This is a genomic window from Advenella incenata (assembly GCF_004217095.1).
GTDB lineage: Bacteria > Pseudomonadota > Gammaproteobacteria > Burkholderiales > Burkholderiaceae_B > Advenella > Advenella incenata.
Map to the genome: position 1 here is coordinate 461,374 of NZ_SHKO01000003.1, position 57,546 is coordinate 518,919.

50 protein-coding genes and 2 tRNA genes (1 of these 52 only partly in view) are annotated in these 57,546 nt (G+C 54.5%); 24 read left to right on the plus strand and 28 right to left on the minus strand.

Annotated features, from left to right (window positions below; all coding sequences use genetic code 11):
• Positions 1–684 carry the 5' portion of a Bug family tripartite tricarboxylate transporter substrate binding protein gene (locus EV681_RS18305; protein ID WP_130304807.1) on the minus strand. Its footprint begins 306 nt before the window's first position, so 684 of the gene's 990 nt are visible here — the first part of the coding sequence; the start codon lies at positions 682–684; its stop codon lies beyond the left edge, outside the window.
• 164 nt (positions 685–848) lie between these two features.
• Between EV681_RS18305 and EV681_RS18310 the strand changes: the two genes are divergently transcribed.
• Positions 849–1,772, plus strand: coding sequence for a LysR substrate-binding domain-containing protein (locus tag EV681_RS18310; protein WP_242612319.1), 924 nt, complete (start codon positions 849–851; stop codon positions 1,770–1,772).
• Positions 1,773–2,278: 506 nt separating this feature from the next.
• On the opposite strand, the gene EV681_RS18315 is transcribed toward EV681_RS18310, so the two are convergent.
• Positions 2,279–2,355: transfer RNA gene (locus tag EV681_RS18315), tRNA-Met, on the minus strand.
• Positions 2,356–2,425: 70 nt separating this feature from the next.
• Here EV681_RS18315 and scpB point away from each other — a divergent pair.
• The 8 genes from scpB to typA all read left to right on the plus strand — a co-directional run bounded on the left by scpB (position 2,426) and on the right by typA (position 13,901).
• On the plus strand, positions 2,426–3,595 hold the full coding sequence (scpB, locus tag EV681_RS18320; protein ID WP_130304808.1) for an SMC-Scp complex subunit ScpB: 1,170 nt from the start codon (positions 2,426–2,428) through the stop codon (positions 3,593–3,595).
• A 21-nt stretch (positions 3,596–3,616) separates the two neighbouring features.
• A complete protein-coding gene (gene rluB / locus EV681_RS18325; protein ID WP_341273448.1) occupies positions 3,617–5,287 on the plus strand; it encodes a 23S rRNA pseudouridine(2605) synthase RluB in 1,671 nt (556 codons plus the stop codon).
• 536 nt (positions 5,288–5,823) lie between these two features.
• Positions 5,824–6,312, plus strand: coding sequence for a ribosome maturation factor RimP (rimP, locus tag EV681_RS18330; protein ID WP_128394699.1), 489 nt, complete (start codon positions 5,824–5,826; stop codon positions 6,310–6,312).
• Positions 6,309–7,793: a transcription termination factor NusA gene (gene nusA, locus EV681_RS18335; RefSeq protein ID WP_130304809.1), complete on the plus strand. Its 1,485-nt coding sequence runs from the start codon at positions 6,309–6,311 to the stop codon at positions 7,791–7,793. Before rimP ends, nusA begins: the two co-directional genes overlap by 4 nt.
• A 167-nt stretch (positions 7,794–7,960) precedes the next feature.
• Positions 7,961–10,894, plus strand: a complete 2,934-nt coding sequence (gene infB / locus EV681_RS18340; RefSeq protein ID WP_128394697.1) for a translation initiation factor IF-2 — start codon at positions 7,961–7,963, stop codon at positions 10,892–10,894.
• A gap of 6 nt (positions 10,895–10,900) precedes the next feature.
• Positions 10,901–11,311 carry a 30S ribosome-binding factor RbfA gene (gene rbfA, locus EV681_RS18345; protein ID WP_128394696.1) on the plus strand — a complete coding sequence of 137 codons (411 nt, stop codon included), beginning with the start codon at positions 10,901–10,903 and terminating at the stop codon, positions 11,309–11,311.
• Positions 11,312–11,325: 14 nt separating this feature from the next.
• Positions 11,326–12,084, plus strand: coding sequence for a tRNA pseudouridine(55) synthase TruB (gene truB, locus EV681_RS18350; protein ID WP_128394695.1), 759 nt, complete (start codon positions 11,326–11,328; stop codon positions 12,082–12,084).
• The gene (gene typA, locus EV681_RS18355; RefSeq protein WP_128394694.1) at positions 12,081–13,901 is read left to right on the plus strand and encodes a translational GTPase TypA; all 1,821 of its coding nucleotides are present in this window, start codon (positions 12,081–12,083) and stop codon (positions 13,899–13,901) included. Before truB ends, typA begins: the two co-directional genes overlap by 4 nt.
• A 429-nt stretch (positions 13,902–14,330) precedes the next feature.
• Here the strand turns inward: typA and EV681_RS18360 are convergent, their stop codons facing one another.
• Positions 14,331–14,534 (minus strand): hypothetical protein, encoded by a 204-nt coding sequence (locus EV681_RS18360; RefSeq protein ID WP_130304810.1) that lies wholly within the window; start codon positions 14,532–14,534, stop codon positions 14,331–14,333.
• A gap of 334 nt (positions 14,535–14,868) precedes the next feature.
• Here EV681_RS18360 and EV681_RS18365 point away from each other — a divergent pair, with 334 nt between their 5' ends.
• A complete protein-coding gene (locus EV681_RS18365) occupies positions 14,869–15,765 on the plus strand; it encodes a polyphosphate kinase 2 family protein (protein WP_130304811.1) in 897 nt (298 codons plus the stop codon).
• A gap of 238 nt (positions 15,766–16,003) precedes the next feature.
• Positions 16,004–17,641 (plus strand): lactate permease LctP family transporter, encoded by a 1,638-nt coding sequence (locus EV681_RS18370; protein ID WP_130304812.1) that lies wholly within the window; start codon positions 16,004–16,006, stop codon positions 17,639–17,641.
• Positions 17,642–18,252: 611 nt separating this feature from the next.
• Here EV681_RS18370 and EV681_RS18375 read toward each other — a convergent pair.
• From EV681_RS18375 to EV681_RS18395, 5 genes are read right to left on the minus strand one after another with little or no spacing between them, the layout of a single operon-like run.
• Positions 18,253–19,326: an ABC transporter ATP-binding protein gene (locus EV681_RS18375; protein WP_130304813.1), complete on the minus strand. Its 1,074-nt coding sequence runs from the start codon at positions 19,324–19,326 to the stop codon at positions 18,253–18,255.
• A gap of 15 nt (positions 19,327–19,341) precedes the next feature.
• Complete coding sequence (locus EV681_RS18380) at positions 19,342–20,256, minus strand: carbohydrate ABC transporter permease (RefSeq protein WP_128394690.1); 915 nt, start codon at positions 20,254–20,256, stop codon at positions 19,342–19,344.
• On the minus strand, positions 20,234–21,157 hold the full coding sequence (locus tag EV681_RS18385) for a carbohydrate ABC transporter permease (RefSeq protein ID WP_242612320.1): 924 nt from the start codon (positions 21,155–21,157) through the stop codon (positions 20,234–20,236). Before EV681_RS18385 ends, EV681_RS18380 begins: the two co-directional genes overlap by 23 nt.
• Before the next feature lie 8 nt (positions 21,158–21,165).
• Complete coding sequence (locus EV681_RS18390; protein ID WP_128394688.1) at positions 21,166–22,521, minus strand: ABC transporter substrate-binding protein; 1,356 nt, start codon at positions 22,519–22,521, stop codon at positions 21,166–21,168.
• 15 nt (positions 22,522–22,536) lie between these two features.
• On the minus strand, positions 22,537–23,520 hold the full coding sequence (locus EV681_RS18395; protein ID WP_130304815.1) for a TauD/TfdA dioxygenase family protein: 984 nt from the start codon (positions 23,518–23,520) through the stop codon (positions 22,537–22,539).
• Between the two features lie 246 nt (positions 23,521–23,766).
• Here EV681_RS18395 and EV681_RS18400 point away from each other — a divergent pair, with 246 nt between their 5' ends.
• Positions 23,767–24,192 (plus strand): GNAT family acetyltransferase, encoded by a 426-nt coding sequence (locus tag EV681_RS18400; protein WP_128394686.1) that lies wholly within the window; start codon positions 23,767–23,769, stop codon positions 24,190–24,192.
• A gap of 257 nt (positions 24,193–24,449) precedes the next feature.
• Here EV681_RS18400 and EV681_RS18405 read toward each other — a convergent pair whose 3' ends face one another.
• The 7 genes from EV681_RS18405 to pqqA all read right to left on the minus strand — a co-directional run bounded on the left by EV681_RS18405 (position 24,450) and on the right by pqqA (position 31,194).
• On the minus strand, positions 24,450–25,418 hold the full coding sequence (locus EV681_RS18405; RefSeq protein ID WP_128395091.1) for a bile acid:sodium symporter family protein: 969 nt from the start codon (positions 25,416–25,418) through the stop codon (positions 24,450–24,452).
• Between the two features lie 242 nt (positions 25,419–25,660).
• Positions 25,661–27,694, minus strand: a complete 2,034-nt coding sequence (locus EV681_RS18410) for a sigma-54-dependent Fis family transcriptional regulator (protein ID WP_128394685.1) — start codon at positions 27,692–27,694, stop codon at positions 25,661–25,663.
• A gap of 222 nt (positions 27,695–27,916) precedes the next feature.
• Entirely contained in the window at positions 27,917–29,107 is a 1,191-nt protein-coding gene (pqqE, locus tag EV681_RS18415; RefSeq protein ID WP_128394684.1) for a pyrroloquinoline quinone biosynthesis protein PqqE, read from the minus strand.
• Between the two features lie 8 nt (positions 29,108–29,115).
• The gene (gene pqqD / locus EV681_RS18420; RefSeq protein ID WP_128394683.1) at positions 29,116–29,379 is read right to left on the minus strand and encodes a pyrroloquinoline quinone biosynthesis peptide chaperone PqqD; all 264 of its coding nucleotides are present in this window, start codon (positions 29,377–29,379) and stop codon (positions 29,116–29,118) included.
• On the minus strand, positions 29,372–30,130 hold the full coding sequence (pqqC, locus tag EV681_RS18425; RefSeq protein ID WP_128394682.1) for a pyrroloquinoline-quinone synthase PqqC: 759 nt from the start codon (positions 30,128–30,130) through the stop codon (positions 29,372–29,374). Before pqqC ends, pqqD begins: the two co-directional genes overlap by 8 nt.
• A complete protein-coding gene (pqqB, locus tag EV681_RS18430; protein ID WP_128394681.1) occupies positions 30,127–31,056 on the minus strand; it encodes a pyrroloquinoline quinone biosynthesis protein PqqB in 930 nt (309 codons plus the stop codon). The genes pqqC and pqqB overlap by 4 nt, the downstream gene beginning before the upstream one ends.
• 63 nt (positions 31,057–31,119) lie before the next feature.
• Complete coding sequence (gene pqqA, locus EV681_RS18435) at positions 31,120–31,194, minus strand: pyrroloquinoline quinone precursor peptide PqqA (protein WP_014751277.1); 75 nt, start codon at positions 31,192–31,194, stop codon at positions 31,120–31,122.
• Positions 31,195–31,452: 258 nt separating this feature from the next.
• On the opposite strand from pqqA, the gene EV681_RS18440 reads away from it, so the two are divergent.
• The 3 genes from EV681_RS18440 to EV681_RS18450 all read left to right on the plus strand — a co-directional run bounded on the left by EV681_RS18440 (position 31,453) and on the right by EV681_RS18450 (position 34,603).
• Positions 31,453–32,490: an alpha/beta fold hydrolase gene (locus EV681_RS18440; protein WP_130304816.1), complete on the plus strand. Its 1,038-nt coding sequence runs from the start codon at positions 31,453–31,455 to the stop codon at positions 32,488–32,490.
• Between the two features lie 415 nt (positions 32,491–32,905).
• Positions 32,906–33,475, plus strand: a complete 570-nt coding sequence (gene gfa / locus EV681_RS18445; protein ID WP_128394679.1) for an S-(hydroxymethyl)glutathione synthase — start codon at positions 32,906–32,908, stop codon at positions 33,473–33,475.
• Between the two features lie 15 nt (positions 33,476–33,490).
• Positions 33,491–34,603, plus strand: a complete 1,113-nt coding sequence (locus tag EV681_RS18450; protein WP_128394678.1) for an S-(hydroxymethyl)glutathione dehydrogenase/class III alcohol dehydrogenase — start codon at positions 33,491–33,493, stop codon at positions 34,601–34,603.
• A gap of 368 nt (positions 34,604–34,971) precedes the next feature.
• Here the strand turns inward: EV681_RS18450 and fba are convergent, their stop codons facing one another.
• The 8 genes from fba to EV681_RS18490 form a co-directional block, all read right to left on the minus strand.
• On the minus strand, positions 34,972–36,027 hold the full coding sequence (gene fba / locus EV681_RS18455; protein WP_128394677.1) for a class II fructose-bisphosphate aldolase: 1,056 nt from the start codon (positions 36,025–36,027) through the stop codon (positions 34,972–34,974).
• A 62-nt stretch (positions 36,028–36,089) separates the two neighbouring features.
• Positions 36,090–38,114: a transketolase gene (tkt, locus tag EV681_RS18460; RefSeq protein WP_130304866.1), complete on the minus strand. Its 2,025-nt coding sequence runs from the start codon at positions 38,112–38,114 to the stop codon at positions 36,090–36,092.
• Positions 38,115–38,124: 10 nt separating this feature from the next.
• Positions 38,125–39,006, minus strand: coding sequence for a phosphoribulokinase (locus EV681_RS18465; protein WP_128394676.1), 882 nt, complete (start codon positions 39,004–39,006; stop codon positions 38,125–38,127).
• A 103-nt stretch (positions 39,007–39,109) separates the two neighbouring features.
• Entirely contained in the window at positions 39,110–40,192 is a 1,083-nt protein-coding gene (locus EV681_RS18470) for a class 1 fructose-bisphosphatase (RefSeq protein WP_128394675.1), read from the minus strand.
• Positions 40,193–40,246: 54 nt separating this feature from the next.
• Positions 40,247–41,011: an HAD-IA family hydrolase gene (locus tag EV681_RS18475; protein ID WP_130304817.1), complete on the minus strand. Its 765-nt coding sequence runs from the start codon at positions 41,009–41,011 to the stop codon at positions 40,247–40,249.
• Between the two features lies 1 nt (position 41,012).
• A complete protein-coding gene (gene cbbX / locus EV681_RS18480) occupies positions 41,013–41,981 on the minus strand; it encodes a CbbX protein (protein WP_128394673.1) in 969 nt (322 codons plus the stop codon).
• Between the two features lie 66 nt (positions 41,982–42,047).
• A complete protein-coding gene (locus tag EV681_RS18485; RefSeq protein WP_128394672.1) occupies positions 42,048–42,467 on the minus strand; it encodes a ribulose bisphosphate carboxylase small subunit in 420 nt (139 codons plus the stop codon).
• Positions 42,468–42,533: 66 nt separating this feature from the next.
• Positions 42,534–43,997: a form I ribulose bisphosphate carboxylase large subunit gene (locus EV681_RS18490; protein ID WP_128394671.1), complete on the minus strand. Its 1,464-nt coding sequence runs from the start codon at positions 43,995–43,997 to the stop codon at positions 42,534–42,536.
• A 140-nt stretch (positions 43,998–44,137) separates the two neighbouring features.
• Here EV681_RS18490 and EV681_RS18495 point away from each other — a divergent pair, with 140 nt between their 5' ends.
• From EV681_RS18495 to EV681_RS18510, 4 genes are all read left to right on the plus strand, one after another.
• Positions 44,138–45,049: a LysR family transcriptional regulator gene (locus EV681_RS18495; RefSeq protein WP_128394670.1), complete on the plus strand. Its 912-nt coding sequence runs from the start codon at positions 44,138–44,140 to the stop codon at positions 45,047–45,049.
• 260 nt (positions 45,050–45,309) lie between these two features.
• Positions 45,310–45,936: an amino acid kinase family protein gene (locus EV681_RS18500; protein WP_130304818.1), complete on the plus strand. Its 627-nt coding sequence runs from the start codon at positions 45,310–45,312 to the stop codon at positions 45,934–45,936.
• Positions 45,937–46,106: 170 nt separating this feature from the next.
• Positions 46,107–46,655, plus strand: coding sequence for a cytochrome b (locus tag EV681_RS18505; protein ID WP_130304819.1), 549 nt, complete (start codon positions 46,107–46,109; stop codon positions 46,653–46,655).
• Between the two features lie 30 nt (positions 46,656–46,685).
• On the plus strand, positions 46,686–47,633 hold the full coding sequence (locus tag EV681_RS18510) for a YVTN family beta-propeller repeat protein (protein ID WP_130304820.1): 948 nt from the start codon (positions 46,686–46,688) through the stop codon (positions 47,631–47,633).
• Positions 47,634–47,743: 110 nt separating this feature from the next.
• On the opposite strand, the gene EV681_RS18515 is transcribed toward EV681_RS18510, so the two are convergent.
• The 4 genes from EV681_RS18515 to thdT form a co-directional block, all read right to left on the minus strand.
• Positions 47,744–48,499, minus strand: a complete 756-nt coding sequence (locus EV681_RS18515; RefSeq protein ID WP_130304821.1) for a hypothetical protein — start codon at positions 48,497–48,499, stop codon at positions 47,744–47,746.
• A gap of 44 nt (positions 48,500–48,543) precedes the next feature.
• Positions 48,544–49,455 (minus strand): quinoprotein dehydrogenase-associated putative ABC transporter substrate-binding protein, encoded by a 912-nt coding sequence (locus tag EV681_RS18520; RefSeq protein WP_130304822.1) that lies wholly within the window; start codon positions 49,453–49,455, stop codon positions 48,544–48,546.
• Between the two features lie 94 nt (positions 49,456–49,549).
• Positions 49,550–50,203, minus strand: a complete 654-nt coding sequence (locus tag EV681_RS18525; protein WP_207227103.1) for a c-type cytochrome — start codon at positions 50,201–50,203, stop codon at positions 49,550–49,552.
• Between the two features lie 121 nt (positions 50,204–50,324).
• On the minus strand, positions 50,325–52,172 hold the full coding sequence (gene thdT, locus EV681_RS18530) for a thiol dehydrotransferase (protein ID WP_130304823.1): 1,848 nt from the start codon (positions 52,170–52,172) through the stop codon (positions 50,325–50,327).
• A 564-nt stretch (positions 52,173–52,736) separates the two neighbouring features.
• Here thdT and EV681_RS18535 point away from each other — a divergent pair.
• The 5 genes from EV681_RS18535 (at position 52,737) to EV681_RS18555 (ending at position 56,710) form a co-directional block, all read left to right on the plus strand.
• Complete coding sequence (locus EV681_RS18535) at positions 52,737–53,036, plus strand: carboxymuconolactone decarboxylase family protein (protein WP_130304824.1); 300 nt, start codon at positions 52,737–52,739, stop codon at positions 53,034–53,036.
• A 390-nt stretch (positions 53,037–53,426) separates the two neighbouring features.
• A complete protein-coding gene (locus EV681_RS18540) occupies positions 53,427–53,807 on the plus strand; it encodes a hypothetical protein (RefSeq protein ID WP_130304825.1) in 381 nt (126 codons plus the stop codon).
• A 642-nt stretch (positions 53,808–54,449) separates the two neighbouring features.
• Complete coding sequence (locus EV681_RS18545; RefSeq protein ID WP_128394659.1) at positions 54,450–54,770, plus strand: DUF485 domain-containing protein; 321 nt, start codon at positions 54,450–54,452, stop codon at positions 54,768–54,770.
• Positions 54,763–56,481, plus strand: coding sequence for a cation acetate symporter (locus tag EV681_RS18550; protein WP_128394658.1), 1,719 nt, complete (start codon positions 54,763–54,765; stop codon positions 56,479–56,481). Before EV681_RS18545 ends, EV681_RS18550 begins: the two co-directional genes overlap by 8 nt.
• A 153-nt stretch (positions 56,482–56,634) precedes the next feature.
• Positions 56,635–56,710: transfer RNA gene (locus EV681_RS18555), tRNA-Asn, on the plus strand.
• A 422-nt stretch (positions 56,711–57,132) separates the two neighbouring features.
• Here the strand turns inward: EV681_RS18555 and EV681_RS22570 are convergent.
• Positions 57,133–57,396: a hypothetical protein gene (locus tag EV681_RS22570; RefSeq protein WP_165393095.1), complete on the minus strand. Its 264-nt coding sequence runs from the start codon at positions 57,394–57,396 to the stop codon at positions 57,133–57,135.
• Positions 57,397–57,546: the final 150 nt, after the last annotated feature.

Sequence of the window (57,546 nt, forward strand, 5' to 3'; positions counted from 1 at the left end):
TGCGAGGGCGCGGAGTCGGCCAGTCTTGATGTGAGTAAGCGCGGAGGGAAGATTATCGGTGATGGCGTCAACCTGTCCGCCCAACGCGTCGTTCATTGCCTGCCCAGATCCTTTATAGGGAACATGGAGCAGTTTGATACCGGCGAGAGAAGCAAAATGCTCGATGTTGGCATTTCCCAGTGACCCTACACCGGGCGATGCGTAAGTGATTGTGCCTGGCTTGGCTTTGGCCAACGCGATAAATTCCTGAATGGTTTTCACTTTCAGGTTCCGGTTTACTGCCAGCACACTAGGTACGGTTGCAACATTGGTAATCGGGGAAAAATCCTTGATGGGATCGTATTTGAGGCGATCTCCGTATGCGACCGTGTTCGAACCGTGGGTACTCATTGTGGCCATGCCCAGGGTATAGCCGTCGGCTTTTGCTCTTGCTACCGTTTCCATGCCCAGTGAACCACCTGCGCCTGCCCGGTTCTCCACAACGATGGTTTGACCGAGTTCGTGGCTTGCATACTCGGCGATGAGTCTGGCGGAAAGATCTGTTGAGCCGCTAGGTGAGAAAGGGACGATCAGCCTGATCGGGTGGTCTGGAAACCTGGCCTGTGCAGCCGTACTCACGGCAGTCGCCGAAACAGATAGGATCACTGCGGCGTATGCGACGATTTTTTGTTTCTTGATTGTCATGTCTTTATCCATGGATATCAAAGTTGATTGAATGCCAGCTTAGTGTCCGGTTTCTCCCTCAGTGGTGTCAAACGACAATCTGGTATCGTAGTATGACTGTTTGTCATACAATCGAAACAGCGGACCATTCTGAGGGCTTTAAAATGCGCATGCACTCACCATCCATGTCTGAGCTACACGCATTCGCGGCAGTGGTGCGTCTGGGAAGTTTTTCGCGGGCCGCGCAGGAGCTTTGCGTAACCCAGGGGGCGATCAGTCGAGCCGTGTCCCGCCTTGAAACGCATTTTGGCCGGCCATTATTGCAACGTGACGCGCACCGCTTGTGGCTAACGGCCGCCGGCAATCAGCTTCTCGAAGCGGTGAAAGAACCACTGCAAATAATAGAAGCGGTGAGTGCCACCTTGCGTGAAAGTGCACTGAATGAACCGATAAGTCTGGCGGTTGTTCCCACTTTTGCCGCTGTGTGGCTTGTGCCAAAACTCAAAATGTTTCAAGATATTTACCCCCAGGTGCAGCTTCGGTTCATACCATACCGAAAAGATGAGGATTTCCGTGGCGACACCCCCCATGCTGCGATCCTTACCGGCCTAGGGCCTCAGCAGTGGCCAGGACTGGATTGCAGTTATGTTATCGGGCGAGAAGTTGTTCCCGTTTGCCATCCTGGCAGGCTGAGTCAGCGTCGCAAAGCAGGGCAGTGGTGTCGGCCCGAAGATTTAGCCAGCGAGCCTTTGCTTTTTCATACTACCGCCCCGGGGAATTGGGCCCAATGGTTACAGCAGGTGGGAGGCAAGCAAATCACGCCGAATCTCGCTCAGGGTTTCGACCAAGTGTCTATTCTTGTTCGTGCAGTAATTGCCGATATGGGTGTAGCATTAGTGCAGAAATGCCTGGTCCGACAAGAAATTGCTTCGGGCCAATTGGCTGTGCCATTTGCGCCACCAGTTATGCTGGAGCGGGGCTACTTCTTATGTGTTCCGAATAATCGCCGTATGCCACCAGGTTTTCATGCGTTCAAAACTTGGCTACTGGAAACGGCGGCAGCCGATATCAAGAGTTTGACGGACGCATTTGCCGAAAGACCCTCCTGAAGCGGGGTGGGAGCGCCGAATTTTGCTCAAAGAGTGCATTTTGGCAGCATTGCCTGCCAATCAACGTGTACCTACATAAGAATCGACTGGCACGTCTTCAGTCAGCAGAATATCGAATTGTTCGAGTTCGAGATGAAAGTACTCAAACGACATCATATCGTTCAGTTGCACTATTGAATTGTTGTTTAATCAGTGCCAATGCGGGAACGAGATAGCCATCGAAGAATAAATGATGCCCGGACGATACATCGAGGTCACGGTGCGCAATGTTGTCTGTGATACACCCTTTCTTGGAAAGACTCGGAAGTGCGCATTGGGAGTTTTTTGTTTAGACAAATGTTGATGTGCGACTAAATGAGAATTTTGCAATCAATACGCAGACTGTAAAATCAATACTGGCGGGCATCTTGGGGCAAAGGGCGTCACAAAGAAGAGGAAGGTGAGGCGTTCGGAAATGAAAATGGCCCAAGTGCTTTTTAATATGCACTTGGGCCATTTTTTAAATCTGGTTGCGGGGGCAGGATTTGAACCTACGACCTTCGGGTTATGAGCCCGACGAGCTGCCAGACTGCTCCACCCCGCGTCTGTGTAAGAAAAGAATATTAGCCCATTTTGAGTTATGATGCAAGTCTGATAATACAAAGCGACAAATCATGGACCAGAATTTATCTAGAAAAATCCTAGAAACCGCCTTGCTGTGCGCCGACGAGCCTATGAGAATAGGGGATTTGCGCAAGTTATTTACTGAATCGGACGAAATTGACAATGATGTAATTAAGCAACAGTTGCAGGTATTGCAAGACGAATGGGCAGATAAAGGTTTAGAATTATCGGAATTGGCAAGTGGTTGGCGTTTTCAAAGCCGGCCCGAGATGCAAAAGTATTTAGAACGCCTGAATCCAGAAAAGCCGCCCAAATATTCACGGGCAGTCATGGAAACTTTGGCAATTATTGCCTGGCGTCAGCCTGTCACTCGCGGAGACATAGAAGATATTCGCGGGGTCACGGTTTCATCACAAATCATCAAAACGTTAGAAGAGCGCGGCTGGATAGACGTGTTAGGACACCGTGATGCCCCTGGGCGTCCGGCGTTATTGGGCACGACAAAGCAGTTTCTCGATGATCTTGGGCTTAAGGCGCTTGATGACCTGCCTGTACTGGAAAGTGGCGAAGCTGGCATGCCGGATTTATCCGGGCTGGATATGAGTATCACGGCCTCGGAGCAGTCTGCACAAGAGCAGGTAGAATCGGAGATGGCTTCCGATGCGTCTGCGCCTGGCGAGGTAGCACCCGATGCGGCCGGCTCGGCACAGATTGATTCAACCGCGTCTAAGGCGGTGTTGGCGGATTCTGATAGCGAGGATTCTGATGACAGCGACGCTGATGGCGAGGACTCTGATGCCGAGGACTCTGATGCCGAGGGTGCTGGTGACCAGGCTTTGTCTGGCTCGGCGGATCGGTTGGCCGACGCGGTAGAGTCGACTGATGATGTAGCGGAATTGGTCAATGAAAGACCGGATGAAATCAGCGAAGTATCAGATGAAATCAAGATTGGTGCAGACGGGTTGGTTCCTGCTGCCGGCGCGCAAGCGCAGAATACCGGAAAGTCTCAAGAGCGCGTTGCCCACGGCGATGTGACCGAAGAGAGGGTTGTTGCAGACGAGACAGCAACAACCGCCCAAGAGATGCCGGCTGGGTTCAGCCCAGATTCGACATCACAAAATGAACAGCCAGACGATCATAGCGTTGATCCTGCTGATGATATTTCATCAGATCGGGAGGCGAGTGATAATCAAAACGACGATTTAAAGAATAAAACATAGTTTTTTGGAGTTACCAACATAATGAATAGTTCGGATCACGTTGATGCGGAAAATAATTCAAATGAAACGCGTTCAAACCGTTCAAACGAATACGACAATGATTCTGTCACCAGAGTAATTACCATTCAGGGCGCCGACCAGACCGGTGCTGCGCCTGAAGCAGACGCACGCCAAAAGGGCAAGGGGCGCAAGTTGCGCACGCCGTTTCGCCGTCGTCGCGCCGATGCTGTGGTGGAAAAAACGGAACAGCCGGAAGTGTCGGCTGAGGTGAGCGCTGCGCCAGCGAAGAAAGCGCAGCCGCGTCCTCGTCGTGCACCAGGAGCGAGAACGCCCGGCGGCAAGGGGCGCACGCCCCAGGCACGTCCGGAGCGCCAGGAGCAGGCGGCTAGCCCGTTTACTGCAGCCCAGGATGAGCAGGATGCCGATCAGGCGCTGGCCTATCTTGATGGCACGGCGCGTCTTGAGCAGAAACTGAACAAAATTCTCAATAGCGACGCTGTCAATCCCAAGCTGCACAAAGTGCTGGCAGATGCGGGCGTCGGTTCGCGTCGGGATATGGAAGAGCTGATTATCGCTGGCCGTGTGTCGGTCAATGGCGAGCCTGCTCATATTGGTCAGCGAGTCGGGTCACAGGACCAGGTCCGCGTTAATGGTCAGTTGGTGATGCGGCCCAATGCCAAGCGTCCGCCGCGTGTTATCCTGTACCACAAGCCTGCCGGGGAGATTGTCAGTCATGATGATCCTGAGGGCCGCGCGTCTGTATTTTCGCGTTTGCCCAAAATGCGCACCGGCAAATGGATTTCTGTGGGCAGGCTGGATCTGAATACCGAAGGGTTGCTGATTTTTACCACCTCGGGTGATTTGGCGCATCGGTTTATGCATCCCCGGTTTGGTAACGAACGTGAGTACGCGGTGCGTGTGCTCGGAGAGATGACGGACGCTCAGCGTGAAAGCCTGGTTACCGGGATTGTGCTGGAAGATGGTGCTGCATCCTTTACCAGCATGGAATTTATTGGCGGCGAAGGAAGTAACCGCTGGTTTCGGGTTACTTTGCAGGAAGGGCGTAACCGCGAAGTGCGGCGCATGTTCGAAGCGGTAGGTGTGACGGTCAGTCGTTTGATCCGCACCCGTTTCGGCGACATCGTGCTGCCTCGCAATCTGAAGCGCGGCCGCTGGGAAGAGTTGGACCCGGCGCTGGTTACTGCGTTGATGATTCAAACTGGATTGGTCAAAGAAGAAGATAGTTCAGACGGCCGTCGACCCCGCCAGCCTATTTCCCACGATAACGCCATGCCTCCGGGCTTTGAGACGCCGGTCAAAACGCGATCTCATGCGCCGGGCGCTCGTCCGGCCCATGGGCGCAACAATGGTCATGGGCGCGCCGGCGGTGCAGCGGCGCCTGGTGCTGGGGCACCCCGTCAGGGTCGTGCTGCTGCTGGTACCGGGCTGTACAATAATCGCCGTCCAGGCGGGCCTGCCGAAGGGCGTGGCGAAGGCCGCAATGGTGCAAGAGCAGCCGACAAGAGCGAGCAGCCCCGCAATGGAAAGGGCGGTGGGCGCGGTGGCAATGCCAGTGGGCGCTCTAATACCCGCCAGGCGTCATCGCGTAGTCGTGATGAATGGCAGCCCTCCGGTGCATCGGCCCATGAATCTCAATTGGGATTTATTGGTCGCAATCGTAACGGACGATAGGCGGATGCTGCGTGGTCTGCGGTGTGGCGGTTTGTTGTGAACGCTGTCGCAGACCAAATTGATGTTATGCTGAATAAATAGTAAAGTATTGATTATTCTGTTATAATTTCGGATTAACTAATTGCCTGGTTAGTGTTTTGTGCCTGTTTTTGCCTTAAGTGCTTGATAGGGTAGGGTGCTTGATAAGGTGGCTTGATGGGGTAGCTCATCAGGTTTGTCTTGAGAGCATCACAAAAAGGTGTTTTGCGCAGTGTTCACAGTGGTAGCCGCAAGGTAGATTTGCTCGGTCTTTGACCAGATGCAACACCAGAGGGGTGGCAAGGTGCTCTGTAGCGTGCCCGGTACCAAAACAATAACCAGAAACAGCTATGTATACCTTATTTTTACAGGCAAGCAGCTTTTATGGGTCTGGCCAGGTGGAAATGTCGGGTAGGCTGCCAAAAAATGGCTGCATCTGCAAATTGCTGCATCTGCGGTTTTTTTTGCGCGCATGGCTGTAATCAACAATGGGCTGGAAAAGGCCCATTTTTTATTGTATGACTGATTTATACACACTTACCGAACAGGCAATCGCCGGCCTTGGTGTTGATCTCGTTGATGTCGAACGGGCTGCACTGGGGCTGTTGCGGGTCACGATCGACCGCGAGGGCGGAATTACGATCGAAGACTGCGAACAGGTGTCGCGGCAGCTTTCGCGCGTATTCGAGGTGGAAAACATCGAATATAAACGGCTTGAAGTGGGGTCCCCGGGCGTGGACCGGCCGCTGCGTACACGTCGCGATTTTGATCGGTTCGCCGCGCAGCAGGCTCGTGTGGAAGTAAAATTACGGGAACCGCAGGACAATCGCAAGGTATTTACCGGCATTCTGCGGCATAAAGATAGTTCAGATGGTGCGCCGACAGAGACATTCTGTCTGGAATTTGACATTAAAAAGAACGAGACACAGACAATTGAGTTTGCTTTCGATGATATCGAAAAGGCAAAGCTGGATCCGGTTCTTGATTTCAAGGGTAAAAAGCGATGAGTCGCGAAATTCTTCTGCTTGTAGATGCTTTGGCACGTGAAAAAAACGTATCGCGTGAGGTCGTATTTGGTGCGCTTGAAAATGCGCTTGCCTCTGCGATGAAAAAACGTTTCAAGGACGACGCCGATATTCGTGTCGTTATTGATCGTTCAAATGGCTCGCATGAGGGTTACAGACGCTGGCTTGTGGTGCCCGATGATGCGGGCCTGCAGGAGCCGGACCGCCAGGAATTGCTGTCTGAAGCACAGGAAATCCAGCCTGGTATCCAGGAGGGCGAATATCTTGAAGAGGCGCTTGAGCCAATCGAGCTCGGTCGTATCGGGGCTCAGGCTGCCAAGCAGGCCATTATTCAGAAAATTCGCGATGCCGAAAGAGAGCAGGTGCTCAATGATTTCCTGGATCGTGGCGAGACCATTATTTCCGGTACCATCAAGCGGCTCGACAAGGGTGATGCCATTATTGAAACGGGCAAGATTGAAGCGCGCCTGCCTCGTTCCGAAATGATTCCCAAAGAGAATCTGCGCGTCGGCGACCGGGTTCGCGCCTGGGTAGCCAAGGTTGACCGCACGGCAAGAGGACAACAGGTTCTGCTGTCCCGCACCGCACCCGAATTTATCCGCGAGCTGTTTGAAAACGAAGTTCCCGAGATTGAACAGGGTTTGCTGGAAATCAAGGCAGCGGCCCGTGACCCCGGACTTCGCGCTAAAATTGCAGTTGTGGCCTATGACAAGCGTATTGATCCCATCGGTACATGCGTTGGCATGCGCGGCTCGCGCGTTACCGCCGTTCGTAACGAACTGGGCGGAGAGCAGGTCGATATCGTATTGTGGGCTGACGAACCGGCCGAGTTCGTGATTGGCGCATTGGCGCCGGCCGCTGTCGAATCCATTGTTGTGGACGAAGACAAGCATGCCATGGACGTTGTTGTCGACGCTGAAAATCTGCCAAAAGCGATTGGTTCGCGTGGTCAGAACGTGCGTCTGGCTTCTGATCTGACCGGTTGGCAGATCAATATCATGACTCCGGAAGAAAATCAGAACCGCCAGCAGGAAGAACGCACAGGCCAGCGCGCCATGTTTATGGAGCGCCTGGATGTCGATGAGCAGGTGGCTGATATTCTGATTGACGAAGGCTTTACCGGACTGGAAGAGGTGGCTTATGTCCCTATTCAGGAATTGCTGGAAATAGATGGTTTCGATGAAGAAACCGTCAACGAATTGCGCAACCGCGCACGTACTGCCCTGCTGACCGAGGCCATTGCCCAGGAAGAGCGGGTTGAAACAGCGCAGGATTTGCTGGATCTTGAAGGCATGACCCCGGAACTGGTTACCACTTTGGGTGACGCCGGCGTGGCAACGCTTGATGATCTGGCCGAACTTGCGACCGACGAACTGGCTGAAATCACGGGTATGACAGATGAACAGGCCAGCGAAATTATCATGCGCGCCCGGGCGCACTGGTTTGATGACGAAGAAAAGTGATTGCGGGGTAGCCCTGTTGAGTGTGTGTCGTGCCATGGTTGGCCACCGTGCAGGCGATGCACACTACACCAGCAGCCTTGTCGATCCAGCCCTGAATAACGAAGTTCACACTTTGCTCAGTGGCCATCAGCCAGTTATTGAAACGTTGTAAGGGAAGAGAGAACTTAATGCCCAGTAATACCGTAAACCAGTTTGCCGTCGAACTCAAAATGCCAGCGAATGTGTTGCTTGAACAGCTTCGCTCGGCTGGCGTGAATCTGAAATCGGTGGAAGATGTCGTGACCGAAAGCGACAAAGCGAAACTTCTGGACTCGCTGCGTCGTGCGCATGGTGCAAAAGATGGAAAAAAAATCACCGTTACACGTCGCGAAACATCAGAAATCCGTCAGGCGGATGGCTCCGGCCGTTCGCGGACTATTCAGGTCGAAGTGCGCAAAAAACGCGTCTTCGTAAAACGGGATGTCACTGAGGCCAAGCCAGATACAGCCGAGGCGCCTGAAACCAACGAAGCTGTCGGTACTGAGCAGGTTGCTGCACCGGCTGTTGCCGATGCCCACGTAGCGACTGCTGCGCCGGTCGAAGCGAAAGCGTCGCCAGCGGCTGAGTCCGTAGCGGCCAGCGAACAGGCGGCAACACAGCCCGAGCCAGCCCAGCCATCCGCAGGCGAAAAAGCCCAGCCATCGCAAGAAGCGCAACCGGCGCCAGTTGAGCCGACCGCACCGGCGGCTGCCGAGCAAACTGCTGCGGCGCCGGCACAGGCTGCTGAACCAGAATCGGTCCCAAGCACAGCTACGTCAGCAGATACTGCAGCGACACCCGTGCCGGCTGCCAGTGCACCGGCAACTGCCGAGGCGCGCAACACAGACACCAAGGATCAGGCCAAGCCTGAAACGGCTCGTAGCGAGCAGGCCAAACCGCGTCAGCCAGACGCATCACGTGTGCCAACGAGCGCCCGTAAACCTGTGCCAGTGCGTAGCGAAGCTGCCGATGCCCGTCGCGACGAAGCGCGTCGCCAGGCTGAAGCCGAGGCTGCCGCCCTGCGCGACATGTTGAACAAGCCGCGGAAAGTGCTGCGCGCCACGCCTGTCGCCGAAGGGGCAGAAGCCACTAAAAAGGCCGGGAAAAAGGATGTCAAAACCCTTGCTGCTCCTGGCGCGCACAAACCTGCCGAAACAGATAAAAAATGGTCTGACGAACAGTCCCGAGGGAAAAAAGCCGTTGCTGAAAAACGAACTGGCCCCGCAGGCAAGGAAGACGGCTGGCGCTCTTCTGGTGGCCGTGGTGGATCACGCGGGCGCAATAAGCATCAGCACGCTCAGGTCAATCAGCCGTCCACACCCGAATTTATTGCCCGTGAAGTTCATGTGCCCGAGACAATTACAGTGGCCGATCTGGCTCACAAGATGTCTGTCAAGGCCGCCGAAGTGATCAAGGAACTCATGAAACTGGGCCAGATGGTTACCATCAATCAGGTCCTGGATCAGGAAACCGCCATGATCGTGGTTGAAGAGCTGGGGCATAATGCGATTGCCGCCAAGCTTGACGATCCTGAAGCGTTCCTGGATATCGGTGATACCGGTGCAGATGCAGAGTTGCTGCCACGAGCACCGGTAGTGACGGTTATGGGTCACGTTGACCATGGTAAAACCTCACTGCTCGATTACATTCGCCGTGCCAAAGTGGCCTCGGGCGAAGCCGGTGGCATTACGCAACATATTGGCGCCTATCACGTTCAGACCGAAGGCGGCATGGTGACGTTCCTGGATACCCCGGGTCACGAGGCGTTTACCGCCATGCGTGCTCGTGGCGCCAAGGCCACCGACATTGTCATTCTCGTGGTGGCCGCCGATGACGGCGTGATGCCACAAACCAAAGAGGCCATCCATCACGCGAAAGCGGCTGGTGTGCCCATGGTTGTTGCTGTCAACAAGATCGACAAACCTGACGCCAATCCGGAACGCGTCAAGCAGGAACTGGTTACTGAAGAAGTGGTTCCCGAGGAATATGGCGGTGACGTTCCCTTTGTGTCGGTTTCGGCAAAGACAGGGAAGGGCATCGACGAATTGCTGGAAAACGTGCTGCTTCAGGCTGAAATTCTTGAACTGAAAGCGCCGGTAGATGCGCCAGCCAAAGGTATCGTGATCGAAGCGCGCCTTGACAAGGGTCGTGGCCCGGTTGCCACCATTCTGGTTCAAAGCGGTACGCTCAATCGTGGCGATGCATTGCTGGCCGGCGCAAGCTTTGGTCGCGTGCGTGCCATGCTTGACGAGAACGGCAAACCTATTACCAAAGCCGGTCCTGCCATTCCTGTTGAAATCCAGGGTCTGACCGAAGTGCCTCAGGCAGGTGACGAGGTGCTGGTGCTGGTCGACGAGCGCAAGGCGCGCGAGATCGCGCTGTTCCGTCAAGGCAAGTTCCGCGACGTCAAACTGGCCAGACAGCAGGCAGCAAAACTGGAGTCCATGTTCGACAACCTTGGCGAAGGTATGCAGACATTGTCGCTGATCGTCAAAACCGACGTTCAAGGCTCCCAGGAAGCGCTGGTGCAGTCTCTGACCAAACTGTCAACCGACGAAGTGCGTGTCCAGGTTGTGCATGCCGCCGTTGGTGGCATTTCCGAGAGCGACATCAACCTGGCTATTGCGTCCAATGCTGTGGTGATCGGGTTCAATGTCCGGGCAGACCAGAGCACCAAAAAGCTGGCCGAGGCCAACGATATTGATGTTCGCTACTACAACATCATTTACGATGCGGTCGACGACGTTCGCAATGCCATGTCCGGCATGCTGGCGCCGGAAGAGCGCGAAGAAGTGATCGGTATGGTTGAAATTCGTGAAGTCTACAGTATTTCCCGTATCGGTAAAGTGGCCGGTTGTATGGTCACCGAGGGCCTGGTCCGTCGCGATTCACAGGTACGCCTGTTGCGCAACAACGTTGTTCACTGGACAGGTTCGCTCGAATCACTTAAACGCTTCAAGGATGACGTCAAGGAAGTCAAGTCCGGCTTCGATTGCGGTATCACTCTGCGCAACAATTCGGATATCGAAGTTGGCGACCAGCTTGAAATTTTTGAAATCAAAGAAATTGCCCGCTCACTGTAAATTATTATGAACCGTCATAAATCCTCCGGCGCAAACCGGAACGTCCGTCTGGCCGAGCAGATTCAGAAAGATCTGGCAGTGCTGATTCAGCGCGAGCTCGATATGTCACGCTCGGGTCTGATTACGCTGACCGGTGTGGATTTGTCGGCCGATTACGCGCATGCCAAAGTATGGTTTACCGTACTTGGCGCAGAACCGGAAGCGGCTACTGCTCTGCTTAACGAGAAAGCGGGCTGGCTGCATTCCCTGTTGTTCAAGATGTTGCATATCCATACTGTGCCTACGCTGCGGTTTTTTCATGATGATCAGCTGGCGCGCGGTATTGAAATGACACAACTGATCGACCGCGCCAACCGGCCGGAAGACTATCCGGAAAGCGTCGATCCGCTACCGGACACCAAAGACGATCGCAAGTAACATCAGGGCAGGCGATGGGAAGAAAACGCGGGCAGGACATCGACGGCGTCCTTTTGCTGGACAAGCAGTTCGGATATTCCAGCAACCAGTCGCTGCAACGCGTGCGTCGCATGCTGGATGCGAAAAAAGGGGGCCATACCGGTACGCTGGACCCATTTGCGACCGGTTTGCTGGTTTGCTGTTTTGGCAAGGCAACAAAAATTTGCGGGACCATGCTGGATGCTGACAAGTCCTACATTGCAACATTGCAGTTTGGCGCGGAAACCGATTCAGGTGATTTGACCGGCACTGTTGTACAACAGGCACAACTGACAGCCGAATCGGTGACTCGTGAAAAAATCGACATGGTATTGCCACAGTTTCGCGGTTCAATACTACAGATTCCGCCCATGCATTCGGCGCTCAAGCGTGACGGGCGCCCGCTTTATGAATATGCCCGTCAGGGAATAGTACTGGAAAGAGAGCCGCGCGCGGTGGTGATCCACGACCTGCAGGTGCAGGCCCTGGACGAAACGTCGATGGTGCTGGCTGTCGATTGCAGCAAGGGTACGTATATCAGGACACTGGCTCAGGATATCGGTCGGGCACTGGGCTGTTTTGCTCACTTGACCGCTTTGCGCAGGACGCGTGTCGGCCCTTTCGATCTGACCGACGCCACGACGATAGACCAGCTCGAACAGATGGAAAACAGGCTGACACCCCTGATACCGCTAAATGAAATACCGGACGGCCTGCTGCCGTCCAATATACGACAAAAGGAAGATACATTATGAGCCGAGCGCTCCGTAACGTTGCGATTATTGCACACGTTGACCATGGGAAAACAACGCTGGTCGATCAGCTTTTACGTCAGTCCGGTACGTTCCGTGACAACCAGGCGATGGTTGAGCGTGTCATGGACTCGAACGATATTGAAAAAGAACGTGGTATCACGATTCTGTCCAAAAACTGTGCCGTGGAATATGAAGGGACACACATCAATATTATTGACACCCCGGGACACGCCGACTTCGGCGGCGAAGTAGAACGGGTACTGTCCATGGTCGATGGCGTGTTGCTGCTGGTAGACGCGGTCGAAGGCCCGATGCCGCAGACGCGTTTTGTGACCAAAAAAGCACTGGCCCTGGGCTTAAAGCCTATTGTGGTTGTCAACAAGATTGACCGTCCTGGCGCACGTCCCGATTTTGCCATCGACACCACCTTTGATCTGTTTGACAAGCTTGGTGCGACAGAAGAACAGCTTGATTTCCCGATCGTGTATGCCTCTGGGCTTACCGGTTACGCCGGTCTGACCGATGATGTTCGTGAAGGCGATATGCGTCCATTGTTTGACGCGATTCTCCAATACGTGCCTCAGCGGAATGACGACAAGGAAGCACCCCTGCAATTGCAGATCATTTCGCTGGACTACAACAGCTACGTCGGCAAGATCGGCGTTGGCCGTATCAACCGTGGTCGGATTCGTCCGGGCCAGGAAGTGATGGTCTGTTTTGGTGAAGACGGTGAGCAAACCAAGGGCCGCGTCAACCAGGTATTGAAATTCAAGGGCCTGGAGCGCGAGCAGGTTGACACCGCTGACGCCGGCGACATCGTTCTGATCAACGGTATCGAAGAAATCGGTATTGGTTGCACCCTGTGCGACCCCAATCAGCCTGAGCCATTGCCCATGCTCAAGATTGATGAACCGACCCTGAACATGAATTTCATGGTCAACACATCGCCGCTGGCAGGCCGCGAAGGCAAATTCGTGACCAGCCGCCAAATTCGCGATCGCCTGAACCTTGAGCTTAAATCCAATGTGGCGCTGCGTGTACGAGACACCGGAGACGATACCGTCTTTGAAGTATCGGGTCGCGGCGAGTTGCATCTGACGATTCTGATTGAAAACATGCGGCGTGAAGGCTTTGAACTGGCAGTGTCGCGGCCGCGCGTGGTTTACAAGGAAATTGATGGCGTTCGTCACGAACCGATGGAGCTGCTGACGGTTGACCTGGAAGATGATCACCAGGGTGGCGTGATGGAAGAGCTGGGTCGTCGCAAGGGCGAACTGCTGGACATGCAATCGGACGGTCGTGGTCGCACCCGTATGGAATATCGCATTCCTGCGCGTGGTTTGATCGGCTTCCAGAGCGAATTTCTGTCCATGACCCGAGGTACGGGTCTGATGAGCCATATTTTCGACGACTACGCGCCTGTGCGTGAAGGCAGTATCGGCGAGCGTCGCAACGGTGTACTGATTAGCCAGGATAATGGCGACGCGGTTGCCTACGCCCTGTGGAAATTGCAGGACCGTGGCCGCATGTTTGTGTCGCCGGGTGAAGCCCTGTACGAAGGCATGATCATTGGTATTCACAGTCGTGATAATGATCTGGTGGTTAACCCAATCAAGGGTAAACAGCTGACCAACGTGCGCGCGTCGGGTACTGATGAGGCCGTGCGCCTGGTTCCGCCAATCAAGCTGAACCTGGAATATGCGGTGGAATTCATTGACGAAGATGAGCTGGTGGAAGTCACGCCAAAAAATATCCGTCTGCGCAAGCGTCACCTGCTGGAGCACGAACGCAAACGTGCCTCACGTGGCGTTGCTTGATAGCGTTACCGAAAGGTCATAACGCTTTTATAAGCGTCTGACCCTGCTGATAAGTAGAAAGCCGTGCCCGGTCTAACCGGTGCACGGTTTTTTTTCGATATGGGCATAGTAGCGGTCGTTACATTGATCGAGCTGGCGCCTGCTCAGTTTCCGGGCCAAGCACATGCGAGCTGGCTCATGAAAAGACCATCGGAACCGGTCAGACAGGGGCCAGGAGAACCTGGGTTGGCGTCCATGGACTGACTATGGATCTTTGCACATCATAAGCCATTAGTCGATAAGCGAGCCCTCTGATCCTGTCATCGTGCTTGAGCCGTCGCTTGCGGTAGTAAAAATAGATTCTGTCGTTATGCACAGACCGTTATCGTAGCCTGGGTTTGAAGCGATGGCCGCAGTATCGTAGAGCCAATATCAGTAGGGCAGGATTGATTACTGCCATTGATAAATAATGAATCCCGCCAATAATACACCTGCGATAACGATCCAGCGCATCATGAGCGAGCCGTTTTGCCTGATCCACACAAAGCCGGCTCCAATGCTGCGGGACCAAACCCGGTTCAGGGCCGGACTGAAAAATCGTCCAATCCACCAGAGGATGATAACGATCAAAAGCAGCTTGATTACGGTCGCCATAGTTATTCAATACTTAATCACACGTTGACCACATGTTACCCACAACTTTATCCTTGTGTGGACAGAAGTCCCGCTTATCAACAGAATATGTTGAGAATGATGTGGATAGGATTTTAATAATTCTGTAAAACATTCACAAGTGTATGATATTGAAAGTCTTTTCGATTTCTGATCACTATTTGATCAATAGCACTTATACACATGGCAAGTACAGTGCCGGCGCCAGCGATTCTTGCTCAACGGCATGAACGCAGCAGGACTTCAGCGATGTTACAGTAGAATCAGATTTCACCTAATTAGCTTGTATACCTGCCTAATCTTCAAGGAGCATTTGATGGCTGAACTGCCCGAAGCCGGTTTCTCTGATCAATTTCGCATTACCAATGGAAAAAAATTCAGTCTCAAAAAATGCAGTACAGATCCGGACGTGGAGCCAGACAAAAAAACGGCCCAAAAGAGATTGCAGGAATATGTGGCAGGCATAGCCGATTTACAGAATGTTCTTTACGCCGATAATCGCTGGTCATTGCTATTGATTTTTCAGGCCATGGACGCGGCAGGAAAGGATTCGACAATCAAGAACCTGCTGTCCGGTGTTAACCCGCAGGGTTGTGAAGTATATTCGTTCAAGCGCCCCTCGGACGAGGAGCTGGGGCATGATTTTCTGTGGCGCACCAGCAAATGCCTGCCCCAGCGTGGCAATATCGGCGTGTTCAATCGTTCCTATTATGAGGAAACGCTGGTGGTGCGCGTTCATCCCACCATTCTTGATGGCCAGCATTTGCCCAAAGCCTGCCTGACAGAAAATATCTGGGACGAACGATTTGAAGATATTCGTGATTTTGAAAAGCACATGGACCGCAATGGCACCAAGGTTCTGAAATTTTTCCTGCATATTTCCCTGGAAGAGCAGAAGAAGCGTTTTCTGGAGCGGCTGGATAACCCGGCAAAAAACTGGAAATTTGAAAGCGCAGATCTGGAGGAACGCAAGTTCTGGAACGAATATATGCATGCTTACGAGGAAACCATCAAAAATACGGCAAGCGAAGCCGGGCCATGGTATGTGATTCCTGGCAACGACAAACCTTATGCACGTCTTGCCGTTGCCGACGCCGTGCTGCAGACATTGCAATCGCTGGATTTGAGTTATCCCACACTGGAAAAGGAAGAGCAGAAAAACCTGGCGGGCTATAAAACACAACTGGAGCTCGAATCCAAAAAAACAGCGTAAATGAGCGCTTGTTTGGTGAACGGGTGAGGTTAGGACGGAGCAGTCCCGTCCGCTTTTTATTCAGGCCAGAGTAAGTATTTTGTTATCACAAATGTGATATAAATTCCCGCGTGGCATGAACCGATTCACTGAGCGCCAGCAGGCATAGGGGTTCAAGGGCTGGTAGGGAATACCCGGTTGCTGCACGGCAGCGAAAAGCTGAAGATATGACCCGGTTGTATCTCAGGAGTTTCATACCATGTGGTTACAGAATTACACAGCTGTGGGCGGTAGCCTTGCCTATACCGCCTTGCTGGCCGTTTTACCTATTGTTTTCTTTTTTCTCGCGCTTACCGTTCTAAAACTCAAAGGGCATGTCGCCGGATTGCTGACCCTGCTGATCGCCATTCTTGTGGCGATTTTTGCTTATCGGATGCCGGCAGAACTGGCCATCACATCGGCTGTCTATGGCTTTGCCTATGGGGTATGGCCGATTTCATGGATTATTATCACGGCTGTGTTTCTGTACAAGATTACGGTCAAAACAGGTCAATTTGAAATTATCCGGGCGTCTGTCACGTCGCTGACCGCTGACCAGCGACTGCAAATGTTGCTCGTGGGTTTCTGCTTTGGCGCCTTTCTTGAAGGGGCTGCAGGATTTGGTGCGCCTGTGGCGATTACCGCAGCCCTGTTGGTCGGGCTGGGCTTTAATCCACTTTATGCCGCGGGCCTGTGCCTTATTGCCAATACCGCACCGGTAGCTTTCGGCGCCATGGGAATTCCGGTCATCGTAGCCGGAACTGTCTCGGGACTTGACCCCTTCCATGTCGGGCAGATTGCCGGGCGTCAATTGCCGTTTCTTTCGGTGATCGTGCCACTCTGGCTGGTTGCCATGATGGATGGTATGCGTGGTGTACGCCAGACGTGGCCGGCCGTGCTGGTTGGCGGAGTTTCATTTGCCATTACCCAGTTCCTGACCTCCAATTTCATCGGCCCTGAACTGCCCGATATTACATCTGCATTGGTGAGCCTGGTATGCCTGTCACTATTCTTGAAGGTATGGCATCCCAAGGAGATATTCACTTTCGATGGCATGCGCTCCTACGAAGCTGACAAAGCGGCATCGGGCTATTCGGCGGTGCAGATTATCCGTGCCTGGATGCCATTTGTATTTTTGACAATCTTTGTATCATTGTGGACGGTCAAAGGCATCAAAAACGTACTGAGCGTGGGCACGTTTTCGTTCCCGATTCCGATACTGCATAATGCAGTTGGCAAAGTGGCGCCGGTTGTGGTCCAGAACACACCCTACGAGGCCATGTTCAAGCTTGATCTGCTGGGGGCAACAGGCAGCGCAATTTTGCTTGCTGCAATACTGTCCGTGTTTTACCTGAAAATGAAACCGAGCGAGGCAATCAGGTTATTTGGCCAGACGCTGTATGAGTTGCGCTACCCGGTTCTGTCCATCGGTGCCGTATTGGGATTTGCATTTGTGGCCAACTACTCGGGCCTGTCAACGACGCTCGCATTGGTGCTGGCCAGCTCTGGAGCTGCATTTCCATTTTTCGCGCCATTCCTGGGTTGGTTAGGTGTTTTTCTTACCGGTTCAGATACGTCTTCCAATGCGTTGTTCGCTTCACTGCAAGCGAACACGGCGCATCAGATTGGCGTGGACCCGCATCTGCTGGTGGCCGTCAATACCACCGGTGGTGTTACCGGGAAAATGATCTCGCCACAATCGATCGCTGTCGCTAGCGCGGCAGTGGGTCTGACCGGACGTGAGTCCGAGTTGTTCCGCTTTACTGTTAAGCACAGTATCGTGTTTTGTACGTTTGTTGGGGTGCTTACGTTGTTGATGGCCTACGTATTTCCCTGGTCGCTGCATCTTTTCAAGTAATGGCTGCTGGCGGGGCGCAATTGTCCTGCCAGTCCTTACGCATGCGGGTCGCCGACAACTTTGTCGCGGTCCGTATTTTTTTATCTGGCGGGACAGGGCTGCCCTTCGCACAGCATGCTGATCGATAAAGTAATCCTAATAAAGATATAAGAATAATGACTAATTTTTATGAAATTCATACTTGATGCGCTAGCGTTGACAATGCTATATTGACCTGACTTAAACAGGGAACCGGACGTGGTCGCCCGAAGCGCAATAACGTTGATCGTGCACTGCCGCATTGTCACAGGTCGCCCGCCAGCATGCCGCCGCGTTGCCCCTGCGTTGCTCAGTAACTGTATAACGTTGAACAGGAGAAAGACTGTGTCGGATTCAAATAAATCTCAACGTATCAGAACCCGAATTGTAAATCGCTCTTTTGACTTTGAACGCGCTTCTCTGGCATTGTTCAAGCAGCTGAAATTGTCGGCGACCCAGTCGGCCAGACTGGGGCTGGCCAGCGAATGGAAAGACCCGCCGCGCGTACGCTGGTAGGCACCCATGCAACGGTGACGGTCCTGCTCACCGTTGTGGTTAAAACCGTATCCTATTGAATCACCTCTGGCAGTTTCTTAATTTAATCGTTGCCCTGTGTCGGCATCGAACAGATGAGCCTGTTCGACAATCGGCAAAATCCGGATCGGGCTGCCGATGTCCTGACAAAATCGCTCCCGTTGTGAAATAAGAATATCGCTGTTGCCCAGCCTGGCAGCGACATGGGTTTCGCTACCGGTCGGTTCAATGACGAGGACCCGGGCCTCAAGACCCGCTTGCTCTACTATGCGCAAATGTTCGGGCCTGACACCGTAAATGACTGATTGCGCCTGCCGGGCACCGGATGAGACATTTTGTATGGGCAGTTCAAATCCCTCTTCAGTCAGCACACAGGATGCATCTTCACTTATGCGCAAATTTCCACGGATCAGATTCATCGCTGGGGACCCGATAAAACCGGCAACAAATGCATTGATTGGGCGATCATATAACTGCAGTGGTGTACCGATCTGCTCGATCCGTCCGTCGCGCAATACAACGATGCGATCGGCCATGGTCATCGCTTCGACCTGATCATGGGTGACATAAATGGTGGTGGTACGCAGCTTCTGATGCAGCGCCTTGATCTCCGTACGCATTTGTATGCGCAGTTTTGCATCCAGATTGGACAATGGCTCATCAAACAGAAAGGCGGCAGGACGACGAACAATTGCCCGTCCCATGGCCACGCGCTGGCGTTGTCCGCCAGACAAGTGGCGTGGATAGCGATCCAGTTGCTGCTCCAGTCCCAGCGTTGCCGCAACCTGTGTCACCTGGGCAGATCGAGTCTGCCGGTCAACGCCTTTTATCTTAAGGGCGAATCCCAAATTGTCTCGCACGGTCAAATGAGGATAGAGTGCATAGTTCTGAAATACCATGGCTATATCACGGTCTTTGGGCGCCACGTCGTTCAGTACACGCTGACCCAGCGTGATCGTACCGGCTGACAATGATTCCAGACCGGCGATTGTACGCAACAGCGTGGATTTTCCGCAACCGGAGGGGCCCACTAACGCGACAAACTCGCCATCTTCTACGTCAAGATCGATGCCGTGCAGGATCTTGCGGTTCTCGTAGTGTTTTTCCAGATTCTGTAATTTAATAGCAGACATAATGTGTTTCCAAAGTCAGTCCTTGATTCCGCCTGCGGTCAGGCCATGCACCAAATAGCGCCGGATAATCACCATAAATAGCAACACCGGCAGCATCACCAGTGTGCCTGCGGCTGAGATCTTTCCCCATTCCCAGCCTTCGTACTGAAGGAAGTTGACAATGGCAACGGTAGCCGTGACGGCCTGTGTCCGGGTGAGCACCAGGGCGTAGAAAAAATCACTCCACGCGAAGATAAAGCAGAGGATCGCTGTAGAGGCCAGGCCTGGTGCTGCAAGGGGCAGGGTAATGCGCCAGAATCCTGACCATACGCCACAGCCGTCCAGCCACGCTGCCTCCTCCAGGCTGGTGGGAACAGACGCGAAAAAGGACTGCATCAGCCAGATAACGATGGCCAGATTGAAGGTCATATAGATCAGCGTGAGCCCGGCCAGCGTATCTTGCAGTCCCAACCAGCGAAAGGCCAGAAAAAATGGAATGGTAAATGCGATGGGAGGCGCCATTCTGGTAACCAGAATCCACAGGGCGATCTGTTTGCGCGCCTTGAACTTCCAGCGAGTCAGCACATATGCCGCAGGTACTCCCAGCAACATGGAAAACGCGGTGGACAGCACGCTCACCACCACACTGTTACCCAGTGCCGTTAGAAAGCTGCCATCGGCAAGCAGGCTTTGAAAATTCTCCAGCGTCGGTACGAACCCGAGCGTTGTGTCAAAAATCTCCAGTGCCGGTTTGAATGCCAGGTGAATCGTCCATATGACAGGCAGCATAATCACAAGCATTACAAGTAGCGCAGTGATGGCGCGGGCATGGCGGCGCAGCACCTGAACGAAGCCGGTCAGGCCTCTTGCCCAATAGCGCAGTGCAGAGCAAGCAAAACTATGCGCTGCCAGCACCGGCCGGTATTGCTCAAGTGTTTTTGATTGGGTCATGTGAGTTCCGGGGAAATTGGGTGACAATCAGACTCAAGATGAATACGCCGGCAAGAATAAGCACGGCGATCGCACTGCCGTATCCCCAATATGAAAAATTGAAGGCTTGGGTGAATCCGTAATAGTTGCTCACTTCGGTGACATTGCCGGGGCCGCCGTCAGTCAGGATATAGATCAGCGGGAAAGCCTTGAAACTGTCTATCAGGCGGAACAGTCCGCAAACGACAAGCACGGGCCGGATATGCGGCAACACAATGTACCTCAGAACCTGTAGCCGGCTTGCTCCGTCCATTCTTGCCGCCTCCACGGGATCGGCCGGCAGCATATGCAGCGACGCCAGTATCATCAGAAGCGTAAATGGAAACCACTGCCAGGTGTCTGCAACCGCAATCGCCCATAACGCGGTATGTGGGTTGGTCGTGAGCGCCTCCAGCGTCAATCCCGAAAACTCAAGCAGCCGGTGCATGGGGCTGATGTCAGGCGAGTAGATGATCTTCCATATCAACGCCACCACCACAGGTGGAATCAGCATGGGAATCAAAAAGACGCTGCGTGCATACTGCAGAACGGACGACTTTCCGTTAAGTAGCAAGGCCAGGCCTGTGCCTGCCGTCAGTTGCATGGCAACCGTAAGGAGCGAGAGCTTGCACTGGGTGATGGCGGAGCCAAGAAACCGTTCGTCCTGCATAAGCTGGCGGAAATTGACCAGCGGATCGGAAAAATTGAATGAGGTTGCCGGATTCACCAGACTAAGAGGCGTCAGGCTGGTCGCGAAAAGCGCTACAGCAGGCGCCAGTGTAATCACCAGAAGCACAGCCAGGGCGGGCAGCAGGCCCAACATGAAGGACCTGTTGCGAGACTGCTCCCACGAAACCGGCTGGCAGGAGGCGTTGGCACGCATGGTCGATCTCATGACAGTTTGATACCCGAGCGGCGCAACTGGGCCACCGCTTGAGTCTGGGCCTGTTCCAGCGCCTGCTTTGCAGACAACTGACCAGTGACAACCAAAGGAATCACTTTGTTGATCTGTTGATCGATCTGGGGATAGACCGAAACGGTGCGATATTTCATATGGCCGCTGGCGGACGCCATGTCAATGCTCTCGAGCGCCAGTTGTGCCAAATCCGAACCATTAATCAGCTGGCGTTTGCGAAACGCCTCCGACTTGATATCCGACAAGCGCGCAGGTGAGCCATAGCCGGCGGCAACGGCTTTGGCTGTTGTCTCTTTTGACAGGGCCCATTGGATGAATGTCCAGGCAGCCTCTTTGTTTTTGGAACCTGCCGGAATCCCCAGGCCATGTACGCTGGTGCCGGGAAAGCGTCCAGCCGGCCCTTTGGGCGTCAATCCGAACTTGACTGTGTGCAAGGTACGGCTTGATTTCGGATCACCCAGTTGTGCCAGGTAAAGTTGCCCATGATCTGAAAAATTGACCCGTCCCTGCTTGAGCGCCTGCGTCACCTGGTCAGGCGTATAGCTCAGGGCGCCATTTGGGCCGAACTCGCGGATCAGGCCCGCATAGTATTCGACCGCGGCGACCGCCTCCGGGGTGTTCAGCGTTGGCATCAGATCGTCGGGTACCTGGCGGAAAATGTCAGCGCCGAAAGCGTGCAGATAAGGAACAAAAGACCAACCGTAATGATTGTCCGCTACAAAGCCGGCCACTTTGTCTTTTTTGTTTACCGCGCGCAGCACCTTGACCAGGTCATCGGTGGTGTCTGGAAAATCAAGGCCCGCCTCCTGTACCAGGTCGAATCTTGAAGACACGTGCAGCAGCGCTTCCGATGTCCAGGGTACGCCGTATAGCTTGCCGTCCCTGCCGGTTTCTGCTTCGCGCGCGCCTTTCACAAAATCATTGATATCCCATCCGGCGGGCGTGCGATTGGGATCGGCGATGTACTCGTCAAGCGGGGTCAGCCAGCCCGAATTAATCCATCTGCTGGAGTAGATGAATGTCACGTTAACAACATCATAGGCCGCGCCTTTCGTTGAAAGTTCCAGATCGGTGCGCTGGTTATAGACCGGAAAGGACGGCGTGTCAAAATTGACCCGGGCGCCGGTCAGCGACTCGAACTCGCCAATCCACTGGCGTAAGAGAACGGGGTATGCTGCACTGAACGTGGATACATTCAGGGTGATGCCGTCCAGCGGTTTTTTGCCGGATGCGATGGCCCAGGGTGGCAAGGCCACAGAGAGTCCGGCCGCGGCCATCGTACGCAACGCGTGGCGTCTGGTTTGGCGGTATTTATTGGATCCGTCGTTCATGGTCGCTCACTTGGTTCAGAACGTCAGGGCCGGCTCAGTAGCCGATCCGGTCGCGACAGCGTCGCTGGTGAGCGCTGCATGCGCACTGTCCTGTGGCGCGGTTTTTGTGCGGCTGCGTTGCCCCTGGGTCGATATCGCAGGACCGCCCTGGACCGTCACGCGTCGTACAACCCTGGGCTGATCTCCGTAGTCGTTGACTGCATAATGCTGCGTGGCGCGGTTATCCCACATGGCAACGTCGTCTTGCCGCCATTGCCAGCGCACGGTATTGTCCAGCCGCGTGACGCGGCTTTGCAGCAAGTCAAATACGCGGGCCGATTCACTGGTTGAAAAGTTTTTCAGCGATTTGATGAAATGGCCCAGAAGCAGGGCGCGCTCTCCGGTGACCGGGTGAACATGGACGACCGGATGTTCGGCTTCGTACAGATCAGAAATAAACACCTTCTTGTGGTGTTCAAGTCTTGCCTTATCCAACTCCTGACGGTCTTTGGCATAGTCGTAATCGTTACTGTGAACGGCCCATAGCTGTTCGGCGAGCGCCTGCAGTTCGGGCGGCAATCTGTCATAAGCGCGTGCAGTATTGGCCCAAACCGTGTCGCCGCCGTATGCGGGAACCGTAACGGCGCGCAAAATGCCGATTTTAGGGTAGTGTGCCTTGAACGTGACGTCCGTATGCCAGGAGTCGGCGCGGCCGCCGCCCTTGGAGGCATCTAGCTCGAACAGGCGGGTTCCTTGCCGGGAGGGGACGGTCGGATGCGCTTCGGTTATGCCAAAGCGCGCGCCAAACGCCTGGTGGATACCATCGTCCAAATGCGTCTGCCCTCGGAAAAAAATCACCTTGTGCGTGAGTAAAGCCCGCTCGATATCGTCAATGACGCTTTGCTGCAGATCGCCCGAGATGCGCAGCCCTTCTATTTCGGCACCGATATGGCCGGCAACCCGCAGCAAGTTGAACGATGAGTAGGGTGCTTCAACGTTTTGTGTCTGACTGTAGCTCATGTTTATTCTCCCAAGAATCTGACGATGTTAAGCAAGGTATCGTCCCGAGGGAAATAAAAGATAAGCATGATTTAATTGCTCCGGGGGAAATATACTTATCCGTTTAGCGATCCGGTTGCGGCGCCGGCTGTGGATAATCGGGTATCAACCTATTGCGTTTGTGATTGATAACCGATGCTGCGTGCAACGGCGCTTATGATATTCTTTTGTGTCCGGAACAAACCCATAACCGTGAGCACAAGGCACATGCAGATTCAATTTAGACAGTTTCATCCCGATGATACCGAACAGACGGTGGCGCTATGGCAGGCCTGTGGCCTGACCCGGCCCTGGAACGATCCGCATAAGGATATCGAGCGCAAGCTGCAGCAGGAGCCCGAGCTGTTTATTGTGGCCGAGCGGGACGGGCTGCTTTTGGGTTCCGTGATGGCCGGCTATGACGGGCACCGCGGCTGGATTTATTATCTTTCCGTGTTGCCGCAGTATCAGTCGCAAGGTCTGGGCAAAAAATTGGTGCAGCAGGCAGAGCAAAGGCTGCGCAGCAAAGGTTGTCCGAAAATCCAGCTCATGATCAGACTCGACAACAGCAGCGTGCAGGATTTCTATCGCGCGTTGGGTTACGAGCAGGCAGAGGTTGTGGTGTTGGGCAAGCGGCTGATAGAAGATGCGTAAAGAAGAAGAGAGATAAGAGAGAGATGTAAAGAAGATGTGTGCAACGAGAATGAGTAATTACAGTCGTGATTGCGGCACAGGGCACACTCTGAAGATGAATGCTGCCAGGTGCGAAGCGCAACTTCGTATGAGCACCGCTGGGAGGTTTGCAGTCACTGCTTGGGTAAAAATGCAGTGAACTTATAGTAGTAGGTAACGCTGTAAATGCCCAGGCTGAACAAAACGCGCTCAGCCTGGGCCGGATACGTGGTAACGACCTATGACCGACCCTTATCTTCCGATGCTTCGGAGGTCGCATCACCGTTCTTGAAGCGCTGGTACAGGGTTGCGACCAGTGGTCCGGTAATGTTGTGCCAGACGCTGAAAATCGCGCTTGGCACAGCGGCTGCCGGTGAGAAGTGGGCCGTCGCCAGTGCGGCGCCCAGGCCGGAGTTTTGCATACCCACTTCAATAGACAGCGTCTTGCGCTGTGCGACGCTCAGGCCAGACAATTTTGCCAACCAGTATCCCAGTAGCAGACCCAGACCGTTATGCAGGATAACGACGGCAAAAATCTCCAGGCCGCTGCTGGCAATTTTTTCCTGGTTGCCGGCGACCACAGCCGCAACAATGGCGACAATGGCCACAACCGAGACCAGGGGCAGCGCAGCCACGCCGGCCTGCACTTTTTCCTTGAGCACCATTTGGGCAATCAGCCCCAGCCCGATAGGCAGAATCACCACTTGCACGATTGACCAGAACATGGCAGCAGCACTCACGTCCAGCCACTGGCTGGCCATGAGATAGATCAGCCCCGGTGTGACGATCGGCGCCAACAAGGTGGTGACAGAAGTAATCGCCACGGATAGGGCGACATCGCCGCGTGCCAAAAACGTCATGACGTTCGAAGCGGTGCCGCCCGGGCAGCAACCGACCAGGATCACACCAACGGCCACTTCAGGACTCAGGTTCAGGCCGGTGGCCAGCAGCCAGGCCAGTCCCGGCATGATAATGAATTGTCCAAGTACGCCAATGGCCACTGTACCAGGGCGCTTGAACACCTCGGCAAAGTCGTTTTTGGAAATCGTCAGGCCCATGCCGAACATGATGATGCCGAGCAGGGGAACAATATATTTACCTAGCCAGGCGTAGCTGGCAGGGTTGAAAAAAGCCAGTATTGCAAACAGCAATACCCATATGACAAATGTCTTGCCAACGAATTGGCTCAGGCGGGCGATGGCCTGCATCATGAATAGTCCTTGAGATAATGATCGTGCGGCATCGGTCGCGGCATCACATTCGCTGAAGGTGCGCGTCACCAGCCAGTCACGGCAAAGCAGTGTAAGAATAATATAGGGGTGTGCCACCGACGGCAGGCTCGATAGGTTGGTAAACCCAGGACCAGTTTTGTAGCGCAGATCATGCGCAAAACAAAGACACCGGCCTTAGGGGCCGGTGTCGCGGTGCGGTAAATTGATTGTACCGCTTTTCAGATGGTGGTGGGGTTACCCTGGGTTGACAGGGTAATGTTATGCCGGTGCAGTTTGCGATACAGCGTATTGCGGCTGACACCCAGCGTTCGCGCCACATCGCTGATATTCCAGCGATGGGTCTCCAGCAGCTGGATCAGGGTAATTCTTTCACTTTCCTGCAAAGGGTTAACGGGTTCGTGTTCGTCGCTTACAGCCATGCAGTCTGTCAGCCCAATTGGCGCGGCGCTATTGCCGGCCGGTTGTGCATGCAGATCGGCCAGCGGCCCTGGCAAATGCTCCAGGCCAATGGTCGTGCCTTCGGCCAGGACTGCCATGGTGCGCAACACATGACGCATCTGCCGCAAATTGCCAGGCCAGGCGTACTGCATAAGCGTCTTTAGCACCTGCTCATTGAGCACGATTGGTTTGCCTGCTTCTTCCTGAAGCATGGCCTCGATAAGCTGGCGTTTATCCTGGCGCTCACGCAGTGGTGGCAAGCGTATTTCTACCCCGTTGAGTCGGTAGTACAAGTCTTCCCTGAATTGGCCCTTGGCTACCAGATCTGTCAGATTCCGGTGGCTGGCGCTGATCAGTTGAATATCCACATCGACCGATGCGTCTGCACCGAGCGGCGTGACCTTGCGTTCATCGAGTACGCGCAGCAAGCGCGCCTGCAGCGCCAAAGGCATATCGCCAATTTCGTCAAGCAAAAGCGTGCCGCCGTGGGCTTGCAGTATTTTACCGCTGCGGCCCTGGCGCTGAGCGCCGGTAAAAGCGCCTGCGCGGTAACCGAACAACTCGCTTTCAATCAGGCTTTCGGGAAGGGATGCGCAGTTTACTGCAACGAAGGGGCCATCGCGACGGGGACTGCGCTCGTGAACGGCGCGGGCGAGCACTTCCTTGCCGGATCCAGTCTCGCCATATAGCAGAACCGGAACCCCCTTGCTGACGACGCGTTGAGCCAGTTCGAATTGTTCGCGCAAGACGGGGTCGCCAAGTTCGACGCAGGCGATGCCGCCAGGTTTGCTGATTCTGGCAGGTAGGCCGGTCGCTTCTGACACTTTGTCCTGTGCTGGCATGGCTGATGCTTTAGACAACGCGCCGTGAAACGACAAATGCGTGGAGCCGGCAGCAGGCAACTGGGCGACGGCAAAAAAACGGCTGGAGGCGCCGGCCCGATAGATCGGCACCGGGTGAAACGAGCTTTGCATACTGCGTTGCAAAAGTGATTCAAGCGTTAGCTGGAAAATTTCATCGAAGCGGTAACGTCGCAGCGCCTGCATGTCGGGAAAGCCCAACTGGAACAGCGCACTCTGGTTGGCTGCAACAATGGTGCCGTCCTCCTCGACCATCAGCTTGCCGTCGTGCACGGTATTGATGCTTTCGGGCCGGCTGTGAAAATGAACCGGATGCGCATGCTTGCAATTGACGGTAAGCAGGCGGTTTTCGATCATGCGTGCGGTCATGCCGATCAGCACCAATGAATGCTGCTGGAGTAGCGACGAGCGGCTGGTCACGTCCAGTACTGCAATCATTTTTCCAGTTTGATCCATGACCGGGACTGCGGAACAGGTAAGCAGAATATGCTTGTATAAAAAGTGGTCGGTCTGACGGATGGCAATGGGTTCGCCAACGACCAGGCAGGTGCCCATCCCGTTTGTGCCTACTTCCTCTTCACTCCAGATTGCCCCCAGGCGCAGGCCCAGTCCGGAAAGGTCACTTTCCAGATGATCGGCTGCCACCATGTGCAGAATACAACCGTCGGTGTCCACGAGAACAACGGCCAGTTCCGGATCAGCCAGTTGCTGATACAGAATATTCATTTCGTGTTTGGCTTCAGTAATCAGGACCCGCTTCTGTTCCGAGCGTGCGGTCCGCTCGGGGTGGGTCAGAACGGGAGGCAGGCGCCGGCTTTCCGGGTCCAGGCCATAATCGTTGACACAGCGTCCCCAGGAACTGGCGACTGCCGGATCAATGTCGGGAACCATCACGCCGCGATGCACGATCTGGTTAATCCGCTCAATGTGGTTGCTGACCTCCAACGAGTACATGTCTCCTCCTGCTATGTACATCAGCGCTTGTCCTTTCGGTGGCTGATGCCGATTTTGTAATCTGTCTCGGTGCTTGTATGCGGGCTGTATGCCCGCTGCATATTGATGTCGTCTGCGCAACATTAAACTGCAAAAATAACGATAACCCGCTAGTGGCTGGGGAACCTGTTTATGCTCACCCAATTGTATATCACATGATATGTCATGCGTGTCTCGTTTTCCCTATAAAGACGACATTTTGTCTTCGCTTGCCAGGGCGCTGGTAGCCGAGTCGGCAGCCAGCCGGCGCGAGTTGGCGTCGTTGCGGAACACCAGTGGCTTTTCCTGCACAACGGCTGTCGGCTGGCGTCCGATCATATCTGTAATAACATGGTGATAGGGGGATTTGTCGCAAACCGGATCGGCGTTGGCGGCATTGCCGGTTAGTGCCAGCGCCTGGCAGCGGCAGCCACCGAAATCACGCTCTTTTTCCGGGCAGGTGCGACAAGGCTCCTGCATCCAGTCATCACCACGGAACTTGTTGAATGCATCACTGTGGTACCAGATATCATGGATAGTGCTTTCGGTCACTTGCGGAAACTGCAGACCCGGAATGGTTTTTGCCGCGTGACAGGGCAGGGCGCTGCCATCGGCGGAAACGGCCAGGAAAACAGATCCCCAGCCGTTCATACAGGCTTTGGGACGTTTTTCAAAATAATCCGGCACGACAAACAGAATGCGCATCCGGTTGCCGATTTTTTCGCGATAGCGCGCTACAGCGGCTTCGGCGCGCTGCAACTGCGCACGGTCAGGCAACAATTGTTCGCGATTGATCAGGCCCCAGCCGTAATACTGTGTGTTGGCCAGTTCCAGGTATTCCACGCCCATCTTGTCGGCCATCTCGATAATGCGCTCGATATGGTCCAGGTTATAGCGATGCAGGACCACGTTCAGCACCATGGGATATTCGAATTCCCGAATCATGGCGGCAACGCGCGATTTCAAATCAAAGGTTTTGGTGTGCGTCAGGAAATCGTTCATTTCCCGAGTCGAGTCCTGGAAGGACAATTGGATATGATCGAGCCCGGCCTCTCGCAGGGCGGCAAGCCGTTCGCGCTTTAAGCCAACGCCGGAGGTAATAAGATTGGTATAGAAACCCAGCTGGCGACCCTCTGCCACAAGTACTTCCAGGTCATCGCGCAGCAAAGGCTCTCCGCCGGAAAACCCCAACTGTGCCGCGCCCATTTCCCGTGCCTGGCGCATGACGCTGATCCACTGGTCGGTACTGAGCTCGTTCAGGTTGCTGGCATAATCCACCGGGTTATAGCAGAACACGCAGTGCAACGGGCAGCGATAGGTCAGTTCGGCCAGCAACCATAGCGGTGGCGCAATGGTCGGTTTCTGCGTTTGCTCAACGGCTTGGGGCATATCCATGGTGACCTCTATTTGATCCAGCCACGCTCCTGTGCAGCCTGCAGAAATGATTCAACATCCTTCTGCAATCCTGTCGTGGCAAAGCTTTGTTCCAGATCGGCAACAATCTGGGCAATATTGCGATCGCCATCACAGCGACGCAGAATTTCGGCGGCGCTGTCATTCAGCTTGACCATGCCTTCCGGATACAGCAGGACATAGGCATTTTGCGCTTTTTCGTACTGCAGCCGGAACAGGCGCGATAACAGGGGCTTTTCGGGCAAGTCAGGCATGAGTGGTCTCGCTGTGGTGCTGGCAGGCTTTTTCAATAGCATCAAGCATGGACCATAGAATGTCCAGTTTGAATTGCAGTATTTCCAGTGCTCGCGCCTGCTGCTGGCGGGTGGTGAAATAATCGAGCGTAACCTGCAGCCCGTGTTCGACATCCCTTTCTGCCAAAGAGATCCGGCTGCGGAAATATTCCAGTCCGCCGGCTTCGATCCACTGATAATGGCCGGGCCAGTTTGCCAGCCGGTCTTTATGGATTTTCGGTGCAAACATTTCGGTCAGCGATGAACACACCGCTTCCTGCCAGGGCGCCTGGCGCGCAAAATTGACATAGGCATCCACGGCAAAACGCACGCCGGGCGCAACCAGCTTCAGAGACCACAAATCCTCGCGGCTGATGCCCACTGCCTGGCCCAGACGCGTCCAGGCCTCAATGCCGCCCTCGTTGTCGCCAAAGCCATCATGGTCCAGCATGCGCAGGATCCAGCGACGGCGGGTTTCCCGATCGGGGCAGTTTGACATGACCGCAGCATCTTTGAGTGGGATGTTAATCTGGTAATAGAAGCGGTTGGCAACCCAGCAACGGATATCATCCTGGCTCAACTGTCCGCTGTTCATCCTGACATTGAAGGGATGGTGAATGTGGTAGCTGGCGCCCTTGGCGCGCAGCTGGCGTTCAAATTCAGCCCGGTCCCAGGCTTGGGGGTCGGTTTGCTTCTGGTTATACCCAGCGAGATTCGAAAGAACGATACTCACAATGTGATCTCCATGCCGTCAACGGCAATTTCAATATTATGCCGTTGCAGTACTGCGGCCTCTTCGGAATCCTGATTCAGAATCGGATTGCTGTTATTGATATGGATAAGAATTTTGCGTTTATTGTCACCCAGCGAGTCCAGAACGCTGATCATGCCGTTGGGGCCCGATTGCGGCAGATGACCCATCTGGGCTGCGGTTTTGCGCGACAGACCAAGGCGGATCATTTCGTCTTCGGTCCATACCGTGCCGTCTACCATGACGCAATCGGCGCGGGACATGGCCTCGAGCACCAGCGGTTCGATCTGGCCCAGACCCGGCGCATAAAAAAGGCTTTTGCCAGAGCGCTCGCTGGTAATGAGCAGACCGATATTGTCGCCGACTTGCGGATTGTTACGGTTGGGCGAATAGGGCGGCGCTTTGCTGGTGAGCGGAAACGGGGTTATGGTAATGCCGGGAAGCTCGACCAGTTGCAAGGGCGGGCTGAAGCGGTTTTCTTCAACGGTAATGTGCCGATGCGTCAGGCCGCAATAATGCGACAGGACCTGGGTAAGTGGCAGACCGGTGCTCAGGTCGTTCCAGACCGGCTCGGTGCAATACAAAGGGATGGGACTGCTGCTTTCGCGCAGCATCAGCAGGCCGGTCACATGATCGATCTGCGCATCCATTAATATTACAGATGTGATACCGGTATCACGCACGTTGCGCGCCGGCTGCAGCGCCGGATTGGCCTGAATCTGTTTGAGAATATCGGGAGAGGCATTGACCAGCAGCCATTGAATACCGTCTGCCGAGATCGCGATGGATGACTGGGTACGGGGGATGGCACGGATGCTCTGTCGGCGTACACCGTCACAATTGGGACAGTTGCAGTTCCACTGCGGGAATCCGCCACCGGCGGCAGAGCCAAGCACAAGAATTTTCATAGGTAGCAAGTAAAACGGCACTGGCTCTCGCCAGCGCCGCATGGTATGAGCGTAAGATGCAGATTAACGGTTGGCTATGTACATCGTGATTTCAAAGCCAAAACGCAGATCGCAAAACTCAGGTGTTGTCCATTTCATAAATATCTCCTGTTCAGATGGAAAATGTCGAAGTGGCAGGCAGAAGGTGTATGAGCCAGCTACCAGCATGATACTGATAATTCAATATGGCTACTGCCCCGCATGACTGTAAAACGATGCGCAGTCAAATTAATGGTAGCATGACTCGCATATTTGTCAAGGCGCTTTAACCTGCAAAAAATTTCCGGTTTATGCCTTGGTTATTATATCAGTTGTAATAAGCGATCGTGTTTCCATCTTCTGCCCGGAACTTGTTTTATGAGTATGCCATTGTCCCAAGATTATCTGCAGACCACCGACGGTCACCAGCTATACTACGCCGAATTCGGCAATATCCGGGCGCCCGCCGTGGTCGTTCTGCATGGCGGTCCGGGCAGTAGCAGCAACCTTGCCATGTTGGAATGGTTCGACCTCGGGCGCTGGCGGGTGGTCCTGTTTGACCAGCGCGGTAGCGGCAAAAGCCTGCCCACCGGAAGTCTGGAACATAATACAACGGCGCACCTGATTCAGGATATTGAGCAACTGAGAGAGCATCTGGCCATTGCAAGGTGGACCGTCGTGGGCGGATCGTGGGGGGCGTATCTGGCCCTGGCTTACGCAGCAAGGCATGCAGATCGCATTGACCATCTCGTGCTGCGCGGCACGTTTCTGCCTTCCCGGCTGCAACTGGACTGGTTCTTCCAGCACTTGCAGGCATTAGTGCCGCAGGCCTGGGATAGCCTGACCGAGACCATGAGCGAAGATGAAAAACAATCGGTTCTGCAGACGTTGGCGGCCAGGCTGCTCGGCAGCGATCGCAAGCAAATGTCGGATGCAGCCGAACGCTGGAGCAGCTACGAGAACAGTATCATGGCCGGCATGATGCAGGGCAAGCCCACACAGCAAGCGTCCAACGGGCAACCCGCCGAGAAAAAACAGGCCGGGGCCCAAGACGCAGCCACCCGCCAGGCTGCCGGTGCGCAGCCTGGCGATGAAGCGGGCGAACGTGAGCAAGCCCAGACCAGGGCTGCTGCGCGCACTATCCACAAATATCGCATTCAGGCGCACTATTTGCGCCACATGGGGTTTATTGATCTTCCTGCGCTGCTCGCGCAGTTGCGCCAGGTGCCGGTGAAAACCACTTTGCTGCACGGCACGCATGACTGGATATGTCCTGCCACCAACGTGCATTTGCTGCAGCGCTTCCTGCCCGAGGCCGAACTGCGTTGGGTCCCTGGCGGCACGCATACGCCGTCCGATCCGCTCATTCTTGCGGCGCTCACTGAGACCATGGCCCGGCTATCGGCAGCAACCTGACTTAACAGGCGCAGGTGTATCTGAACAGATTTTCCCGGGCATTTGTCCCTCTCATCTACCCTTGATTTGCAATCGTCTAACGTGCACTGTCTTGACAGACACGGTGTTGCATCGCCTGCGCGGCGCAGTATCTGTATCGACCCGCGTTCATCTGCGGCAAGCCATGGCACAGCCTGTATCGTATTCTGAACAACTTCTGGTTCGTGCTTTGATGCGACCGGTGTAGCGCCGTTGTGAAAGCGGAATGGTTCTGCTTCTGTTCACTGTGGTTGCACGCTTGCCGGCAAGTGCTTGTGATGATTGGCATGGAAGTTGCTTCAGTAGTGGTTATTGCTGCCCGTTCGCCATGCACCGAGTATGGCGGGGAAGGCACCCGATCAAGTCAGAACCATTCATAACCAATCCGGAGACACATATGAGTTACAATATCCATCCAGCCGTTAACAATGGCGTTCAGGCGAGTACAGACAACAACTTTACCGGTGGCAAACTGGTTTGCAACTGTGAGACAGACAGAGTCGAAGTCACGGTCAATTCACAGTCTGCCCATAACCACCTTTGTGGTTGTTCCAAATGCTGGCGGCCTGCCGGTTCCCTGTTTTCGCAGGTCGCCGTCGTGCCAAAAGAGTCCGTGCAGGTCACAGCCCATGGCGACAAGCTCAAGGTGGTTGACGAGTCGGCAGCCATTCAACGGCATGCATGCAGCGGTTGTGGCGTTCATATGTACGGCCGTATTGAAAATACGCAGCATCCATTTTATGGGCTCGATTTCATTCATACAGAGCGCTCTCCCCAGACCGGCTGGTCTGCCCCAACGTTTGCCGCCTTTGTCTCGTCCATCATTGAAACAGGCACCGATCCTGCAGAGATGACTGGTATTCGGGCACGGTTGAACGAACTGGGATTGCCACCCTATGACGCCCTGTCGCCAGCGCTAATGGACGTTATCGCAACACATGTTGCAAAATCAAAACATGCATCTTAAGCAGGAGTTGAAGTAATGGAAACAAAAGCCGCTGTTGCCACCAAAGCCGGGGCGCCGCTGACGATCGAGACGGTCCAGCTGGACGGTCCGCGTGCATTCGAAGTGCTGGTGGAAATCAAGGCATCGGGCGTATGTCATACAGACATGTTCACGCTGTCCGGTGATGATCCGGAAGGTATTTTTCCGGCTATTCTTGGTCACGAAGGCGCCGGTGTGGTCGTGGAAGTGGGCTCGGGCGTAACCACGCTCAAGCCCGGCGATCACGTGATTCCGCTTTATACGCCCGAGTGCCGCAATTGCGTATTCTGCCTGTCGCGCAAGACCAATTTGTGCGGCGCCATTCGCGAAACCCAGGGCAAGGGCCTGATGCCTGATGGCACCAGCCGCTTCAAGCTCAATGGCAAGGATGTGTTTCACTACATGGGCACGTCCACGTTTTCAAATTACACGGTGGTGCCGGAAATTGCACTTGCCAAGATCCGGGAAGATGCACCCTTCGAAAAGGTTTGCTACATCGGCTGCGGTGTCACCACAGGTGTGGGCGCCGTTATCTATACCGCCAAAGTGCAGCCCGGCGACAAGGTGATTGTATTTGGCCTGGGCGGCATCGGCTTAAATGTCGTGCAAGGTGCGCGCATGGCCGGCGCCGATATGATTATTGGCGTAGACATTAATCCGGCGCGTGAAGAGCTGGCTCGCAAATTCGGCATGACGCATTTTGTCAATCCGAAAGAAGTCGAAGGCGATATCGTCCCATACCTGGTGAGTCTGACCAAGGGCGGCGCCGATCATACCTTTGAATGTATCGGCAACGTGAATTTGATGCGCCAGGCGCTGGAGTCCTGCCATAAAGGCTGGGGCAAGAGCACGGTTATTGGCGTGGCCGGCGCGGGCCAGGAAATTTCGACAAGGCCGTTTCAACTGGTCACCGGTCGCGTCTGGCAGGGTTCGGCCTTTGGCGGCGCCCGCGGTCGTACCGACGTGCCAAAAATTGTTGACTGGTACATGGAAGGCAAGATCAATATCGATGATCTGATCACACATGTCATGCCCATCGAGAAGATCAACGAGGCCTTCGATCTGATGCATGAGGGTACCTCGATTCGTTCTGTGGTTACTTTCGATTAATGCGGCGCCAGGGACGCTGCACATTGCGACGTCCCTGATGCTCATAAAAGCGGTTCACCTGCTGTGTCGGTACGGCACAACAGCCAAAAAGAAGGGGCTCTGTATATTGAGCCCCTTCGTCATTGCAGCGAACGGTAAAGCGCGGCAGGCAAGTCTTGTCTCTGTTTAGAAGAAAAACCATGACAATGCGGCATGCATCTACATCGCTTATAAATACACCTATAAAAACAAATACAGATAAAGATACTGATTGACGGGGAAACGGGGTCGTCCGAGATCCTGCGTCGCCAGGGGTGCGAGTTGACACCGGAAAAACAATCCTGCCCTGGTTCAGGACTTGATCCGGTGCCAATGCCAACGGGCAGGCTTCAGGCCGCAGCGGCCTGCTGCGCATAGATGCCGGCCATCTTTTCCAACGCTACCGGTTTGATGGCAGAAGCCCGACCTGCGCAGCCAAACGCTTCGAAGCGCTCCTGGCAAATCTGTCGTGCCGCCGCGGTTGCTTCCTTGAAGAATTTGCGCGGATCAAATTCTGCCGTGTCCTGCATCATGCTGCGGCGCATTGCACCTGTCATTGCCAGCCGGATATCGGTATCGATATTGATCTTGCGCACGCCATTTTTGATGCCTTCACATATTTCCTCTACCGGCACGCCGTAAGTTTCACGGATGTCGCCGCCATGGTTGCGAATAATGTCTAGCCATTCCTGGGGAACGGAAGATGAGCCGTGCATGACCAGGTGCGTAGTGGGAATGCGCTCGTGGATGGCGCGGATGCGGTCAATGGCCAGAATGTCGCCGGTGGGTTTGCGGGTAAATTTATAGGCGCCGTGGCTGGTGCCTATGGCAATGGCCAGCGCATCCACGCCGGTTCGCGCGACAAAATCGGCGGCCTGTTGCGGATCGGTCAGCAGTTGTTCATGCGACAACACTCCTTGGGCGCCGGAGCCATCTTCTTCGCCCGCCTGGCCCGATTCGAGCGAGCCCAGGCAACCGAGTTCACCTTCGACCGAGACACCGACGCAGTGGGCCATATCGGCAACCTGTCGCGTAACAGCCACATTATATTCATAGCTTGATGGCGTTTTCATATCGGCCATCAGAGAGCCATCCATCATCACACTTGAAAAGCCGGAGCGGATCGAGGCCTGGCACACGGCCGGGCTGGCGCCATGGTCCTGATGCATGCACACCGGAATATCGGGATAGGACTCTATGGCGGCTTCGACTAATCGGCGCAGAAAAGCTTCGCCGGCATACTTTCGTGCGCCGGCAGAGGCCTGCAGAATGACCGGGCTGTCGGTGCTGGATGCGGCCTGCATGATTGCCTGGATCTGCTCCAGATTGTTGACATTGAAGGCTGGAATGCCGTAACCATGCTCGGCAGCGTGATCCAGCAGTTGACGTAATGAAACGAGGGCCATGTTGATCTCCTTGGGTGGAGCAGGGGGTGTTAAGTAACAGGACCCCCTGCGAACGAATCGTGTTATGAAGCTTGATCAAGCAATGCATAAACTGCCTTGCAGACTGCTTGCGGGTTGAGGCCAAAATAGTCATATAGCTGGCCTGCCGGTGCTGATTCCCCAAAGGTGTCGATGCCAATGGCGATGCCGTTATTGACCACACTGCGCCAAAACCAGCTGGAGCCGGCTTCAATACTGACGCGTGGGATATCCGGGGGAAGGACCTGATCGCGCCATGCTTGCGGCTGGGCAAAGAACAGTTCCACGCATGGCATGGAGACCACGCGCACCGCAATGCCCTCGTCACGCAAGGCCGCCGCAGCTTTGACGGCGATACCCACCTCTGATCCGGTGGCAATGAGAACCGCCTGCGCGTGGGGCGCGTCCTGCAGGATATAGCCGCCGCACGCGATCTGCTCGCGTTGCGTTTTTTCGCGGGTAAACGGCGTCAGGTTCTGGCGCGACAGCATCAGGCAAGCCGGTCCATCTTCTCGCTTCAGTGCCTGCTGCCAGGCAATTGCTGTTTCCTCTCCGTCGCAGGGGCGCCAGACACGGTTGTTGGGAATGATGCGCAGCGCGCTCAGGTGCTCCACCGGTTGATGGGTGGGGCCGTCTTCGCCCAGTCCGATGGAATCATGAGTAAACACATGAATCACACGCTGCTTCATGAGTGCGGCCATACGAATGGCATTGCGCGAATAATCGGAGAAGGTCAGGAAGGTGCCGCCATAGGGAATGAATCCCCCATGCAGGGCAAGACCGTTCATGACTGCAGCCATGCCGAACTCGCGCACGCCGTAGCTTAAATAATTACCCTGACCATGATGATTGACCCAAACAGAAGATTTGACATTAGTCAGATTCGAGCCACTGAGATCGGCCGAGCCGCCGAACAGGCCCGGCAGCTCGGGCGTGATGGCTTCGAGCACGATTTGCGAGGCCTTGCGGGTGGCAATATTGCCGTGTAGCGCCTCGCTGGCGTCCAGCAAATCTTCCAGGGCAAGCAGTGCTTCATCGGGAATATCGCCAGCCAGGCGCCGGGCCAGCTCCCGGGCGTCTTCGGGATACCGTGCCTGCCAGCGATCAAACTGTTGCTGCCAGAGCAACTGCCGGGCTGCACCTTGCTCGATGGCGTTCCAATCATCGACGACGTCCTGTGGTAGTTCGAATTCTGCATAGGGCCAGTTTCTTGCCGCCCGCATTGCCGCGATTTCATCGGTGCCCAGCGGGGCGCCGTGGACCGCATGGCTGCCAGCCTTGGTTGGCGCGCCATGGCCAATATGGGTGCGGCAGCAGATCAGGGTCGGGCGCGCTTGCGCGGCAGGTTGTGACTTTGCCTGAAAGATGGCTGCATCAATCGCCGCTGCGTCATGTCCATCGACATTGGCAATCACATTCCAGTTGTATGCAGCAAAACGGGCGGCGGTGTCGTCGCTGAACCAGCCTGCTACATCGCCGTCAATGGAAATCCCATTATCATCATAGAAGCAGATGAGCTTGCCCAGTCCGAGCGTGCCGGCCAGCGAGCAGGATTCGTGGCTGATGCCTTCCATCAGGCAACCGTCGCCGACAAAGACGTAGGTGTAATGGTCTACAATCATATGGCCGGGGTGATTGTAGCGACGCGCCAGTAGTTTTTCGGCAAGCGCCATGCCCACGGCGTTGGCCAGGCCCTGGCCCAGCGGGCCGGTGGTCGTTTCTACACCGGGCGTCAGACCGACTTCGGGGTGACCAGGCGTGCGCGAATGCAACTGACGGAATTGTCGAATTTCGCTGAGCGGCAGATCGTAACCGGTCAGGTGCAGCAGGGCATACAGCAGCATGGATCCGTGACCATTGGACAGCACGAACCGGTCGCGATTGAACCAGCCAGGGTCCGCCGGGTTATGGGACAGATGACGCCGCCACAGCACCTGGGCGATGTCGGCCATGCCCATGGGCGCACCAGGATGCCCCGATTGCGCCTGCTCGACCGCATCGGCGGCCAGAAAACGCAGTGCATCCGCATGGCGGGTTTCTTCAATGGTTATTTTTTCGGCAAGATTCATCATGGTCTCCTTATGCCTGGGCGGCGCGCTTCTTGCGTTCCATCATGCGCCAGATGAATGGAGTAAAGATCAGTTGCATGGCCAGCTCCATCTTGCCGCCGGGTACGACAATGGTGTTGGCTCGCGACATAAACGAGTCGTGGACCATATTGAGCAGATACTGAAAATCGATGCCCTTGGGATTGGCAAAGCGAATGACCACAAAGCTCTCGTCTGGCGCCGGTATGTCTCTTGCAATAAACGGGTTGGACGTATCGACGCAAGGTACGCGCTGAAAGTTGACATGGGTCAGCGAAAACTGCGGGCAAATATGATTCACATAGTCGGGCATGCGGCGCAAAATGGTGTCTGTGACCGCTTCAGCCGAATAGCCTCTGGTGGATTTGTCCCGCCACAATTTCTGGATCCATTCGAGATTGATCACCGGCACCACACCAACCAGCAAATCGGGGTACTGTGCGATATTGACCTTGTCATGCACGACCGCGCCGTGCAGGCCTTCATAAAACAGCAGATCGGTATCGGCCGGAATATCTTCCCATTCGGTGAAGGTGCCGGGCTCCTGTTTGTAGGGAGCGGCTTCGCGCGCGTCATGCAGGTACTTGCGGCGTTTACCCGAACCACTTTCGCTGTAGGTGCGAAACAGGGTTTCCAGTTCGGCAAACAGATTGGTATCTGGCCCGAAATGGCTGAAATTGGCATTGCCGTCTTTTTCGGCGGCAGCCTGCCGCTCTTTCATTTGCGCGCGGTTATAGCGATGAAAGCTGTCGCCTTCAATGGAAGCGGCAGTCACCCCTTCGCGACGGAATATATTTTCGAAGGTTCTGGTCACCGACGTGGTTCCTGCGCCTGAAGAACCGGTAATTGAAATAATCGGGTGGCGTTCTGACATGATTCTGGCCCTTTGATAAATGAAAGATGGCGTTATTGCCGGCATGGTGCAAAGGCGTCTGGCAACGGCGATGCCGGCTGCCGGGGCCTGTGCACATGGCGGTTCATAGCATGTTCGGCGATTCGGTGAACAGGCTGCGTTCGTGGAAAAGTGGGTTGGGCGAGTCGACCCTTCGCGGATGCTTGTGATATTGCTCGATCCGCTCCACTTCGTTTTTGGAGCCGAAGATAAACCCGATACGCTGGTGAATTTCGGTGGGAACGACCTGCATGACCGGCTCATGCCCGGTACTGGCACGCCCCCCTGCCTGCTCCATGATAAAACCGATAGGATTGGCTTCATATAACAGGCGCAACCTGCCGTTTCGGGCCGGTAGCTTATTATCCCGAGGATATAGAAACACGCCGCCGCGCATCAGGATCCGGTGCGCCTCGGCAACCAGCGATGCGATCCAGCGCATGTTGAAATCCTTGCCGCGTTCGCCTGTTTTACCGGCAATGCACTCATCAACATAGCGGCGCACCGGTTCGTCCCAAAAGCGACTGTTGGAGGTATTGATAGCGAACTCGTTGCTGTCCTCCGGAATTTTCAGATTGGGGTGGGTCAGCATGAACTCGCCAACCAGCGGGCAAAGCGTGAAAGCATGGACGCCGTTGCCCACCGACAGCACGAGCATCGTAGACGGGCCATAGATAGCATAGCCGGCGGCCACCTGTTCGACACCCGGTTGCAGATAGTCTTTGACCGAGGTCGTGCGTCGTGAGTCGGGTGCGCGCAGCACCGAGAAAATGCTGCCGACAGCAACATTCACGTCAATGTTGGATGAACCGTCAAGCGGATCGAACAGCAGCAGATACCGTCCGCGGCTATATGGCTTGGGAATGCTGTAGGGTTCATCCAGCTCTTCGGACACCATGCCGGCCAGTTGTCCTCCCCACTGATTTCCTTCGATGAACAGATCGTTGCTCAGAATGTCCAGCTTCTTCTGGTCCTCGCCCTGCACATTGGTGGAGTCGGCACTGCCATTGACACCGGCCAGGACGCCGCAGGCGATGGCATGGGAAATTCTGCGGCAGACCAGCGCGATATTGAGTATCACGCTATTGAAGTCTCCACCGGCCTCGGGAAAGCGGCGCCGCTCGTCGATCAGAAACTGGGTCAGGGTAGGTCGTTGCGGTGTTTGCATGAATGTCTCCTCGATTTGAATCATTTGCTGCTGCGCCTTCGGTTGGCTTGGCCTTTAGCCGGCCTTGAGCAGGGGATCTGCGTGCAGGCATTTGAGCGTGAACAGATCCACCATGGTCTGATGGATTCCGTTGCCCGGTGGAACCGGCAGATCAGGATCGCCCAGATGCGGTAGCACCAGCATGGCACCGGAAAAATCCTGGCCAGCGGTGTAATGGGTGGGCGTAATGATGGTTGAAATACCAGCTCGAGCCGCTGCCCGCAATCCGTTTTCCGAATCTTCAAATGCAATACAGTTTGTTGCTTCCACATCCAGTTCGGCCAGTGCCTGCAGATAGACGTCGGGTTCGGGCTTTTTCTTGCCAGGCGTGCGGGCATCGCAAACTGCAACGAAAAACTTCCTCCAGTCCGACCCCAGGCAGTGATGCAGCAGGGCCTGTACGTTGGCGGCGGTGGTGGTGGTGGCAATGGCTAGCGGTATGCCTGCACAATAGGCGTCGATAATCAAGCGGTGAATGCCTGGACGCAAGGTGACCTGGCCGTTGTCGATCAGTCGTGCATATTCCTCGGTCTTGATGGCATGAACTTCGCGGATCTTTCTGGCGGCTTGCAATGTACTTGCGCCTTCAGGATCAATGGACAGCCAGTAGTGCGCCATGCGCTCTTTGCCGCCGCTGATGGTCAGCAATTGTGCGTACAGGTCTTCGTCCCAGTACCAATCGAGTCCGGCCAGAATAAAAGCGGTATTGAATGCGCGCAGATGTACGGTTTCAGTATCAGCCAGTGTGCCATCTACATCAAAGATCAGTGCCTTGAGCATGTTATGTCTCCCTGTCGTTTTCGGGGTGATCATGCCGGATGCTGGCTTGCGGGTCGGCAGTGGATGCTTCAGAAAAGACCCGGCTGGCCCGAATATCCTGGGCGCTGATCGTTTGCAGTGCGGCGTCGCTGACGTTGTCCGGATCGCGCATCAGTCTGGACGCGTGACGCAGGCGGGCGCGCTCCAGCGCATTGCGGACACTGCGGGCATTGGCAAAATAAGGCTGCTGCATGCGCTTGACGATGTATTGAGAGAACGCCTGCTGCGCCGGTTCGTCAAAGCGATATTGCATGCCCTCGAGCATGATGTCTGCAATTTTTTCCAGTTCTTCGGGTGCGTAGTCGGGAAAATCGATATGGTGGGCAACGCGCGAGGACATGCCCGGGTTGGAAGAGAAAAAGCGATCCATCCTGTCCTTGTAACCGGCAAAAATGACCACGAGATCGTCACGATTGTTCTCCATGACCTGAAGCAGGATTTCAATCGATTCCTGGCCATAATCACGTTCGTTTTCGGGTCGGTAAAGGTAATAGGCCTCATCAATGAACAGTACGCCGCCCATGGCCTTTTTCAGTACCTCCTTGGTTTTCGGCGCCGTATGCCCGATGTATTGCCCGACCAGATCGTCGCGCGTCACCGCCACAAGATGGCCGCGACGCAGGTAGCCCAGCTGATGCAGTATTTGCGCCATACGCATTGCAACCGTGGTTTTCCCCGTTCCAGGATTGCCCGTGAAACTCATATGCAAGCTGGGTGCGCCGGTACGCAGTCCACGTTCGGCGCGCAGTTTGTCAACCAGAAGCAGTGCGGCAATATCCTGGATGCGTTGCTTGACCGGCGCCAAACCCACCAGTTCGCGATCGAGCTGCTGCAAGGTGGCGGCAATCGCCTGACGATCTTCTGACGCCGTGCTGTTGCGCGCTGTCTGTGCTTTTTCCGGTGTCGCGACGTTTAGTGTGGTTTGCGCCATGGTCTTCTCCTTTAGCGTGGGTATAACGCCGGGGCAATGCGGGCCCCGGCAGGCAGGCTCAATGCATCAGTAGCGGCTGCCTTCGGCGGCTGCAGTCACTGCATAGCTCTCGATCGTGTAGCGCATGCGTCGTCCGTCGATCTCCTGGCGAACCAGACGAAAGCCCGGTTCATGAGCGGGACGGTTGACGATGAATGACATGACCACGGACTCCACGGTATGAGTGGAGTCAAACGCTGTGACGCGAATATAGTGATTCGGGAAGGTATTGCGTGCCTGTTCGATCTCCTGCAATATGCCGGCGGCATCGCGCAGGTCGAACATGGGGTTGCCGAACATCTCCCAGAAAGTATTGCGCGGATGCGGATCATCGGTATATTCAATGCCGACCGCCCAGCCGTTATCCAGGCAATATTGCAACTGTTTGGTGATCTGTTCGTTGGTCAGATCAGGAAGAAACGAGAAGGTCCCTTGTGTAATTCGCATGATGTTCTCTCTTGTCGTAAAGTGCTGTGGTCTTGGCCTGCCTGTGTGCTTATTGCCTCTGTGATTTCAGGCAACAGACGGCATGGGGGTGTAGTCAGACGTGTCGGTGGATTGGTAGTTGAAGGTCACTTCACCCCAGGTGTCCAGTGCCGCGCGCAAGGGGCCGCAGTGCTTTGCTGCATCCTTGAGAATTTGCGGGCCTTCTGCTGCAATGTTGCGCCCCTCGTTGCGCGCCAGCACCATTGATTCGAGTGCGACGCGATTGGCCACTGCGCCGGCCTGGATCCCATCAGGGTGGCCAATGGTGCCGCCGCCAAACTGCAGGATTGCGTCGTCGCCGAACAGGTCCAGAAGCTGGTGCATTTGCCCGGCGTGAATACCGCCGGAGGCCACCGGCAGTACCTTGCGCAAGGCCACCCAGTCCTGATCGAAGAAAATGCCGCGCGGCAGATCGGTCTGCGTGTAGGCATCGCGACATACGTTGTAGTATCCCTGCACGGTCATCGGGTCGCCTTCCAGTTTGCCCACTGCTGTTCCTGCATGAAGGTGATCCACGCCGGCCAGGCGCAGCCACTTGGCAATCACCCGGAAAGACACGCCGTGGTTTTTCTGCCGGGTGTAGGTGCCGTGACCGGCGCGATGCATATGCAAAATCATGTCGTTCTGACGACACCAGTGTGATATGGACTGGATCGCGGTCCAGCCGACCACCAGATCGACCATCACAATGACTGAACCCAGCTCTTTGGCGAACTCAGCGCGGCGGTACATCTCTTCCATGGTGCCTGCGGTAATGTTCAGGTAACTGCCCTTGACTTCGCCGGTTGCGGCCGATGCCTTGTTAACTGCATCCATCACAAACAGAAAGCGGTCGCGCCAATGCATAAAAGGTTGAGAGTTGATGTTTTCATCATCCTTCATGAAATCCAGGCCACCCTTGAGTCCCTCGTATACCACGCGTCCATAATTGCGTCCGGACAGACCCAGCTTGGGTTTGGTGGTGGCACCCAGCAATGGGCGACCGAATTTATCCAGGCGTTCGCGCTCCACAATAATGCCCGTTGGCGGGCCGGCGAAGGTTTTCACATAGGCGGCGGGAAAACGCATATCTTCCAGCCGGGCAGCTTTGAGCGGTTTGAAACTGAACACGTTGCCGATGATAGATGCCGTCACGTTTGTGATGGAGCCTTCTTCAAACAGAGAAAGGTCGTAGGCGATATAGCAGAAATATTGCCCTTCGTTATTGGGCACCGGATCGACCCTGTATGCTTTGGCGCGGTACTTGTCGCAAGCGGTCAGCCTGTCGGTCCATACAACAGTCCAGGTTGCTGTTGATGATTCTCCGGCAACGGCGGCAGCCGCTTCGATGGGGTCAACGCCATCCTGTGGTGTGATGCGAAACACCGCGAGTATATCTGTGTCCGTAGGTTCGTAGTCGCCATCCCAATAGCCCATTTGGGCATATTTGAGTACACCGGCTGCATAGCGTTTTTTCTGATCCCTGATCTGGACGTTGCTGATATCGTTCATTGTCTATCTCCTGAGTGCCTTGCATGATCAAGCCGGCAGGATGCTGCGTCTGACCGGTATGAACAAACTATACAAATGGTCATGCTTGAGGTCTAATAATAAATATCGAAGAAAACATAAGCACAGGCTTATAGATCACTATGCGACGTTACACACTGAGACAGCTGGATACCTTTCTGGAAGTGGCCCGTGCCGAGTCTGTATCCAAGGCGGCAGAGAAGTTGCACGTGACGCAACCTGCTGTTTCGACGCAACTGCGACAACTGGAAGATGCACTTGGCGTCGCGCTGGTGGAAGCCAATGGCAGACAGATCCGCCTGACCGCAGCAGGGCGCGAGGTTGAGCAATACGCCATTGCGGCTACGTCGCAGCTCAGTCAGCTTGACGATGCGGTCGAAGGATTGAAAGGGCTGCAGCGCGGGCGCATCAACCTGGGGATCGTGGGTACGGCAAAATATTTTGTTCCCATGCTGCTGGTGCATTTTCGCAAGCGTTTTCCCGGCATCGAAATCGCGCTGCAGATACAGAATCGTGATCAGATTTTCAATATGCTTGAGCGCAATGAACTGGATCTGGCCATAACCGGCAGGGTGCCCGAAAGGCTCGATTGTCTGTCCGAGGCCTTTGCCACCAATCCCCTCGGTTTTGTAAGCGCGCCGGAGCATCCGCTGTCACGCCGTCGCCAGGCGCCGCTGTCCATTTTCAATGATATCGATTTCGTGGTGAGAGAAGCCGGCTCGGGAACACGGGCGACCATGGAGAGCATTTTTGCCCAGAACAACATCAGCCCGCGTATTGTGATGGAGATGCCCAGCAATGAATCCATCAAGCAAGCGGTGATGGCGGGCATGGGGCTGACCTTTCTGTCATTGCGTACGGTACGGCATGAGCTTGCCGCAGGGCACCTGGCTTTGCTGGATATCCAGGGTACGCCTATTTTGCGGCAGTGGCGCGTTGCGCATCTGCGTACCAAAAAGCTGGCGCCCGCTGCCCTGGGCCTGAAGGCATTTTTGATCAGCGATGGCGCCGCCCTGATCAACGTCTGGGCGTGAGAGCGTAACGGTACACTTTGTCACGCATGCGTCACAGTTGGTGTGTTCAGGGGCCGCTATTTTACCTGTGCCGTGCGCACTGGGCGTTCACTGCCACATTGACCTGTTGCCAGTAAGTCCGCAGATGCCCGCAGGCAAAGGGACCACGGGGCCGGCAAGCATTATGTCGGAAAAAGCCCGGCTGCCTGACAATTCTGGTACGAATATTGCTTTTGTTAACCTGGAGCCAATATATAAAAATATAAGACCAGGAGAGGGACATGTGGGTAGTCAAGCTTGACGGTGCTCTGGCTCATGATGACACGTTGCAGGATTGGGTTGACGAACTGAGTACTGTCGGCGGGGGGCGCGTCATTATTGTGCCTGGTCGCTGGCATGGCGCAGATTTTGTCCGGGAGATGAAATCACGCTGGCAATTGGACCGCCTGGTAACGCACAATATGTTGCTGCTTACCGGCGCGCAGTACGGGTTGCTGATCAGCAGCATGGCGCCGCAGATCAGTCCGGTGCTGGATGCGCGCCATGTGCGCCAGACGCTGCAGCGGGGCGGCGTCGCGCTATGGATGCCGCTGTCCTTGATGCGCGATATACCGGATGATCTGACCGATTCGACGATTTCATCCGATAGCATTGCGGCCTGGCTGGCGACACATTTGAATGCAGAAAGGTTGATTCTGGTAAAGACGCGACCCTTTTTCTCGAACGTGAATGTAGCGCAGCATATTCGTGACGGCGTGCTGGATGAAGGATTCCGAAAGTACGCAGATAAACTGGCTTGCCCGGTGACGTTGCTGCATAAAAGCGAGCTGTCACGTTTTCATTTAATGCTGCTCAATGGCAGCAGTTCGGATTTGCTGGACCGGGCAGGAGAAACAATTAGGGGGTAAATGGCAATTGCCATCTCTGCTATGCATTTTTATTTTCGCATACATTAAGGTGGTTGCCGGCAATGACATAGGTGGTCAGTCGTGATAGAGTTCAGTCAGACGGTCAGTTCTTTGGGACCGGCAGGGTTAATCAATAAAACCGGCATACATAGCCGAAGGGGATGACATACATGGATGCACCTCGTTATACACGAGTGGCAATGCTGCTGCATTGGATGATCGCACTGTGCCTGGTAGGGCAGTTTGTTCTGGGCTGGTACCTGGAAAGCATACCCCGGGGTGTACCGGATCGCAGCTATTTTGTGAATATACATAAAAGCACCGGCATACTGATCGGCCTGCTGATTCTGGCGCGTATTGGCTGGCGCCTTACCCACCGTCCCCCCGCGTTGCCCGTGTCCATCCCAACGTGGCAGCAAAAAGCGGCTTCTGCTACCCATTTTCTGCTTTATTTTTTTATGCTGCTGCTGCCGCTTACCGGCTATATTGCATCCAACTTCAGCAAGTGGGGCGTCAAGTTTTTCAACACAATAGAATTGCCCCCCTGGGGCATCGAAGATAAAGCGATTTATGCGTTTTTCAATCAGTTGCATGGGCTAATTTCCTGGATACTGCTGTGTCTGGTGATTCTGCATGTGCTGGCCGCCGTCTCGCACCTGGTGTCGGGACATCGGGAGGTGATCCATCGAATGCTGCCTGGCTCCTCATCAGGCCGGTAGCACCACTATGTTGTCAAAGGAGACTTAAGGATGAGACAAAAAATACTAATTACAACACTCGCAGCGTCATTGCTGTCGTTCGCCACTGCGGCTACAGCGGAACCATTTGCGTATGTGCCTAATGAAGGCGGCGCCAGTATTTCTGTGATCGATGTCGCGACCGACAAGGTTGTGGATACCATCAAGGACCTGGGTGCAAAACCCAGAGGGCTGGCTGCCAGTGGGGATAATCTGTATGTGAGCCAGCAAACCAATAACCAGCTCAAGATTGTAGACTTGAAGCAGCGCAAAGTGACAGGCAGCGTGAGCCTGGGAGAGTCACCTGAAGGGGTGTATGTCTCTGCAGATGGTCGCTGGATTGCCGCAGCGATCGAAGAGAATAATACGGTTGCCATTATTGATACTCAAACCAATAAAATGGTCGATGAGATCAAGGTGAACGGAGATAATCCCGAGCATGCCGTCTTTTCGCCCGATGGCAAAAAGCTGCTGGTGAGCGCCGAAGACGGGCATTCCGTTGACGTGATCGATTTTCCGGCGCGCAAGGCCGTCGCGGAGATTGAAGTGGGCAAACGACCCCGTGGTATCGGTTATCTTCCCGATAGCAGCAAGGCCTATGTCGCCGCTGAAAACAGCAATGAAGTCTACGTGATTGACTTGCCCAACAATAAGGTCATCAAGAAGCTGGCCGGCGGCGTACGCTCCAATGGTGTGACGGTCAGCCCGGATGGCAGCCGCGTGTATATCTCCAACGGGGGTGATGCAAGCGTATCGGTGATTGATACGGCCAAAGATGAAATCGTTGCCACTGTCAAGGTGGGGCAGCGTCCATGGAACATGGCAATTTCACCAGACGGCAAAAAACTGTATGTGGCCAACGGCCGCTCCAACAGCGTGACTGTGATCGATACGGAAAAGAATGCGAAGATTACCGATATCGCGGTGGGCGAACGTCCATGGGGTGTCTATATCCATTGATCGCTTTGGCCGCGGTTTGGCTGAGCGAGACAGTCGCTGTCGGCTATATGGTGGCAAAAGGGCCCGTTGTTTAGTACGGGCCCTTTGCTGACACATTGCCGGGATGCTTGCTATCCCGGTATTTCCCCCCCGGAAATCGTCATGGATGTGTCCACCTGAGCTGGCTGGCTTTCGGCAAATTTTTCACTTGTGTATACCTGATAAAGTCCGCCGGGTATGTTCGGACTGATCACGAAAACATATCGTTTGGCGGCGAACTTGCCAATTTTCTCCTTCATTGGATCATTGACATAGGGCTGAATCACGATGCGATCGGCCGCGATCTGCTTGTTCTCAAACTTGACATTGACCTTGTCTACTTTGACGTTGCTGTCGGCCAGCGCCAGCCGGATACGCTTGCGAAAATAAACGGTAGAGCCGCCGGTAAATCGCTTCATCTCGGCAATATCGCGCTCCAGGAACCCCAGTAGAGCAGGGTTTCCTTCGGCATGATCAATGGGTGCGATCGGCGTATGGTTCGGGCCGGAAAGAAAATCCACGTTGACCGATGCCGTGCCGTCTTCATGACGTTGGCGAACGTCTACTTTGACCTTATCATTGATTGTCGTCATGCTCGGACCCGCCTGGCGGTAAGTGTAATCAATAGACTGGCGGGTCGTGTTGGCAAAATGCTTGTCCAGAAACAACTTGCGTTCGGCTTCAGTAATGGGGTCAGATTCGGGCTTTGATGCGGGTGCGGCGGTGCCAGCCGGTTGTGCGGTTGTGGCGGGCTGGCTGGTATTTGCTGCCAGCACGACCGTTGCCTGGCACGATAGCGCCAGCAATAGCGCGATGGAACCAGATCTGAAAATAGGGCGGTCAATCATGATTTGTCTCCTGTCTTGTTGGCCGCAGTGGTCAACGAATTTATTCAGTCGTCGTCATCTTCAATGCGATCAACAGGGGCCGTGGCTGTCGGAACATCATATTCTTTCAGAATAGCGGCGATCTCCGGGCCGCTGGAATCGATCAGCTCATTGAGCTTGTCGCGCAGTTTTTTGCTGTCATGCCGAACACCCATGGCAATGTTGAACGCAAATTGATGATGGTCGATACGGGTGTCAAAGGGCACGACGGTCATGGGTACGCCGCCATCGCCATGCTTGGCGTAGTATCCGGCAATCGGACCCCAGGCAATGGCAATGTCAATTTTACCGTTGGCCAGATCATGTTCGATAATCTGCCCGGGATACTGTTCCGGGTCTCCGGTTTGCAACTGATACGGCACCATGCGTTCCAGCAGGCTGTGCGACAACAGCCAGTTTACCGGTGGTGTACCGGAGAAGGCGCCGATCTTGATTTTTGACAACGTCGCTTGATCCAGAGACATGATGTCTTCTGGCTTTTTGATGCCATCCAGGCCCTTGCCTTTGACGTACACGATGGCGTAGGTTGATGTCATATAACGTTTGGTGGGAATGCCGCGTTCGAAGCCTGGCGATACGCCTGTGACGACATCGCATTTATACCGGTCGGTCTTTGGGTCTTTGGCAGTCAGTGTTGCCCGCGTAAAACCCATGCGCTGAGGATACCAGGTGTGCTCCAGCTTCCAGCCCAGTTTTTTTGCGAACAGCGCAGCGATTTTGTTTTCGTAGCCACCTTCATCCTGTCGAGACATAGGCATATTGTTGGGATCCTGGCACACCCGCAGCACCTTTTCACCGTCCTTGTCCTGCTTTTTCGGTTCCTGCGCCAGCGCCGTTGCGGCAAGCAGGCTTGCACTCAGGGTGAGTGTGACAAGCAATGCAGAGCGTGGTATGGGCAGTAATTTATCTGACAGCATGGAATACATCCTTCCGACAACGATCATAACAATTGAAATAAAAAGCCGAAACGCAGGCAGGGCTCATCGAGAGCACCTGCTTATAGTAGCGTTTTTATTTATCCAGCGGGTACACATGTCCGGGGTCCAGCTTTCCATCTGCACGCGCTTTTAAATAAGTGTACAGATTATCAATATTCTTTACCAGGCGCGGTACGCTTTCAAATGGTGGCATGCCCTGTGGCAAACGCCCCTTGAGCACGGTGGTCTTGAATTCGTCGTGTGACAACTTGTTGATCGCGACAATCAGCGACGGTCCGACAAGGCCTTCCTGCTTGGCGCCGTGACAGCGCGCGCAATCGAGTGCCCGCCAGGTTTTCCATCCTTGCAGTACATGGTCATCGGCCTTATTGCCTTCCTTGACCACATATTTGACGTCGCCGCCACCGGAGGCTGCTGGCGCGTCTGCGGGCTTGTCAGTTGCCGGTTTGTCTGCGGCTGTTGGCGGCTCGGCCGCAGTGGCTGGTGCCGGTGTTGGCGCAGTGGGCTTGGCAGCCGCGCCGGCCGGCACTTGCCGTTGTTCTGTCGATTCGGCCTTAAGGGTGCCTTGTGTTGTTTCTGCGCCCCCGTCACCAAAAGTGGTTGTGGTTGCTGCCAGCACTGTGGTCAGCAGTTGCGTACCAGTGTTGATATCTGCGGCTTGCGCAGAGAAGGTACAGATTCCAGCGATAGCGAGTCCTGCTCCGATTGTGCGTAAACGTAAAGTCATATTGAGTTTGTCCCAGATTTATCATGCAGGCATTGCACATGCCGCCATGAATTTGTGTTTCTTTTGATACCTTGATATTGCAGGGTGAGCGGCGTGAACCGGCCACCCTGCATGACGCTATTTATTGCGTTTTTGTGGTTTTTTCTGCCGCTGCGGTAGCGACATTGTCAGGCAATGCGAAGACCATCAGTGCACCGCCAAGTTCGGTGTATTTGGCCAGATCCTTGTAGCCGCCAACTGCACCCAGGCCGTCGGTAGACTTTTCAAGACCTGCTGCCAGACCAATGCCGGCCCAGCCGCCAATACCGGACAGTACGCCAACGTATTGTTTGCCTTCGTATTTCCAGGTGGTGACGTTGCCAATCACGCCAGAAGGTGTTTTGAACTTCCACAGTTCTTTGCCGCTGGTGTCAACGGCTTTAATATAACCTTCAAGCGTACCGTAGAAAACCACATCACCGGCTGTGGCAAGGGCGCCGCTCCATACGGAGAATCGTTCAGGAATGCTCCACAGGATTTTGCCTTTGTCTGCATCCCAGGCAATGAAGTTACCCATGCCACCATGGCTGTTGGGGGTAGGGAACATGGACACAGTTGCACCAACGTACGGCTGACCAGCTACATAATCAACTGCAAATGGTTCATAGTCCATGCAAACGTGGTTGGTGGGGACGTAGAATACGCCGGTTTTGGGTGAGAATGCAGCAGGTTGCTGATCCTTGGTACCCAGTGCAGATGGACAAATGCCCTTGACGTTGACATCTTCACCACCTTTGGCGGGGCTATATTTGCTGTTGACAACAGGACGGCCGGACTTCATGTCGATTTTGTCGGCCCAGTTGATGGTCGGATCGAATTTCTCGGCAACCAGCAATTCGCCTGATTCACGGTCAAGCGTATAGCCAAAACCGTTGCGGTCAAAGTGAACGAGCGCCTTGCGATCTTTGCCACCCACTTTGATATCGGCAAGGATATTTTCATTGACGCCGTCATAATCCCATTCGTCATGCGGTGTCATCTGGTAAACCCATTTGGCTACACCGGTATCCAGATCCCGTGCGATGATGGACATGGACCATTTGTTGTCGCCAGGGCGTTGCGATGGGTTCCAGGTGCCGGGGTTGCCGGTACCGTAGTACACCAGATTCAGGGCAGGATCATAACTGAACCAGCCCCAGGTGGTGCCGCCGCCAATTTTCCACTGATCGCCTTTCCAGGATTTGATCGAGGAGTCTTTACCCACGGCAGCCATTTTGCCATCGGTCCAGGTCATGGTTTTTTCGGGATCAAACAACATTTCGTTGTCAGGGCCTGTCGAGTAGGCTTTCCAGGCTTCCTTGCCGTCTTTCAGGTTGTAGGCCAGCAGACGTCCCCGTACACCAAACTCACCACCGGAGATGCCGGTGATCACTTTATCCTTGAATATATGCGGCGCATTGGTATTGCTTTCACCGACTTTGAAGTCGCCGTTCTTGACCTTCCATACTTCCTTGCCGGTTTTGGCATCCAGGGCCACCATGGTGGTGTCATTCTGTTGCAGAATGATTTTGCCATCGCCGAATGCCAGGCCGCGATTAACCGTATCACAGCACATGATGGTAATCACGTTGGGATCCTGGGTAGGCTCATACTTCCAGAGCATACTCTGATCCTTCAGACTGATAGCGTACACCTTATTAGGAAAGGGGCTATGAACGTACATGACGTCCCCAATCACCAGTGGTCCACCCTCGTGTCCCCGCAGTACGCCGGTGGAGAAAGTCCAGGCCACCTGAAGGTTCTTTACGTTGTCCTTGTTGATCTGATCCAGTTTACTGTAGCGCTGGTTGGCAAAATCGCCTGCCTGAACCGCCCAGTTATCCGGGTTTTTCATAGCTTCCTGCAATTGTGGATCCGCCTGTGCCGAGCCAGTAAAGGCCAGCGCACCTGCGACACATAGCATCTGTTTAAGGGTTATCTTAAAAGACATGTCTTCCTCCGGGGTTATCGTTATATATTTCAGAACACGAATTAAAGGTCTTACGCGAACATAGCACGAGCAGCATGCATATGGTCATAGATTGCTATAAGCACAATTCATGCCAATCTGAACAAGGCCGACGTGCACGCGTGCAAATGGCGGTGTATCGACGTGTTGGGCACAATCGTGCCGGCGTAGCGGGGTATATCGGTCATCATGTGCATATATATAGGCGGTCAAATGTACCGCAAGCAGAACAAGGTCAGGACATTATGTGTCGTTTTAGGACAGGCGCCGTTTTGCGCCGGGCTGCCACAGGCGCGCGGGCCGATAAGGAGCGGCATCCGAAAAAACATTCATTGAAATGAAAGCCGGTGTTTGGCATGATGAGAACTCGGTTGTACTTTGAAAGTCATGTGCATTGATTACCAGCAGTTGCGCGATTGCCCAGGGTGCGAAGGGACGGTCAAAATCGATATCACAATTGAAATTGCGAGCCTATGTGATGGCCGCAGTTGCTGCGATGCACGGATAGGTCAGAATGGTAAATAAAATCCCCAAGGAGATAATCACATGTATGATATGAAGCATCTTGCCCATATGAAGGACCTTGATACCGCTGCACCGCAAGCCATGCAGGCGTTTCGCGCATTTGACCAGGCTGCGTTTGCCGATGGCGCTTTGAGTGCACTGCAAAAACAGATTATCGCGCTTGCTGTTGCCGTCACTACGCAATGTCCTTATTGCATTGCAATACATACCAAGCAGGCGCGCGAGGCAGGCGCAACCGATGCCCAGCTTGCCGAAGCCGCGCTGGTTGCAGCTGCAATCCGTGCCGGTGGGGCGGTCACGCACGCAACGCATATGTTCTGATAATCCGCTGCCGGTTGCGGCACCCGGACATCGCATTGGCGCCGACAGGGCGGTGCAACACCCCGCAGCAGCGGGCGCATCGTGGTTGCAGCGGTGCTCTGGAACTGGCACAGTGTGTGACATTGTTGTGCCGAAAGCTGTGGGTGCTGCGCCTGCGCGCAGCGCTCAGTGTCGTGGGCCGACGGTCGCTCGTCATGATGCGCAGCGGTGCCTTGCCGGCGATGGCCGCTGGCTGTGGCGCGGGACATGGTTCAGCTTGGAGCGTGGCACAATAATTGCTTGCAACAGAATGGAAGAGGGCGCAATAGGAGGAGCGAACATAAACAGGCAGCGGTTCGCTTGCGCCGTCTTTGATGTGCATAGTCTGCTTTATTCGATTCGTAGGACAACATGAAATTTTCCATTAAAAAAATGTTCCCCGCCCTGTTATCCCTCGTCGTGCTGGGTGCGGCGCCGGCCAGCGCCCAGGCTAACGATTTTCCTACCACGACCAGAGTAGAGTACGTGCTCGAGTGCATGCAGAAACATAATCGTGATTATGAATATTTTTATAAATGTTCATGTGTGGTCGATGAAATTGCCAAAAACGTAAACTACAACGAGTTCAATGAAATTTCGACAGCGGCCCGTTATGCCCGCCTGGGCGGTGAGCGCGGCAGTGTCTTTCGCGATCCGAAAGACGTCAAGCGCATGGCTAAAAAATACAGGACGCTGGAGGCCAATGCCAACAAAGCCTGCTTTGTGAAAGCACCGGCCGATGATGATGACTAAGGTCATCGCTGATTGATATCCATGGCTCAATGCTGCGCGCGGCAGGCACGCTGCTTGCGCTGACGCGCTGTGCCGCTCAACATTCGCTGGTGTGAGAGGCGGACAAGCGGTCCGTGCAGGCAGTTTATTTTTACAAATTGGCCCAGCCTTTGGGGCTCACCATGCATCGCAATCGTTGCGCTGTCAGTCGCGCGGACACAATGTCATAAAGTAATGCGTGTGGTGAGCACGCCGGTTTGTGCCTGGCTGCGCGCCGGCGGCTGGCCCAGGTGTGAGTGCAATGGCCGGCCAGGGCGTGAGCCGGTCCGGGAGATGACATAAACGTTGTCAGAAGTCTGCACTCTCGCATTTAAGTCGGCCACGGCATTCGTGCCGCGCGGCCGGATCGGGCTTGCCCGGGATCGCGTAGCACAGCTGTTCAGACCTATTGACGGGCCCGTCCTGAGCCAATCGCGCCAATAACGGCAGCGCCAAACATATATTTAGACGATGTTTTAAACGGATTATGGGCAAGTATTGCTAGGGTATATCACTAATTGCAGAAACATAGGGCTACAGGTAAAACGGTCATGTTTGCTGCATAAATGATAAGCATTAGAGAGCTACGATCAAAATTTAACGATACTTTCTGGGAGGAAAGATATGAGTGAGGATATCGTTCAACGGGTGATTGCGAACCCGAAATACAAAGAAATGACGCGAATGCGCAGCACGTATGGCTGGGTCTTTTCGGCCATTATTCTGGTTGCGTATTATGTCGGTTTTATTGGCATTATTGCGTTTGACAAACAACTGTTCGCCCAGTCCATCAGTGGTGGCGCCATGACTTGGGGTATTCCGGTAGGTTTTGGTCTGATGATTCTGATTATTGCACTGACCGGCGTTTATATTTGGATCGCGAACTCCAAATTTGACGCAATGGAACGCAGCTTGCTGAACGACGTAGGGGCAACTCATGAATAAAGGTGTGTCGCGGTTTCTGATCGGTATAGCATTTACCGGCCTGTTTTTATCCCTCGCTTATGGTGCAGACGCCATCGGTGAAACCACCAAGCAGCAGGTCAATATAACGGCGATCATTATGTTCGTCGTTTTTGTTGGCCTCACGCTTTTTATCACCAAATGGGCCGCTGCCCGAACCAAATCGGCCTCTGACTTTTATACGGCAGGCGGCGGGATCACCGGCTTTCAGAATGGCCTGGCGATTGCGGGCGACTACATGTCCGCTGCATCCTTTCTGGGAATTGCCGCGCAGGTCATGGCCAGTGGTTATGACGGCCTGATCTACTCCATCGGTTTTCTGGTGGGCTGGCCTATCATTATGTTCCTGATGGCCGAGCGCTTGCGCAACCTGGGCAGGTTCACCTTTGCCGATGTCGCCAGCTACCGCTTTGCCCAGATGCCGGTACGTACTTTTGCCGCCTGCGGCACCATCGTGGTGGTGCTGTTTTATCTGATTGCCCAAATGGTAGGCGCCGGCCAGCTGATCAAGCTGCTGTTCGGTCTGGATTACTGGATTGCGGTTGTAATCGTGGGTGTGTTGATGATGGTCTACGTGCTGTTTGGCGGGATGACTGCCACAACGTGGGTGCAGATCATCAAAGCTGTCATGCTGCTTGCGGGCGCTTCGTTCATGGCCTTTATGGTAATGAAACTGAACAACTTCTCTTTTGAAGCGCTGTTTTCCAAGGCCATTGAGGTCAAGACCGCTGGTGCACTGGCTGCAGGTAAAACGGCCGAAGAGGCGGCGGCGGCAGGCAAGTCCATCATGGGGCCGGGTACGTTCATCAAGGATCCGATTTCTGCCATTTCCTTCGGTATGGCCCTGATGTTTGGTACTGCCGGTCTGCCGCATATTCTGATGCGTTTCTTCACCGTGCCCAATGCCAAGGAAGCGCGTAAATCAGTTTTCTGGGCCACAACCTGGATCGGGTACTTCTATGTGCTGACCTTCATTATCGGTTTTGGTGCGATCATTTTCGTTTCCACCAATCCTGATTTTCTTGATGCGAAGGGCGGCCTCATCGGCGGGGCCAATATGGCCGCGGTGCATCTGGCCGATGCCGTTGGCGGACATATTTTCCTGGGCTTTATCTCGGCAGTGGCTTTTGCCACGATTCTGGCTGTGGTGGCCGGGCTGACCTTGTCGGGCGCCTCAGCGGTATCACATGATCTGTATGCTTCGGTGTTCCGCAAGGGTAATGTCGATTCGGCGACCGAGCTGCGGGTATCACGTATTACGACGTTCGTGCTGGGTGTGCTGGCCATTTTGCTGGGCATCCTGTTCGAGAAGCAGAACGTGGCCTTCATGGTGTCGCTGGCGTTTGCCATTGCGGCATCGGCCAACTTCCCGGTTCTCTTCCTTTCTATTATGTGGAAGAAAATGACCACGCGTGGCGCCGTTATTGGCGGCTTCCTGGGACTGATATCCTCGGTTTTGCTGACCATCGTGTCGCCCGACGTATGGGAAGTAACATTGGGCAATCCTGCAGGCAGTGCGCTGTTCCCTTATAAGTCACCAGCGCTGTTCTCCATGATCATTGCCTTCGCTGGTATCTGGTTCTTTTCTATAACCGACAAGAGCAAGCGTGCCGCAGTCGATATTGCTGCATACGACGCCCAGCGCGTACGTGCAGAAACCGGTATCGGCAGCAGCAAGGCTTCGGCGCACTAAACAGCGCGTTATTGCCGGTAAGCACGCGACTTCGGTCGCGTGTTTTTTTATGGGCGTCGGCCAAATGCAACATTTTCGTAAAAAAGAATAGAGGATGCAGCCAAGCGCTTGCATTGCCATCCGGTTTCTGGCTATAATCATTTTCTTAATTGATCCCCGATAGCTCAGTCGGTAGAGCGACGGACTGTTAATCCGCAGGTCACTGGTTCGAACCCAGTTCGGGGAGCCATCAATTTTAGCAATAAAATCAAGCATTTAAGCCGCCTCACACGCGGCTTTTTTGTTTTCTACGGCCCAATTATCGGCCAACCTTGACAAAAACATGACACTGATTGCATGCTCGGCTAGATGGTTAGCGTTCATGTGTGCATTTTTTTCTCGATCTCCAAGCTTTCCCGGCCTCCCAATTCTTTCAAAACAAAAAGGGGAGTGCCAGTGTGGACATGCCAGACTTGCCCAAGTCTGGCGTAGATCGTGACAGCGCAAATCAGCGAGCCCGGTCTTCTTTATTGCCAGATTGAATGATCGCCGGTTGATATCGGCCGGAACGGCTCGCGTTACTCTGGTGAACGCCCACTTAAACGCAACGAAGACTTTTCGGATCTTTGTGAAATGGGACGCTAAATTAAGTAGCCGTTTGCTCACATGAGCTTATTTTTCGTGGTCGCCTTTCCACAACAAACTGACCAAGGTAACCGCAACGGTAGTGATTATTGCCAAAACAATATAGGCTGCATTCAAGCCAAGTTCGGCGCCTATCCACCCCGCCGCAGGATAAGTGATCAGCCAGCATCCGTGAGATAACGCAAATTGTGCAGCAAAAAGAGCCGGGCGATCCGTCTCATTTGAAATAATTATTCCCGTCGGGCCAACTATGTTGTAAGATTCAGTTATCTGTAAGAAAAGGGTGCGCATGTTTATTGCCGCCCGCCACTATGAACAAACCTCCCTCGATGAGGGCGTTCTGCACCGTCAGGACGCCCTGTCCCTTTCTCCGGCTGTTGGCCGACCCGTCTTTTCGCCCTGACAGGCACATCCTCGTAAAGCTGCCGCGCGATGTAACGC

What these genes read in the sequence shown, in the direction of transcription:
- EV681_RS18310 (WP_242612319.1), top strand. Translation starts at nt 849, where the DNA reads ATGTCTGAGCTACACGCATTCGCGGCAGTGGTGCGTCTGGGAAGTTTT.
- scpB (WP_130304808.1), top strand. Translation starts at nt 2,426, where the DNA reads ATGGACCAGAATTTATCTAGAAAAATCCTAGAAACCGCCTTGCTGTGC.
- rluB (WP_341273448.1), top strand. Translation starts at nt 3,617, where the DNA reads ATGAATAGTTCGGATCACGTTGATGCGGAAAATAATTCAAATGAAACG.
- rimP (WP_128394699.1), top strand. Translation starts at nt 5,824, where the DNA reads ATGACTGATTTATACACACTTACCGAACAGGCAATCGCCGGCCTTGGT.
- nusA (WP_130304809.1), top strand. Translation starts at nt 6,309, where the DNA reads ATGAGTCGCGAAATTCTTCTGCTTGTAGATGCTTTGGCACGTGAAAAA.
- infB (WP_128394697.1), top strand. Translation starts at nt 7,961, where the DNA reads ATGCCCAGTAATACCGTAAACCAGTTTGCCGTCGAACTCAAAATGCCA.
- rbfA (WP_128394696.1), top strand. Translation starts at nt 10,901, where the DNA reads ATGAACCGTCATAAATCCTCCGGCGCAAACCGGAACGTCCGTCTGGCC.
- truB (WP_128394695.1), top strand. Translation starts at nt 11,326, where the DNA reads ATGGGAAGAAAACGCGGGCAGGACATCGACGGCGTCCTTTTGCTGGAC.
- typA (WP_128394694.1), top strand. Translation starts at nt 12,081, where the DNA reads ATGAGCCGAGCGCTCCGTAACGTTGCGATTATTGCACACGTTGACCAT.
- EV681_RS18360 (WP_130304810.1), bottom strand. Translation starts at nt 14,534, where the DNA reads ATGGCGACCGTAATCAAGCTGCTTTTGATCGTTATCATCCTCTGGTGG.
- EV681_RS18365 (WP_130304811.1), top strand. Translation starts at nt 14,869, where the DNA reads ATGGCTGAACTGCCCGAAGCCGGTTTCTCTGATCAATTTCGCATTACC.
- EV681_RS18370 (WP_130304812.1), top strand. Translation starts at nt 16,004, where the DNA reads ATGTGGTTACAGAATTACACAGCTGTGGGCGGTAGCCTTGCCTATACC.
- EV681_RS18375 (WP_130304813.1), bottom strand. Translation starts at nt 19,326, where the DNA reads ATGTCTGCTATTAAATTACAGAATCTGGAAAAACACTACGAGAACCGC.
- EV681_RS18380 (WP_128394690.1), bottom strand. Translation starts at nt 20,256, where the DNA reads ATGACCCAATCAAAAACACTTGAGCAATACCGGCCGGTGCTGGCAGCG.
- EV681_RS18385 (WP_242612320.1), bottom strand. Translation starts at nt 21,157, where the DNA reads ATGCGTGCCAACGCCTCCTGCCAGCCGGTTTCGTGGGAGCAGTCTCGC.
- EV681_RS18390 (WP_128394688.1), bottom strand. Translation starts at nt 22,521, where the DNA reads ATGAACGACGGATCCAATAAATACCGCCAAACCAGACGCCACGCGTTG.
- EV681_RS18395 (WP_130304815.1), bottom strand. Translation starts at nt 23,520, where the DNA reads ATGAGCTACAGTCAGACACAAAACGTTGAAGCACCCTACTCATCGTTC.
- EV681_RS18400 (WP_128394686.1), top strand. Translation starts at nt 23,767, where the DNA reads ATGCAGATTCAATTTAGACAGTTTCATCCCGATGATACCGAACAGACG.
- EV681_RS18405 (WP_128395091.1), bottom strand. Translation starts at nt 25,418, where the DNA reads ATGCAGGCCATCGCCCGCCTGAGCCAATTCGTTGGCAAGACATTTGTC.
- EV681_RS18410 (WP_128394685.1), bottom strand. Translation starts at nt 27,694, where the DNA reads ATGTACTCGTTGGAGGTCAGCAACCACATTGAGCGGATTAACCAGATC.
- pqqE (WP_128394684.1), bottom strand. Translation starts at nt 29,107, where the DNA reads ATGGATATGCCCCAAGCCGTTGAGCAAACGCAGAAACCGACCATTGCG.
- pqqD (WP_128394683.1), bottom strand. Translation starts at nt 29,379, where the DNA reads ATGCCTGACTTGCCCGAAAAGCCCCTGTTATCGCGCCTGTTCCGGCTG.
- pqqB (WP_128394681.1), bottom strand. Translation starts at nt 31,056, where the DNA reads ATGAAAATTCTTGTGCTTGGCTCTGCCGCCGGTGGCGGATTCCCGCAG.
- EV681_RS18440 (WP_130304816.1), top strand. Translation starts at nt 31,453, where the DNA reads ATGAGTATGCCATTGTCCCAAGATTATCTGCAGACCACCGACGGTCAC.
- gfa (WP_128394679.1), top strand. Translation starts at nt 32,906, where the DNA reads ATGAGTTACAATATCCATCCAGCCGTTAACAATGGCGTTCAGGCGAGT.
- EV681_RS18450 (WP_128394678.1), top strand. Translation starts at nt 33,491, where the DNA reads ATGGAAACAAAAGCCGCTGTTGCCACCAAAGCCGGGGCGCCGCTGACG.
- fba (WP_128394677.1), bottom strand. Translation starts at nt 36,027, where the DNA reads ATGGCCCTCGTTTCATTACGTCAACTGCTGGATCACGCTGCCGAGCAT.
- tkt (WP_130304866.1), bottom strand. Translation starts at nt 38,114, where the DNA reads ATGAATCTTGCCGAAAAAATAACCATTGAAGAAACCCGCCATGCGGAT.
- EV681_RS18465 (WP_128394676.1), bottom strand. Translation starts at nt 39,006, where the DNA reads ATGTCAGAACGCCACCCGATTATTTCAATTACCGGTTCTTCAGGCGCA.
- EV681_RS18470 (WP_128394675.1), bottom strand. Translation starts at nt 40,192, where the DNA reads ATGCAAACACCGCAACGACCTACCCTGACCCAGTTTCTGATCGACGAG.
- EV681_RS18475 (WP_130304817.1), bottom strand. Translation starts at nt 41,011, where the DNA reads ATGCTCAAGGCACTGATCTTTGATGTAGATGGCACACTGGCTGATACT.
- cbbX (WP_128394673.1), bottom strand. Translation starts at nt 41,981, where the DNA reads ATGGCGCAAACCACACTAAACGTCGCGACACCGGAAAAAGCACAGACA.
- EV681_RS18485 (WP_128394672.1), bottom strand. Translation starts at nt 42,467, where the DNA reads ATGCGAATTACACAAGGGACCTTCTCGTTTCTTCCTGATCTGACCAAC.
- EV681_RS18490 (WP_128394671.1), bottom strand. Translation starts at nt 43,997, where the DNA reads ATGAACGATATCAGCAACGTCCAGATCAGGGATCAGAAAAAACGCTAT.
- EV681_RS18495 (WP_128394670.1), top strand. Translation starts at nt 44,138, where the DNA reads ATGCGACGTTACACACTGAGACAGCTGGATACCTTTCTGGAAGTGGCC.
- EV681_RS18500 (WP_130304818.1), top strand. Translation starts at nt 45,310, where the DNA reads ATGTGGGTAGTCAAGCTTGACGGTGCTCTGGCTCATGATGACACGTTG.
- EV681_RS18505 (WP_130304819.1), top strand. Translation starts at nt 46,107, where the DNA reads ATGGATGCACCTCGTTATACACGAGTGGCAATGCTGCTGCATTGGATG.
- EV681_RS18510 (WP_130304820.1), top strand. Translation starts at nt 46,686, where the DNA reads ATGAGACAAAAAATACTAATTACAACACTCGCAGCGTCATTGCTGTCG.
- EV681_RS18515 (WP_130304821.1), bottom strand. Translation starts at nt 48,499, where the DNA reads ATGATTGACCGCCCTATTTTCAGATCTGGTTCCATCGCGCTATTGCTG.
- EV681_RS18520 (WP_130304822.1), bottom strand. Translation starts at nt 49,455, where the DNA reads ATGCTGTCAGATAAATTACTGCCCATACCACGCTCTGCATTGCTTGTC.
- EV681_RS18525 (WP_207227103.1), bottom strand. Translation starts at nt 50,203, where the DNA reads ATGACTTTACGTTTACGCACAATCGGAGCAGGACTCGCTATCGCTGGA.
- thdT (WP_130304823.1), bottom strand. Translation starts at nt 52,172, where the DNA reads ATGTCTTTTAAGATAACCCTTAAACAGATGCTATGTGTCGCAGGTGCG.
- EV681_RS18535 (WP_130304824.1), top strand. Translation starts at nt 52,737, where the DNA reads ATGTATGATATGAAGCATCTTGCCCATATGAAGGACCTTGATACCGCT.
- EV681_RS18540 (WP_130304825.1), top strand. Translation starts at nt 53,427, where the DNA reads ATGAAATTTTCCATTAAAAAAATGTTCCCCGCCCTGTTATCCCTCGTC.
- EV681_RS18545 (WP_128394659.1), top strand. Translation starts at nt 54,450, where the DNA reads ATGAGTGAGGATATCGTTCAACGGGTGATTGCGAACCCGAAATACAAA.
- EV681_RS18550 (WP_128394658.1), top strand. Translation starts at nt 54,763, where the DNA reads ATGAATAAAGGTGTGTCGCGGTTTCTGATCGGTATAGCATTTACCGGC.
- EV681_RS22570 (WP_165393095.1), bottom strand. Translation starts at nt 57,396, where the DNA reads ATGCGCACCCTTTTCTTACAGATAACTGAATCTTACAACATAGTTGGC.